This is a genomic window from Pseudomonas sp. AU12215, from assembly GCF_001675465.2.
GTDB classification, from domain to species: domain Bacteria; phylum Pseudomonadota; class Gammaproteobacteria; order Pseudomonadales; family Pseudomonadaceae; genus Pseudomonas; species Pseudomonas nitroreducens.
The window spans coordinates 1-57,671 of record NZ_MACM02000006.1; the positions used below are offsets into that span (position 1 = coordinate 1).

Consider the following 57,671-nt stretch of genomic DNA (forward strand, 5'->3'; position numbering starts at 1 on the left):
AAGCCGAGGCGCGAGCCTGGGCGACCGTGAACAAGCAGTCCGGCGGCGGCGAGCGCAAGGGCGGCTCGGGCCAGCAGAAAAGCGCCACCGCCAAGGCCGCTGCGCGCAAGAGCTCGGCCCGTCGCGCCGTTGCCAGCAAACACGGCGTGCCGCGCCCCGACCAGCCACTGGAATCCATGACCAAGGCCGAGCTGCTCAATCGTGCGCGCACCCGGCACATCGCCGGGCGCTCCAGCATGCGCAAGCAGCAACTGATAGACGCCTTGCGAAAAGCCACCTGAGCCGGGAGGTGTCGTTTTAGCGTCCTCAGCCGTCCAGTTTGCCGCGCATCTTTGCGCTCAACCGTTGCCGGGTCTTCGCCCAGTCGGCCCAGGGGTCGGCGCCTGCCAGACGCTCGTCGACATTCGCGAGGGTCCATTGGTGTGCCGACTTGAGCCTGGCAAGCTCATGGCGACTGATCGGCACCGAGACCGGCAGCCCCTCCCGTGCACGTACCGACCACACGCACACCGTGCTGGCGCCCCGGCTGTTGCGCAGGTAATCGATGAAAATCTTCCCGACGCGATTCTTCGGCCCCGATACGGCGCTGAAGCGGTCCGGCATCAGCCGGGCCATGTGTCGGCTGATCGCATGGGCGAAGTCCTTCACTTCATCCCAGCCATGGTGCCGCTGCAGCGGCACGAGGATGTGCATGCCTTTGCCGCCGCTGGTCTTGAGGAAGGCTGTCAGGCCGAGTTCGTCCAGCAGCGTGAGGGTCAACTGGGTCGCCTCGATCATCCGCTGCCAGGGCAGCGCCGGATCGGGGTCGAGGTCCAGGACGAAGCGGTCGGGTTTCTCCAGGTCATCGAGCGCGGCGTTCCAGGTATGCAGCTCCAGCGCACCCATCTGCGCGGCGCCCACCAGCGCCTTGGCCGAGGCGATGCGCAGCAGCGGTGCGTGACCGGGGTCAAGCTGCGGGTCCAGTTGTTCGGCGCCGGGGATCCCGGTACGCGAGGCATGGCGCTGGAAGAACTGCTCGCCCGCCACACCATCGGGCGCCCGCACCAGGGACACCGGACGGTCGGCCAGCCAGGGCAGCAGGGATTCCGCGGCTTTGTCGTAGTAGCGCACCACATCGATCTTGCGCAGTTTGCTGGTGGGATCGACCACTCGCTCGGGATGGGTGATGGTCACGCCCTCCAGGACATTGCCGCTGTTCGAGCGCGACGGTCTGGCAGCGACGGCGCGGGCAGCCTTCTTCGGTTTTTCCTCGACTATCGCCTCAGCCGGCTTGTCACTGCGCAGACCGTGGAACACCGCCTGGCGCACCCTGCCTTCACGGGTGATCTCGGCGAAGGCAACTTCGCCCAGCAACTCCGGACGCAGCCAGGTCACGCCCTTGGCCTCGGCTCCCTTGGGCGGCTCCCGCAGCGGGCAGGTCTTGCGCTGCAGCGGCTGGAACTGCCGATGCAGTCTCTTCAGGCTGGCCGCGCTGAAACCGGTGCCCACCTTGCCGGCGTAGCGCAGCTCGCCATTCTCGTCGTGCAGCCCGAGCAGCAGGGCGCCGAAAGATGAGCGCGAGCCCTTGGGTGCGCTGTAGCCGACGATCACGAACTCCTGCCGGCGCTTGCATTTGAGCTTGATCCAGTCGGAGGAGCGTTTCCCCGTATAGAGGCTGCCCACACGCTTGCCGATCAGCCCTTCCAGGCCGAGCCGGCAGGCGCTGTCGAGGATGCTGCGCGGGTCGTCGGTGAAGTCCTCGGAATAGCGCAGGCGATCATCGCCATTGCCGCGCAGGACCTGTGCCAGCGCCTGGCGCCGCTGCTCCAGGGGCTTGTTGCGGTAATCCTCGCCATCCAGCCAGAGCAGGTCGAACAAGGTGTAGTGGATGGGCGCCGAGACCGCGGCATCGAAGGCATTCTGCAGGCGCTGGAAGTCCGGTCGGCCCTCCTCGTCCATCACCAGTATCTCGCCGTCCAGCCAGGCGGACGTCACCGGCAGTGCCGCCAGCGCCGCGCACAGTTCGGGCAGCTTCTTCGACCAGTCGTGGCCGTTGCGGGTCAGCAACTTGATCTGGCCGCTGTCGAGCCGGGCAAGCAGGCGGTAGCCATCGAGCTTGATCTCGTAGCGCCAGTCGCCTGCCGGTGGCGCGTCCACCAGAGTGGCGAGTTCGGGAGACATGGCCGCCGGCAGGCTGGCCTTGCCCGCCGCTCTTTTCTTCGCAGGCTGCACCGGCCTGGAGCGCTTTGCCGAAGCCTGCTTGCGCTGCGCAACCTCGCCGGGCAATGCCTTTCCGGTGACGACGCTCAGCGGCTGCTCGGCGAGGATGTCGTAACGCGGGTAGTCCCGTGCCTGGTCATCCCGCCCCTTGATCAGGAACCACTGCGGCTGCCGCCCGGCCATGCGGGTGCGGATCAGGTTCCAGCTGCCGGTCAGCTTGCTGCCCGCCAGGCGGAACTTGAGATGGCCGTTGCCGAGGCCTTCGTGGGGATCGCCAATGGGCATCCAGTGGCCCTCGTCCCAGACGATCACGTCGCCGGCACCGTAATGACCTTCCGGGATATGCCCTTCGAAGCCCGCGTAGTCCAGCGGATGATCCTCCACCTCGATGGCCAGGCGCTTCACGCTGGGATCGAGGCAGGGGCCCTTGGGCACCGCCCAGCTCTTGAGCACGCCATCGAGTTCGAGGCGGAAGTCGTAATGCAGGTGGCTCGCGTCGTGCTTCTGCACGACGAAGGCAGCCTCCCCTTCCCGGTCCGCCGGCGTTTCGCCCTGTGGCTCGGGAGTGCCGCTGAAGTCGCGTTTGCGCGCGTATTCCTTCAGGGTGCTGTCCTTGACGGCTTTGGCCCCGGCCATGGATCACTGTTCCTCGTCGGGGTCGGAGGCGTCCCAGGGTTTGCCGTCCAGCGGGTGCACACGGCCTTCCTCGGCCTCGTCCAGCCCGCCGCCCGCGCCGATCTCGTTGCCGCGGACGATGCGCAGGTCGCGGTCTGCCGGCTTGCCGGACGGCGGATCGAGCGGGGATTCGGACCCGTCCTCGTCGATCAGGGTTTCCGGTGCCAGGTCATCCATGCTGACGCCATCCTCGACGGCGCTGTCGCCCAGCGTCTCGCCGCCGGTCATGCCCATCTCGCGACGGCGCTGCGGCGGGAATTCGCGCTCCACCTCCTGCGGCGAGCGCTCGTCGCCAATGCGGCCTTCCGGCTGTTTCTCGAAGTCGAGTTCGCGCACGCTGCCCATGCGGTCCTCGGTATCGTCGATCTCGATGTGTTGCTGGCGTCGTTCAGTCATGGCGACTCTCCTGCGGTTCTCGGACAAAGGCTGTCGGCCGGTTGAGCCGAACCAGCGGCTGGAGTTCAGGTTGACTGCCCGGTGGGCACGGGGCGGCAGCATCGGCCGCCGCCCCTCCGCTCAGGCAGGGATCTTCCCGGCATGGGCCTCGCGGCCCCAGATGCGGTGCTGCAGCAAGGCCTCCTGCAACTTGCCGAATACTTCCCTGGCGGACTTGCCGTCGATCACCCCTTCATCCGCGGGCAGGCCGAGCTGCGCCGGCAGCTTCCCGGCGTCGCCGGCGAATGCCAGCGGCTTGAGGTGCTTGTACGCCTCCAGCAGGTAGTGCAGCGCGCGGCCATCGCTACCGATGGCCTGCACGGATTTCGCGCCGCCGGGCACGAACACCGCGTCGAAAGCCACCGACGGCAGGCCGTCCCAGCTGGCATCGGGCACCAGCGCCGAACCCGTTTCGGACTTCACCGGGGCGGCACTGGGGCCGATCAGCTTGGCGCTCGCCCCCGCCTTTTTCAGCGCATCCTGCAAGCCCTTGACGTCGCTTTCCTTGACGCCATCGGCGACCAGGATCGCCACCTTGCGGGAGCGGATATCGCCGGCCAGCAGGTTGGCCTGGCTCAAGGCCGGCGATGGCTTGGGCTGCGGAACCTTGGCCTTCCTGTTGGTGAGTTTCACCCCGATACGCTGGGCCACGCGCTCGGCAAGTTTCGGGCAGATATTGGCGAGAATCTGGTTGACCTCGCGCTCGCGAATCGCCATTCGCTCGACCTTCGACAGCTCGAACGCATAGGCCGAAACCACATGGCCCTGCTCCGCCTCGCTGAGGCTGTGGTAGAACAGCGCGGCCTGGGTGAAATGGTCGGCGAAGGAATCGGCCCGTACGCGGACCTTGGTGCCGGTCATGGTTTCCGGATAGCTGGTGAAACCGCCGTGGCGCGCGGCGGGCGGGGTTTCCTTGGGCCAGCCGTTGTCGATGGAATTGGGTTCGTAGGCGGCGCGGCCCTTGTGCAGCATGTGCTGGTGCAGGCCGTCGCGCTGGTTGTTGTGGAACGGGCACAGCGGCTGGTTGATCGGAATCTGGTTGAAGTTCGGCCCGCCAAGGCGCGACAGCTGGGTGTCGGTATAGGAGAACAGCCGCCCCTGCAGCAGCGGGTCATTGCTGAAATCGATGCCCGGCACCACATGGCCGGGGTGGAACGCCGCCTGCTCGGTTTCGGCGAAGAAGTTGTCCGGGTTGCGGTTCAGCACCATGCGGCCCAGCAGCTTCACGGGAACAAGCTCCTCGGGCACCAGTTTGGTGGGATCGAGCAGATCGAAGTCGAACTTGTCCTGGTCGGCTTCGGCGATCACCTGCACGCCCAGCTCCCATTCGGGGTAGTCGCCGCTTTCGATGTCGTCCCATAGGGTGCGGCGATGGAAGTCCGCATCCTTGCCGGCCAGCTTCTGCGCTTCGTCCCAGACCAGCGAGCAGACGCCGGACTTCGGCCGCCAGTGGAACTTGACGAACACACTGTCGCCCGCCGCATTGACCAGGCGGAAGGTATGCACGCCAAAGCCCTGGATATGCCGCAGGGAAATCGGAATGGCGCGGTCCGACATGGCCCACATGACCATGTGCGCGGACTCGGGCGTCAGCGAGACGAAGTCCCAGAAGGTGTCATGGGCCGAACCGCCGGTGGGAATCTCGTTGTGCGGCTCGGGCTTCACCGCGTGGACGAAGTCGGGAAACTTGATCGCATCCTGGATGAAGAACACCGGCATGTTGTTGCCGACCAGGTCGTAGTTGCCCTCCTCGGTATAGAACTTCACCGCGAAGCCGCGAACGTCGCGCACCGTGTCCGCCGACCCGCGCGGCCCCTGCACGGTGGAGAAGCGCACGAACACCGGCGTACGCAGGCCCGCCTTGCCGAGAAACGCCGCCTTGGTCAGCTGGCTCCAGTCCTCGTAGCATTCGAAATAGCCATGGGCCGCTGCGCCCCGCGCATGCACGACGCGCTCGGGAATCCGCTCATGGTCGAAGTGGGTGATCTTCTCCCGCAGGATGAAGTCTTCCAGCAGCGAAGGTCCGCGCTCCCCCGCGCGCAGGCTGTTCTGGTTATCGGCGATGCGCACGTTGGTATTGGTGGTGAGCGCCTCCCCCGTGGCGTCCTCACGGTAGGGCTCCAGTTGCTCGATCTTCTCGTTGCGGTTACTGCGGTCGGTGGTGTCGGTGCCAGCCAGATCGCTTCGCTTGATGGTGGGTTTCTTGGCCACGGCAGGGTCCTCCTCATCAGGATGCAGAATGGCGCCCTGTTGGGATGGACGTCGGCGCCGGGTTCTACCTGTTGGGACAGACCTCTGGCGCAGAGTTCAGATATTTGGCGAAGCAGGCCCGGCGACGCCCTGATCGTTCCGGATGATTTCTTCGCCCTGTGTCGACGCGATATGCAGCTATCCTGAGTCACAAATGCCCGCCGACAGGTCGCCGGGCGACAAGGAGACGCTTCTTGAATTGGACTCGGCTATTCATCGCATCCTGCCTGTCGCTGACATCTTTTCCGAGCGTTGCCGAAAATACGCAGGCCTTTCTCCAGGGGCGCGTTTACGAGTTGCGCCGCGATATCCAGCAGCCCTCCTGCGTCGAGTGGCCAGGTGGTCTCCCGGATGGCGTATGGGGCAAGGGCGGTGAGTACATTCCGGATGGCGACCTGGTGAGTACCGACGGCCAGGTACTGATCGCTTCTGCAATCTACAAACCGTCTGGCGTCAGGGTTTCGCACACCTTCTACAAGAGCCGGCAGGCCTGCCAGGCTGAGCTTGCCGGGCAGGCCGTCGATGTTGCGACGGTTGCCACCGCAACGGGTGGCGACCAGGGTTCCTACGTCGACAGGCTTCAGCGCGATTTTGGCAGCCGGTTGTATTTCAGCTCCGCCGAGGCCGAGGCCCTGGTGAAGAAGATCAACATCGACTGCAAGGCCCCGGACGGTCGCTACCTGCCCCTCTATAACGCACTGCTGGCCCGCCTGGATGAAGCCAGTACGCCCGAGGCCTGGATGGAGACCAGCGTGGTCAATACCGGCAAGAAGCTGCAGGTGTTCGACAGCGTCCGCCTCAAGAGCGGCAAGGAGCTGACCCCGCAATTGACCCTGGAAATCAACGAATTCGGCGGCTACCAGACTCACGGCGTTCGCAAGCAGGCGCTATCGAACGCGTGTTTTGGCACCTACGGCCCCATCTGGAAGCTCTAGATTCGCCACCGTCATGTTGAGCCTTGCGCCCTGCTCCGCCGTAGCCCTGGGCGCCGTCTGATCGACAGGCGCCTAGGGCTCCCAGTCCACGCCGGAGTCGGCCAGGTAGGCATCCACGGCGGCGCCCACCGTGGGATGGAATGCCGATTCACCCAGCCCCTCGAACAGCTCGAACTGCTTCATCTTGTCCTTCACCGGGTCCTTCATCTCGGCGAACTGCAACTCCACCCCGCGTTGCTCCAGGATCTTGTCCAGCTCGGCGAGCATGTCGGCGGAGGTGATATCGATGCTGGTCACCGGGCTGGCCGCGATCACCAGGCGCTGCACGGGCGTGGGGGACTGGTTCAGCGCCGCCAGTACCTGGTTCTGGAACTGCTCGGCATTGGCGAAGAACAGCGGCGCATCCCAGCGCAGCAACACCAGGCCGGGAATGCGCCGCGCATTCGGGTAACGCGTTACGTCGTGATAACCACGCACGCCGTCCACCCTGCCCAGCACGGCATGGTGCGGTCGCCAGCCATCCCAGAGGAACTCGATCACCGCGATCACCACGGCGATGCAGATGCCTGGAATGGCCCCGAACACCGCCACGCCGGCAAAGCAGCCCATGGACAGCCAGAACTCCCATTGTTGCAGGCGGAAGATGCGCTTGAGGTCGTCGAACTCGAACAACCCCAGTGCCGCGGCGATCACCACCGCAGCCAGGGCACTGGTGGGCAGGTGCTGCATCAGGTTGGGCGCCGCCAGCAGCAACAGGGTCACCGCCAGGGCGCCGACGATGCCGGTGAGCTGGGTCTTTGCCCCTGCGGCCTCGGCGACCGGCGTACGCGAGGAGCTGCTGCTGATGGGTATGCCCTGGAACAGCCCGGAAGCGAAGTTCGCCACGCCCAGGCCGAACATTTCCTGGTTGGGGTTCACCGGCGTCTTCAGCCTCGCCGCGTAGGTGCGCGACAGCACACTGGTGTCGGCGAATGACACCAGCGCCACGGCGATACCGCCCAGCAGCACTTCCACCAGATCGATGCCGCTCACCCAGGGGAACGAAAACCCTGGCAGCCCCTGGGGCAACTCGCCGAGCACCTTGACGCCGCGGCTGCCGAGGTCGAACAGGCTGACCGACAGGGTCGCCAGCACCACCGCGATGAGAATGCCCGGAAGGCGCCTGTAGCGCTTGAGTGCGAGGATCAGCACCAGGCAGCCTCCACCCACCGCGAAACTCGGCCAGTTGGCCTGCCCGCCCAGCAGCGCCCGGCCCAATGACCAGAGGTCCTGCAGCGGCCCCCGGCTCTCGACGGAAAGATCGAACAGCTTGGGCAACTGGCTGATCAGCACCGTCAGGGCGATGCCGTTCATGTAGCCGTAGCGGATCGGCTTGGACAGCAGTTCGGTGATGAAGCCCAGGCGCAGCAGCCCGGCGACCATGCAGACCACGCCGGAGACCAGCGCCATCAGGCTGGCGATGGCGATGGCCCGCTGCGGATCGCCTGCCGCCTGCACCAGCACCACCGCGAGAATCGGCGCGGCCAGCGCGGAGTCCGGGCCAAGCACGAGGATGCGGCTCGGGCCGAACAGCGCATAGGCCAGCAAGGGAATGATGGTCGCGTACAGCCCGTAGATGCCCGGTACGCCGGAAGCCTCGGCGTAGGCGATGCCCACCGGCACCAGCATGGTGGTCAGCACCAGGCCGGCGGCCAGGTCCCTGGGCAGCCAGCTCGCCTGGTAGTTGCACAGGGTGGCCAGCCCTGGCAGCCAACGCTGCCAGTCGAAGCGGGAGGATTGCCGTGGTGAGGTATCGGGCATGGGGTCGAAAGGCTCCGGGTCGCTGCTGCGAAGGCCCGCGCATGGGAGCCTTGTGTCCCCTAGCCTAGATCAGCCACCTGTCCCTTGACGGTGCTCTCGGTCAAGACCGCAGTTTTGCGTTGCCGAGGCGTTTCGCGAAAACCGGCCGACCATGCAGGAGCGAGCTTGCTCGCGAACGATTGGCACCGGCGACCGGCGGAAAAGGTTCGCGAGCAAGCTCGTTACTGCAGATGGTCGTTCAACCGCCGGCGCTGGCCAGCAGCCGCCGGGCGCGGGCCAGCACCGGCGCGTCGACCATCTGCCCGTCGACCTGGAAGGCCGCCGCGCCGCCTTGCGAGGCCTCCACCACCCGGCGCGCCCAGTCCAGTTCCTCAGCGCCGGGGGCCAGCGCCGCATGGGCCACAGCGACCTGTCGGGGATGGATGCACAGGGCGCCGAGCAGGCCGAGGTCGCGACCATGACGGATGGTCGCGGCGAACCCTTCGGCATCGTCGAAGGCGGGGAACACGGTATCCAGCGGCGGCTGCAGGTCGTTCACCCGCGAATGCAGCAGCAGGCTCAGGCGTACCTGGTCGTAGACCACCGCGGCGGCCTGGGTGCCGCTGCTCATGCCGATATCCAGCGCCAGGTCGAGGCCGCCGAAGGTCAGGCGCTCGACGCCCTCGCAGGCGGCGATCTCCCCCAGCGCGAGCAGGCCGCGGGCGCTCTCGATCAGCGGCCACACCGGCTTGCCGGAGGCAGCGGCGATGCGCACCTGCATGGCGCGTTCGGCCTTGGGCAGCAGGATGCCGGTGACGCCCGGCAGGCGCCCGCAAAGTTCGAGGTCGGCCGCCTGCTGCGGATCGCCGGCGGCGTTCACCCTTACTCGCACGCGCGCCTCCGGGTTGGCGTCGAGGAAGCTTTCGAGGTTTTCCCGCGCCCGGGCCTTGAGCGATGCCTCGACGGCGTCCTCGAAGTCGACGATCACTGCGTCGGCGCCGCTGGCCAAGGCCTTGGCGAAGCGCTCCGGGCGGCTGCCGGGAACGAACAGCGCGGTCCGTACGATGGAATCCGCCGGGGTGTCCTGAATCATTGGGCTCTCCTGGGTCATACCGCGCCCTGCTCGTGCAGGCGCTGGATATCACCGGGGGTATACCCCAGTTCCCGCAGCAGGTCATCCGTCTGTTCCCCCAGCGCCGGCACGGCGTCCATGCGCGGGGCATAGGCGTTGCTGTTCACCGGCGGCAACAGCGCCGGCAGGCGGCCGGCCGGGCTGTCGATCTCGCGCCAGCGGTCACGGGCCGCCAGTTGCGGGTGCTGCCAGAGGCCGCGCATGTCGTTGACGTGGGCATTGGCGATCTGCGCGTGTTCCAGGCGTTCGACCACCTGTTCGGCGCCCAGGGCCGAGAAGGCCTCGACTATGGATTCGCGCAGGGCATCGCGGTTGGCCACGCGCAGGCTGGTCGCGGTGAAACGCGGATCGGTTGCCAGCTCCGGGCGCTGCAGGACGATCTCGCAGAACAGTTTCCACTCGCGCTCGTTCTGCACGCCGAGCATCACACTGCCGCCATCGCCGGTGGGGAACGGCCCGTAGGGGTAGATGGTGGCGTGGGCGGCGCCGGCACGCGGCGGCTGCGACTGGCCTTCGAAGGCGTAGTACATGGGGAAGCCCATCCACTCGGCCATGCCTTCGAGCATCGACACCTCGACGCGGCTGCCCTCGCCGGTCCTGCCACGCAGCAGCAGGGCCGAAAGGATGCCGCTGTAGGCGTACATGCCGGCGGAGATGTCGGCGATCGAGCACCCGGCCTTGGCCATCTCGTCGGCGCCGGGACCGCCGGTGACCGAGAGGAAGCCACTTTCACTCTGGATCAGCAGGTCATAGGCCTTCTTCTGCTCGTAGGGGCCGCCTTCGCCGTAACCGGAAATATCGCAGACGATCAGCCGCGGGAAGCGCTCGTGCAGCGCTTCGAACGACAAGCCCAGGCGCGCAGCGGCGCCGGGAGCGAGGTTCTGCACCAGCACGTCGGCCTGCTCGAGCAACTGCTCCAGCACGGCCTGCGCCGGCTCCTGCTTGAGGTCCAGCGACAGGCTTTCCTTGGACCGGTTGGTCCAGACGAAATGCGAGGCCAGGCCGCGCACGCGCTCGTCGTAACCGCGGGCGAAGTCGCCGACGCCGGGGCGCTCGATCTTGATCACGCGGGCGCCGAGGTCGGCCAACTGGCGGGTGCAGAACGGTGCGGCGATGGCGTGTTCCAGGCTGACGACGGTAATCCCGTCGAGGGGACGCGAACTCATGGGCAACTCCAGACGCCGGCCGGGTGGCCGACGCTACGATTCGGTGGGATCGGGCGGCCTAGGCGCCCGCGAGTCTGTTTCAGTGGAAGTCGTCGAGGTTCGACAGCTGGTGCAGCCGCCAGCTGGCCTGCACCAGCCGATCCGCTTCGGCGCTGCCGCGCTGGCCGGCGAAGGCCAGCAGGCGGCGGAACTTGTCTTCCAGTTCGGCACGGCTCAGGCCATTGCCCGGATCGCCCTTGGGCTCGTCGATGGCGCCGTGCAGCTGGCGACCGTCGGTGGTCAGCACGTCGACGCGGCCCAGCCAGCGTTGCGGGTAGGCGCCGTCCACTTCCGCATCGAGCTGCATGGCGACCTTCTCGCAGAAGGCCGCGACGTTTGGATCCTTCAGGGAAAACTCCTCGAACTCCACCAGCCCGGCCTTGCCGTGCACGGCGATCAGGCCCAGCACGGTGCCCATGGAGAATTTCGCCTGGTGCACCGTCTGCGGCACCAGCACACGGCCGAGCACATCGATGGCGCCCTGGTGCACGCGGGTGGTGACCTTGGCGATATCGCCGTGCGCCAGCCCTTCGCGCTGCATCAGGCCGAGCAGCGCGTCGGCGGCCGGATGGGTATGGCGGCAGGAGGCGTGGAACTTGTAGGAGGTCTCGCACAGTGCCCAGCGGGTGCCCAGGCCGTCCACCAGACGGCTCGGGTCGGCGTCGCTGGACATGCCGGCCGCCATGCCCTGCTCGCCTTCGAGGATGTTCTGCGCGCCGGTCAGGCCATCGGCCGTCAGGTAGGCGGCGAGCAGGCCGTCGGCAGCCGCCTTCGCGGTGTGCAGCTGCTTGGAATCGGCAGCGTCGCGCAGGAACTCCCAGAGGCCGGCGGCCTGGGTGCCGGCGCTGCCCAGGCAGTTGACGAACTGGCGGCTGTCCAGCCCCAGCAGCTTGCCCACCGCCACCGCGGCGGCCAGGGTGCCGACCGTGGCGGTGGTGTGGAAGATGCGGTAGTGCGAGCGGCCGAGGAACTCGCCGATGCGGATACCCGCCTCGTAGCCGGCGACGCTGGCGAGGATCAGCTCGCGGCCGGACTTGCCCAGTTCCTGCGCGGCCGCCAGGGCCGCCGGGAAGACCACGGTGGCCGGGTGCAGCACGGAGCTGTTGTGCAGGTCGTCCTGTTCCACCAGGTGCGAACTGGCGCCGTTGACCAGTGCGGCGAAGTAGGCGGAAGTCGAGCTGCCGTCCACCAGTACGCGGCTCTTCCCGCTCGCCGGGCCCATGCGCCGGGTATAGCGCTGGAACAGCGGGATCGGATGGCGGTTCTGGCTGGCCAGGGCCGAGCCGAGCCAGTCGAGGAACAGTTCTTCGGTGTACTCGACCACTGCCGCGGGCAGGTCTTCGTAACGCAGGCCGGCAAGGAACTCGGCCAGGGCGTGGGTATTGTTCATCGCTTGTCGTCCCGGTTCGTCAGAAGGAGCGCGGCAGTTCTAGCAGGTGCTCGGCCACGTAGGACAGGATCAGGTTGGTGGAGATCGGCGCCACCTGGTACAGGCGCGTCTCGCGGAACTTGCGCTCGACGTCGTACTCGTTGGCGAAGCCGAAACCGCCGTGGGTCTGCAGGCAGGCGTTGGCGGCCTCCCAGCTGGCCTTGGCCGCCAGGTACTTGGCCATGTTGGCGGCGGCGCCGGCGTTCTTGCCGTTGTCGTACTCCTCGCAGGCGCGCCAGCGCATCAGGTCGGCGGCCTCGATCTCGATGTGCGCCTCGGCGATGGGGAACTGCACGCCCTGGTTCTGCCCGATCGGGCGGCCGAACACCACGCGGTCACGGGCGTACTGCGCGGACTTCTCGGTGAACCAGCGGCCATCGCCGATGCACTCGGCGGCAATCAGCGTGCGCTCGGCATTGAGGCCGTCGAGGATGTACTTGAAGCCCTTGCCCTCCTCGCCAATCAGGTTGCCGGCGGGGATTTCCAGGTTGTCGAAGAACAGCTCGTTGGTCTCGTGGTTGACCATGTTGGCGATCGGCTGCACGGTCAGGCCGTTGCCGATGGCCTCGCGCAGGTCGACGATAAAGATCGACATGCCTTCGGACTTCTTCTTCACCTCGGCCAGCGGCGTGGTGCGGGCCAGCAGGATCATCAGGTCGGAATGCTGGATGCGCGAGATCCATACCTTCTGGCCATTGATCACGTACTTGTCGCCCTGGCGCACGGCAGTGGTCTTGATCTTGGTGGTGTCGGTGCCAGTGGTGGGTTCGGTGACGCCCATGGATTGCAGGCGCAGCTCGCCGTTGGCGAGCCTGGGCAGGTAGTAGGCCTTCTGCTCGGCGCTGCCGTTCCGCAGCAGGGTGAACATGTTGTACATCTGCCCGTGGATGGTGCCGGAGTTGCCGCCGCAGCGGTTCACCTCCTCCAGGATCACCGAAGCCTCGGCCAGCCCCAGGCCCGAGCCGCCGTATTCTTCCGGGATCATCGCGGAGAGCCAGCCGGCTTCGGTCATGGCGCGGACGAAGTCCTCGGGGAAGCCTTTCTCTTCATCGATCCGGCGCCAGTACTCGGCGGGGAACTCCGCGCACAGGGCGCGCACGCCTTCACGGATGGCCTGGAGTTCTTCGGGGGTGGAAGTCATCGAATCACCTTTGCTCTTTTCTTGTTGGGAGGGCACCGCAGGGGTGCGATCAGTCGAATTCCACTTCGCCGCGCTGGGCGATGCCGGCACCGTTGCCAGCCCAGACTTCGGCCTTGCCGGGGCCGCTCAGGCGGCCGCCGACTGCGAAAGGTTCGGGGCTGATCAGCGGGCGCAAGCCACGGTAGGCGTATCGGCGCAGGCGTGCTTCGGGGTTGGCGCGGCAGAACGCGCGCAGGTTCAGGGTGCCGATCAGCGGGCCGTGCACCACCAGGCCGGGGTAGCCCTCGGCTTCGGTGACGTAGGGCCAGTCGTAATGGATGCGGTGGCCGTTGAAGGTCAGCGCGGAATAGCGGAACAGCAGGATCGGAGTCGGTTCGACGGACTCGCTCCAGTCGCCGGCGGACAGCGCGTCGCCGCTGGAGAGCCGGGGCGGCGTCGGTTCGCGGTAGACGATGTCCTGTTCCTCGCTGAGGGCCAGGCGGCCGTCCTGATGGAATTCATGGCGCAGGGTGACGAACAGCAGCGAGCCGGTGCGGCCGTGCTTTTCCTCGACATTGAGGATGGTCGTGGTGCGCTTCGCCAGCCCGCCGACGCGCAGCGGTTCATGGAACTCCAGGCGGCCGCCGGCCCACATGCGGTTGCGCCCATCGGCCGGCGGCAGGAAGCCACCGCGCGCCGGATGGCCATCGGCGCCCAGGCCGGTTTCGACCACCTCGTCCTGGAAGAACATCCAGTGCCACAGCGGCGGCAGCGCATCGCCCGCGGCCGGTACGTCTTCCGCGAGGGTCACGGCCAGACGGCGGACCAGCACGGCACTCAATTCTTCCTCGCGTTCCTGGGAACGGCCGATCCAGTCGGCGTACGGCGAATCGCTCATGGGTGACCTCTTGGCAGAGTGGATGAGCCGAGGATGCAACAGAGGCTTGCGTTCGGCGAATCTACATTTTCATAATCCAGCGTTAAGCAGAAACGAACGCCACTTCCATCCCCAAGCCTAGCGGGAACCCGTTGCATGCATTTCGATCTCGCCGACCTGCGTCTCTTCATCCATATCGCCGAAGCCCCCAGCCTCACCCAGGGCGCGCGCCGTGCCCATCTTTCCGCCGCGGCCGCCAGCGCGCGAATCAAGGCATTGGAGGGGCAACTCGACTGCCGACTGTTGTATCGGGACAACCGCGGGGTCGAGCTGACTCCCGCCGGGGAACGCCTGCTGCAGCACGCACGGCTGATCCTGCGCCAGGTGGACCACCTGAAAAGCGACTTCAGCGGCCAGGCCGGTGACCAGGTCGGGCACATCCGCATCTTCGCCAACACCACCGCATGCACCGAGTTTCTCCCCGAGCTGCTGGCGGACTTCCTCGCCGAACGCCCCGGCGTCAGTGTCGACCTGCAGGAACGGCTGAACCGCGACATTGTCCGCGCCATCCTCGATGGCTCGGCGGACCTGGGCATAGTCGCCGGCCCGGTACGTGCCGAGGGCCTGCAGATCGTCCACTTCAGCACCGACCGGCTGGTGCTGGCCGTGGCCCCGGACCACCCGCTGTGCGCCCTGCCCCGCCTGACCCTGGCCGATACCCTGGACTACCCGCACATCGGCCTGCACGAAGGCAGCACCCTGCAGAGCTTCCTGCGCGAGCGGGTGGACCGCATGGGTGGCGAGCTCAACCTGCGCATCCAGGTGGCGAGCTTCGAGGCGATCTGCCGGATGGTCGAGGCCGGTGTCGGCATCGGCGTCATCCCGGAAACGGCCGCCCTGCGCCACAGCCGCACCATGAACCTGCGCATCCTGCCGCTGGACGAACCCTGGGTGGTGCGCGAACGCAGCGTGCTGCTGCGCGACCGCGAGGCCCTGCCCGCTTGCGCCCGCGCACTGGTGGACCTGCTACACGCCATGCAGGACGCCGATACACCGCAGTGAGTGGGCGCGGGAGTTTTGCGTTTCGGTACGCCGGGAAATATGATTCATATATGTATTGTTATGTTTCATATGGAGACTTTTCCCATGGGCATCATCAACCTGGATGACGATCTGCACGACCAACTGCGCCGTGCCAGCGCCGTGGCGTGCCGCTCGATCAACGCCCAGGCGGCGTTCTGGATCAAGATCGGCATGCTCTGCGAGCTCGAACCGACCCTGAGCTACAACGACATCGTCACCCGCGAATTGCAGGAAGCCGGGGTGAAATACCCCGTCGCCGGAGGTGCCAAGTGATCAAGACGGCGGCGGAACTGGCGCTGATGAGAGAGTCCGGCCGCCTGCTGGCGCAGGTGTTTGGCTTCGTCGACGCCCTGCCGCTGGAAGGCATGACCACCCTGGAGGTGAACGACAAGGTCGAGCGCTACATCGTCGACGAACTGCAGGCGCGGCCGGCCAGCAAGGGCCAGTACGGCTTCGCCTACGTACTCAATTCCTCACGCAACCAGGTGGTCTGCCACGGTGTTCCCTCCGAGGCGGATCGCCTGCAGGACGGCGACATCGTCAACTTCGACATCACCCTGGAGAAGAACGGCTTTATCGCCGACTCCAGCAAGACCTACCTGATCGGCAAGGTTTCGCCTGCTGCAAAGCGCCTGGTGGACATCACCTACGAAGCCATGTGGAAAGGCATCCGCGCGGTGAAGCCCGGCGCCCGCCTGGGCGATGTGGGCCACGCCATCGAGCGGCACGCCCGGCAGCACGGCTACAGCGTGGTCGAGGACTATTGCGGCCACGGCATCGGTCGCGAGATGCACGAGCCGCCGCAGGTACTGCATGTCGGCCGTCCGCGCACCGGGCAGATCCTCAAGCAGGGCATGGTCTTCACCATCGAGCCCATGCTCAACGAGGGACTTTCGGGCGTGAAAACCCTGAAGGACGAGTGGACCGTGGTGACCCTCGACGGCAAGCTCTCCGCACAGTTCGAACACACCGTGGCGGTAACCACCACGGGCTTCGACGTGCTCACGCTGCGCCCCGAGGAGCGCAACCCCAGGCGCTGACCTGCGCCCCAGCCGTCGGTGGATCGGCTGAGCTCCTCATGCAGTGCCGAAAGCTTCTGCCGCACCAGGCCCAGCGCATCGCTGCCCAGCACGCAGCGAGCGTTGCCGTCGGCTCGCCGTTCACCCGCGAACTCAAGCGCCTGTGCGGCCGAATGTCCGTGTCTGAAGCCCAGCGCATGCGGCAAAACTTCGCGATTCCACCCGCGCGGGAAGTGTCGGGTTTTGTCTCATCTCACTGAAGAGAGAAAACCTTGCCAATAAATCCAATTAATTTATGATTTATGCCGATTTATTGCGCCTTTTTATTATCGCGACAATAAAACGCCACATCATGCTGGACATCCTCATTTAGAATGCCGGATCAACCAGGAGTCCCGCATGACGCCGCTCGACACACTCTCTCGCCGCCAAGGTCCGGCAGCATGACCTGCGCCATGTCGCTCGAAGCGCTGGCCTACGACCACCAGGATGGCGAGGAAATCCTGCCGCACTGCCACACCCAGGCGCAGCTGATCCACTCGATTTCCGGCGTGATGCTGGTGGGTGCGGCGCAAAAGAGCTGGGTAGTACCGGCGGGACATGCGCTGTGGGTGCCGCCGGGCACCGAGCACCAGCTCCGCATGTTTGGCAGGGTGCGTATGCGCACCCTGTTCATGCCCGCTTCGAACTGGCCCTGGGGTGGCCAGCAGTGCCAGTTGCTCGGGGTGACCCCGCTGCTGCGGGAGTTGCTGGTCGCCGCCAGTGCCGTACAACCCGGCGATGGAAACGAGCGCCGGCGCCGTTGCCTGCACGAGCTGCTGCTGGTAGAGATGGACGCGGCGCAGACCGTTGGCATCCACTTGGCGATGCCGCGCGACCCGCGCCTGCTGCGGCTGTGCAACGCGGTGATCGGCGCGCCGGCCGACGAAACAGGGATGGAGGAATGGGCACAGCAGTTGAACATCAGCAGCCGCACTCTTGCCCGACTGTTCCAGCGCGAACTGGGCATGAATTTCAGCGACTGGCGCACGCGCGTGCGCATGGTGCTCAGCCTGCAACGCCTGCTCTCCGGAGCCCCGGTGCTGGAAGTGGCGCTGGAGCACGGCTACCAAAGCCCGAGCGCCTTCTCGCAGACCTTCAAGCGCGTCCTCGGGCAATCGCCAAGCCACTACCAGGCGGCCCATTCCTGAATCGGGTTGCAGATAGGTTGTCATTTTCGCGAGCCGGGTTGCCGCCTGAGCGAGAGGGCTACACCGGCTCGATCCCGGGCGGGGATGAACAAGCCGGTCCACCGAATCGGCGTACCCACCTTCCTGACGACCTGGGCCGAGCAGCCCTGCGCCACTCGGAAGGCGGCCCCGGCGTCACTCGATGGCGAAGTGGATGCTGTAGTTCACCGTTTCGCCGCGCCGCGCGCTGGCGCGCATCTGGTAGACCTGCACGCTGTAGGTTCCCGAGGCTGGCAGCGCACCGCTCCAGTCCTGGCCGACTGAGCCAGCGCCCAGGGCGGTCGATTCGCCCGGCTTGTCGCCCGGAGCGAAGAGGTTGAAGTTTGCTTTGCTGCTGCCCGTGACGCCGACTTTCATGTGTTGCCCGGCCTTGGCCGAAAGCGTGTAGAGGACTGTGTCGTAGCCCTTGAAGCTGCCTTTGTGGGCGGTGCTGCTTGCGCCCTTGGCGAAGTGCACTGGGACCGTGGTGACGGTGTCGGCAGCCAGCGCGAACGCGGGAGTGGCAGTGGCAAGGCAGAACAGCAGCAGGGAAGCTTTCATGGTGATCATCCTGTGTTCAGGGGGCGGGGAAATCATGACGCAGCCTGCCAGTGGTGTCCGGCTACGAAGGTCAAGAATGCATCCAGCGGCATCGCCTGGCCGAACAGCCAACCCTGACCGTACTGCACGCCACGCTGGCGCAGGTACTGCAGTTGCTCGTCGGACTCGATGCCCTCAGCCACCAGCAGCAGCTTCAGCTGGCGCGCCATGGCGATGGTGTGGTCGGTCACCGGGCAAGGCGTGCCGGCCGAGAGCGGCTGGACGAAGGAGCGGTCGATCTTCAGCAGGTCCAGCGGCAGCCGCCTGAGGTATTGCAGGCTGGAGTACCCGGTGCCGAAGTCGTCCAGGGCAATCGGGTGCCCTGCCGCGCGGCTCTGCGCCAGTGTCCGGTGCGCCGCATCGATGCTCAGCAGGCTGCTTTCGGTCACTTCCAGCCAGATGCACTGGGCGGCGATGCCCGCGTGCTGCCGTTCCTGCGTCAGGTGCGGGAGGAAGGCGCCGCTGGCTACATCGCGCGCCGACAGGTTGATCGACACGTGCTGCAACTGCCCGGAAACGAGGCTGGCGCCCAGCTCGCGGCAAACGCCAGCGATCACCTGCGCGGTGATCGGCTCGATCAGGCCGCTGGATTCGGCCAGCGGAAGAAAGCTGTCAGGCATGCCCAGCGAACCGTCCGCGCGGCGCCAGCGCACCAGCGCTTCGGCGCCGATGCAGCGGCCGTCGCGCAGGTCGAGGATGGGCTGGTAGAAGGCGTGGAATTCGCCCTTCGCCACTGCCCGTGACAGTACGGCCAAGGGCGACAGCCATGCCCGCACACGGCGCGCCACCAGCCAGCACCACAGGCCCGAAAGCAGCAGGGCCAGCGGTGCGAGCATCAGCATCTCGCGCCACAGGTCGCCGAGGATTTCCTGGCGGGTGACCGCCGCGACGGTCTGCCAATTGCCGTGCGCAACCCGCGCGTACACGTAGCCGTCCTGCAAGCCGGAGTGCGGCTCACCATGGATGCGCGTCAGCACCTGGGCGAAACCGGCGGCAGGCGTACCCAGCCAGTGCCCCGCGGGCGTGCCCAGCGCCAGGCTGACACCGGGCGCCAGGGATGTCTCGAGGAAGTGTTCCGGCTCGATCAGCAGGTTGAACGCGGCATCGCGCAGGGCCAGCATGGGTTTGGCCGGCACAACGAACGGCTGCACGTTGATCGACACGCCAAGGCCCTCGCGGGTACGGAAGTCTTCCGGCCAGCGCTGTGCCGGGGACGTGACGGCGCCCCAGGAGCTGCAGACGAACACCTCTTCCTCGACATAACCGACTGCCTTCACCGCCAGCGTGTCGATGGCCACCAGGCGCATCTGCTCGATGCCCTCCACCGAGCAGGGCGGCAACGGCGAGCTGTTCAGTTGCCGCAGCGCGGTCGCGGCCTGGGCCAGGGTTCGGTCCGCGCGTTCGGAGGCAAGCCGTGCCAGGCTTTCCAGGCGTTCAGCGGTGTGTTGCATGACCAGGTGCCAGGCGAGGAAGCCGCTGCCGGCCATGACCAGAGCGACACCCAGCGAGCCGGCGAGGATGCCGGCCCTGACGATTCGAGTGCGACTCATGTGGGTCACCTTGAGGGGAATGGGGAGTCTTTGCACGCATTCTTTCCCAGTGGCCATGAACTGAGGATGCGAAATCCAGTCACGACTTGTAGGAACATGACTACACGAAAGCCGCCGCCATGCCCTAGAGTGGAGAGCAGACCAGAGGGATAGAGATGGCGCGGATACTGATCGCGGACGAACACCCGATGACCCGCTACGCCGTGCGCATGCTGCTGCAGGCGGAGCGCCACACGGTAGTCGGGGAAGCCTGCAACGGCCTCGAAGCCCTGAGCCTGGCCACGCGCCTGGCCCCGGACCTGCTGATCATCGATATCGACCTGTCGCAGCTCACCGGCCTGGATGTCATCTCGCGCCTGCGCGCGCGGGGGCTGACGTTGCCGATCCTGGGCTACAGCACCCAGGACTCGGAGCACTACGTCGGCCGCTTTCTGCAGGCGGGCGCCTCGGGGTTCGTCAGCAAGCACCAGGACATCGAGCGCCTCAAGGAAGCACTGGGCGTTGTCCTGCGTGGGCACAGCTACTTCCCGGCCGAAATGCTCGGCAGCGTGCACCGCGGCAGCCTGCACGAGAACGACGCCGAGCGCGTGGCCTCGCTGTCCAACCGTGAATTGAGCGTGCTCAGCCTGCTCGCCAGCGGCTACAGCAACCAGGAGATCGCCCACGAGCTGACCATCAGCGAGAAATCCGTCAGTACCTACCGGGCGCGCATGCGCAGCAAGCTCAACCTCTCCAGCATGCTCGAACTGATCGATTTCGCCCGCCGCAACCACCTCGCGGCACCCGCCAGCGATGCCCATGGCACCGATGCCGATACCGGCGGAACGCCCCTGTGGCGCTCCATGGTCGAAAGCCTGCCGGCGGCCTTCTACGTTCGCGATACCGAGGCACGTCTTGTCTATGCCAACCCGGCGCACCTGGAGCTGTACCAGGCGGAGCTGGACGACGTGCTCGGCACCCGCACCACCGAGGTGGACTGGTACTCGCCCAGCGACGCCCGCAACATGCTGCGTTTCCTGCAGCGCGCGATCAGTGAGGAGCAGTCCTTCAACAAGGACATCGAAATCAACGTCCACGGTGAACGCCGTGTGCTGCATCACTGGGGTACGCCCTATCGGGATGGCGAAGGCAACCTGCTTGGGATGATCTGCTGCAGCACCGACATCACCGAACGCTACGACCAGCTCGAAGAGCTGCGCAGCCGCGCCGAAGCCGGCGAACTGGCGCATCAGCAACTGACCGACCTGTTCACCAGCGCGACCACCCACCTGAACGAACGCCTCCAGGCGCTGGCCGATACCCTGGGGCAGCCTGGCGGCCCGGCCCTCGACCAGGCCCAGGCGATTCTCGACGAGCTGCGAGTCCATGGCGCCTCGCTCAAGCGTGCGCTCATCGCCCAGGATGAAGTCCCGCTGCTGCCCTCGCGGCTTGACGAACTCGCCAGCGAGGTGCTCGAAGCCCTGCACGGCGTGGCCGGGCAGAAGCAACTGGCCCTGAAGCTGGAAACCGACAGTCGCTCGCGCAAGCGGCTGCTGGTCGACGCCAAGTCCCTGCGCGAGGCGTTGCGGCACCTGGGCCTGTACGTGATCGACCTGACCGATGACGGCAGTGTCCGGCTATGCATTGCCGCCACCCCGAAGCAGGAACAGATGGCCGTGCGGATTACCGTCGAAGGCCTGCCGGGGAGCAGGCGCCGCGAAATGCGCGCGTACTCACTCTCCGAGCTGACCCGCGACTACCCCGCCCGCAACCCGGCGCGCAGCAGCCTCAGCCTGAGCATCGCCCAGCACCTGATCAACAGCATCGGCGGCGAGCTGCAGGTGTCCCAACTGCCCGGCCAGGCCTGCAGCGCGACCGTGCACCTGTTGCTGCAACCCGCCGGCTGAAACCTGCGGCGGGCGCAACCGCAGGCGCTCATACGATCGTACAGACCCCTACGCGGCGCTTCTTACCTTGGGTGGATTGTCCGCCCTGACCCACCCCTGCAACCTTTGCCTCCCCTTGCCGGCCGCTGAACGCGGGCTCCTGCCGCCCGTTGCCGACTCTCGGCAGCCGCCTGCCCGGCCACTTATAAATTCAACAAAGGTTGTACCCATGAGCGTGTTTGATGTCATTGAACATTCCCCGGTATCGAAATTTCACCGCAAGCTGCTGCTGGCCTGCTGCGGCGGGCCGTTCCTGGACGGCTATATCCTCAGCCTGATCGGCATCGCGCTGATCGGCTTCGGCCAGGACATCGCCGCCACCTCGGTGGAAACCGGCCTGATCGGCGCTGCCTCGCTGCTGGGCATCTTCTTCGGCGCGACGGTGTTCGGCGCCATCACCGACCGCATCGGCCGGGAAACCATGTACGCCCTGGACCTCACCATACTGGTGATCGCCTGCGGCCTGTCTGCCTTCGTCACCGAGGCCTGGCAACTGATCGTGCTGCGCTTCGTCATCGGCCTGGCGGTCGGCGCGGACTACCCCATCGCCACCTCGCTGCTGACCGAGTTCACCCCGTCCAAGCGCCGTGGCTTCATGATCGGCGTGTCCGGCCTGGCCTGGTCCTGCGGCGCCATGACCGCCTTCATCGTCGGCTACCTGATGGTCTCCTGGACGGGCGACCATTCGCTGTGGCGCTGGATGCTGTTCAGCGGCGCGGTGGTCGGCATCATCGTCGTGCTGATCCGCCGCGGCATCCCGGAATCGCCGCGCTGGCTGGCCAGCAAGGGCCGCATCGAGGAAGCGCAGAAGGTCATCAAGCTGGTCTACGGCAGGGACGTGGTGATCACCCCGGCCGACGTCGCCGAGCTGAACGACGGCGGCCGCCATCGCTCGTGGAAGAGCGACCTGAAGATGATTTCCTCGGGCGGCTACCTCAAGCGCACCATCATGTGCGGCATGCTCTACTTCGCGCAGATCACTCCGCAGTACGTGCTGTACACCTTCGGCAGCATGATCCTGCTGACCGCCGGCATCAAAGGCGAGAACTCCTCGACCCTGGGCGAGCTGATGATCGCCATTCTCTTCGCCATCGGCGTGATCCCGGCGCTGAAACTGGTGGAAACCTGGGGCCGCCGGCCCATGGTGGTGGTGCCCTTCGCGCTGATGGCGCTGCCGCTGCTGGCCCTGGGCCTGTGGGCGGACGCGCCGGCCTGGTTCATCGTCGGCGCCTTTGCCTTCTATGCCTTCGTCTCCGGCGGGCCGAGCATCCTGGAATGGATCTACCCCAACGAACTGTTCCCCACCTCCGTGCGCGCCACTGCCGTGGGTGTGGCCGTGGGCTTCAGCCGCATCGGCGCGGCGACCGGCACCTACCTGATGCCGATCGGCATCGAGTCCATCGGTTTGCAGGCAACCCTGCTGATCGGTGCGGCGATCACCCTGCTGGCGTTCTTCATCTGCCTGGCCTGGGCGCCGGAAACCAAGGGCCGTTCGCTGCAGCAGTCGGCATCGCTGAGCCTGGCGACCTGATCCGTTATCCAGCCTGCCCCCCAAGCCCATCGGTGACCCGATGGGCTTTTTTTTGTGGGCGAGCTACCGGCGTTCCCGCACAAGCGGACCTTGTCCGCAAGCCGGTCCCGGTTCGCGAGCAAGCTCGCTCCTACAAAAAATGCCAGGCCCATCTGTAGGGCCGAGGGGGACGCCTAGTCCTTGCTCGCCAACATCGAAGGCACGTGGCATCCGGCTGCACAGACGGAAATCGAGCACCGAAACAGTCGTCTCATCTCGAAATCCCGCCCCTCCACCCACAAAAAAGGCCACCCGAAGGTGGCCTGAAAGTGCGGGCGGGACCGCACACTGGGAAGACTTACTGCTTGGCGGCCCAGGCGTTGAAGCGCTGCTCCAGCTGCTCGCCGTGGTCGGCCCAGAAGGCTGCGTTCATCGCCACCTGGCCGGCCAGGTTGGCCTCGTCGGTGGGCATGTTGCTGCGGCGCGCGGCGTCCACCAGCGGGACGGCAGTACGGTTCACCGGGCCGTAGGCAATCTGCTGCGCGTAGTTCTTCTGCTGCTCGGTCTGCAATACGTACTGGATGAAACGCAGCCCTTCCTCGGTGTTCTTCGCGCCCTTGGGAATGGCGAAGGCGTCCATGTCGTAGATGCCACCGTTCCACACCACGCGCAGCTGGCTTTCATCCTGCACGGCGGCGATCCGGCCGTTGTAGGCGGAGCTCATCACCACGTCGCCGGACGCGAGGTACTGCGGCGGCTGCGCACCGGCTTCCCACCACTGGATGCTCGGCTTGATCTGGTCGAGCTTGCGGAAGGCGCGGTCCTGGCCTTCCTTGGTGCCGAGCACGGCGTACACATCCTTCGGCGCCACGCCGTCGGCCATCAGGGCGAACTCCAGGGTGTACATGGCGCCCTTGCGCAGGCCGCGCTTGCCGGGGAATTTCTGCGTGTCCCAGAAATCCGCCCAGCCGGTGGGCGCACTCTTCAGCTTGTCGGCGTTGTAGGCCAGCACCGTGGACCAGACGAAGAAGCCCACGCCGCAGGGTTGTACGGCGCCTTCCAGCAGTTCAGGGGCGAGCTTGGCAATGCCCGGCTGTTCGCCGATTTCCTGCAGCAGGCCTTCATCGCAGGCGCGCGCCAGTTCCGGCATTTCCATCTCGACGACGTCCCAGGAAACGCTGCCGGTGTCCACCTGCACCTTGACCTTGGCCATCTCGCCGTTGAACTCGTCGGCGATCAGCCGGCTGCCACTCTGCTGCATGTAGGGCTGGTAGAAGGCCTTGACCTGGGCGGCCTTGTTGGCGCCGCCGTGGGAGACCACGGTGAGGTCGGCGAAGGCAGGGAAAGTCGCCGCGCAACCCAGGGCGCAGGCGATGGAGGAACTCAGGATCTTGTTCATTGTTATGGTCTCCGGTGAGTAGACGGCCCGCCTCGCGGCAGGCGGCGCCATCCGGGGCCTCCAAGGGCTCGCATGGCGCACTGCCAGCTAGTCTTGGGGCACGCGGGCAAGCTCCACAATCAGACGGAACTACAATTCGGAAGACCCCGCTCGTATCCTGGTACGAAGCCTGCGATCCCCACTCAAGCCAGGCGCGACAAGGCCTCGCGCTTGGTGGCATGCTTGCCGGCCGTTTCTCTTCGCTGCGGACCCGCCATGCCTTTCCATATCCAGGACATCCTCGACAACGCCTCCCTGCGCACCCGCCTGCTCGGCGGCAGCGAAGGCGTCGGCCGGCGCCTGCGCTGGGCGCACGTGTGCGAGCTGGCGGACCCCACCGAATGGCTCGGCGAAGGTGACCTGCTGATGACCACCGGCATCGGCATTCCCGCGCAGGCGCAGGCGCAGCGCGACTACCTGCAACGCCTGGCCGGGGCGCGGATATCGGGGCTGATGATCGGCGAGAACATGCAGGCGCCGGCGGATATCCAGGCCCTGCAGGACGAAGCCTGCCGGCTGGGTTTCCCGCTGCTGATGACCGACTACGCGGTACCCTTCTCCGCCGTCACCCGCGCCATCGTCGACGCCAGCAAGCAGGAAGAGCACGAACGCCGCAGCGCCGTCACCCGCATCTATGAAAGCGCGCGCATCGGCCTGCGCGGGCTCGGCCTTGCCGGGCTGCTGCGGCGGCTGTGCAGCGACGTCCGAGCCCAGCTCTACCTGTTCGATACGGCCACCCTGCAGCCCTGGCAGGAGGGCTTGCCGCCGCTGCCGGACAGTTGGCGGGCAACCCTCGCCCAGCGTCGCTCGGTGCCGGACACCGTGACCCGCTGCAGCAATGGCGAGCAGGAAGCGCTGGTGATGCCACTGCCGTCGCTGGCCACCTGCGAGATTCTCGCTACCGGCGGCGAGCTGCTCGACTACGGCCTGCTGCACCATATCGTCGCGGTGCTGGGCATCGAGCTGGAACGCGCCCAGGTCGAACACGAGCGCATGCTGCGCCTGGGCTCGGAGTTGCTGGATGACCTGCTGCAGCAGCGCCTCACCGAGCGCGCCGCGCAGGAGCGCCTGGCGCAGCTGAACTGCCCGGTGGATGCCGCCTGCCTGGTGCTTGCGCGCGCCGCCGGCGAACTGCCGACGCACTGGCAGCAGCGCCTGCAGCGGCTGGGAATGGGGCTGCTGGTGCGCCACCAGGGCAGCGAGCTGATCCTGCTGCTGAACGATCCGGCCCAAGCGCAGGCCCTGCAGGCCGAGCTGGACTGCATGCTCGGCCATAGCAACCCGCTGGGCCATGCATTGCGCGCGGTGGAAGCACTGCGCGAGGCACGCCTGGCGCTGTCCCATGCCAACCGCCAGCGACCGCTGGTGGCATACGCCGATGCGCAGGGCGAGCAGTCCTGGCTGCCGGCGAGCCTGGAGGAAGCCCGCCGCGTACATCGCCGGGTGCTGGGTGCGCTGGCGGATTACGACGCGCAACAGGGTGGCCAGTTGCAGCACACCCTGCGCGTCTTCCTCGAACAGAACCGCTCCTGGCAGAAAGCCGCGCAGCTGCTCAACGTACACAAGCAGACGCTGGTCTACCGCATCCGCCGCATCGAGGAAATCACCGAGCGCTCGCTGGATTCCACCGAGGACGTGGCCGTCCTCTGGATCGCGCTGCGCTCGGCGCAGATTGCCGGGATGGACCTGGGGATCAGGGAATGATCACGAAGCTCTTGCGCACCGTCTCGCGGATATCCCAGGTGCCCTGACAGTTCGCCGGGAACAGCACGGCGTCGCCGGCGCGCAGTTCGATGGGCTCGCCGTCGTCCGGGATGAACAGGCAGTGGCCGCTGATGAAATGGCTGAACTCCCGTGACAGCACCTGGCGCCGCCAGCGGCCGCGCGTGCATTCCCAGACACCGGTGAGCAGCCCACCCTCGCCTTCCTCGGCGTGGGTCGCGGTGCCGGACACGGGGGTGCCCTGGGGTTCCTTCACCGGCTGCGGCGCCGGCAGTTCGAGTCCGGCGGTGCCGGTGAGCAGGATCGGTTGGGGCATGCAGCTGTTCTCCTAGAGGTCCTTGTCTTCGAGGCCCGCCGGAGCGAAGCCGGCCAGGGTGCGGTCGAGCCAGGCGCCCTTGCGGTTCTGCGCCTCGGCCTGTTCCTTGCGTTGCACCGCACCGCGCACCATCAGGCCGCCGATGTAGCGCACCGGTTCGAGCGGAAAGCGCTTGGGCTGGCGGCCGACCAGGCCGCAACGGCTCCATTCGTCATCGATGCCCAGCGCGAGACTGGCGAGGATGCGCCCGCCGAGACGGCTCGGGCCGACGCCGTTGCCGCTCCAGCCGATGCCGTAGACGATGTGCGGCGCGCCGTTCAGGTGGCCGAACACCGGCAGGCTGTCGTAGGTGCGGTCGATGGGCCCGGACCAGCTGTGGGTCACCGGCACGTCGTCCAGTTGCGGGTAGGTGCGGCGCAGGTCCTGTTCGGTGGCGTCGTTGAGCTGCGGGTTGTGGTCGTAGCGCTCGTCGATGCGGCTGGCGTAGCTGATCATCCCGGTGCCCTTGCCAAAGGCGATGCGGCCGTCCCGGGTGGTGCGGTAGTAGTCGACCATCAGCTGCGAATCGGTGACGGCTTCGCCGCCGGTCCAGCCGATCTGCTCCAGGCGCTCGGGAGTCGGCGCGGTGGCGACCACCGTGCTGGTCACCGGCAGGATGGTGCGGCGCAGTTCGGGAATCGCCGCCGCCCAGGCATTGGTCGCCATCACGACCTTGGGTGCGCGCAATTCGCCGCCGGGCGTGCGGATCACGGCCGGCCGGCCGCGATCCAGGCTGAGCATCGGGGTGTTCTCGAAGATGCGCACCCCCTTCTCCAGCGCCACCCGGCGCAGGCCGCGCACCAGGCGTGCCGGCTGCACGGTGGCGTTGCTGGCTTCCAGTACGCCTTCCAGGTGCTTCGGCGAGCCGGCGCGGCGGGCCACTTCACTGTCGGAAAGCGATTGGAAGACCGGCTCGCCCAAGCGCGCACAGGTCTGCTGCACGCCCTTCCAGGCACCGCGCTGCGCCTCGGTGGTGGCGGTCCACAACCAGCCGGCGCGGCGGAAGTGCGCGTCGATATCGTGGGCCTTGCAGAATTCCTCGATCTCGCCGATGGCCGCCGCCGAGGCTCGAGCCAGGCGCAGCGCCTCATCCTTGCCGCACTGCGCGGCCAGCGAGCTGATCTTCGGCCACCAGGACATGACGAAGCCGCCGTTTCGCCCGGAGGCGCCGCCACCGCAGATGTCGCGCTCGATGATGGCGATACGGCAGTCAGGCTTGAGCTCCAGCAGGCGCAGCGCGGTCCAGAGGCCAACGAAGCCGCCGCCGACGATGGCCACGTCGACTTCGAGCGGGCCTTCCAGGGCAGGCAGCGGAGTCAGCTCGGAGGCGATTTCCTCCAGCCACAGGGAACGTTTCATGTGCGGATTCCAGATTGAACGGTAGTGCGCCACTGTCCTGTGTCAGGCCAGTGGCGAACAATCGTCCGTTCCATGCAATCCGGGGGAAGGCTTCATACGAAGATATGAAGCCGATGGACGACCGCACTCTCCGCCCTGCTCTGTGCCTGAGCTTCCCCCTCACCCCACCCCTCTCCCTCAGGGAGAGGGAGCAGACCGTGCCGGCTGACGCTATGGTTTCATCCTGCAGCGAGCAGTCCCCTCTCCCGCTTGCGGGAGAGGGTTAGGGTGAGGGGCTCTGTTCCTTTGGGAGCGGATTTATTCGCGCGGATCAGGCCTTGGGCTTTTTCGGCGCCAGGCCCGGCTTGGCGAACTTCACGATCAGCCAGTTCTCCGACTTGCCATGCTTCACCGTGACCTCGACCACGCGAATGCTCGCCGGCACCGTCGCCAATACCTGGCGGGCGTCCAGACCCGGCTTGATGTACTTGTCGAGCTGTTCGTAGAGGCGGTAGCTGATCATGCCGCTGCGCAACGCGTGGGTCTCGAAGTCGCCGATGGCCTTGGCGTCGGCCTCGGTGCGGTTCGGGTTCAGGGTATGTGCCAGGACGTCGACCACATTCTTGTCGTCGGCGATGGCCACCAGCATGAAGCGCTTGGCCACTTCCTGCAGCACGCGCCGGTACGCGGCGTCGTTGTATTCGGTGTACAACACCGCCTCCACCAGCTTCTGCTTGTCGAAGGTCAGTGCCAGGCGATAGCGCGTGCCGGCATAGTCGACACCGTCCTTGCAGCGCGCGGTGACGCCCATGGGCTGCAGGCATTCGACGAAGCCCTGCTGCTTGCCGAAACCCTTCTGCGCCGCGCCGTAGTTGTACTTGCCGAACAGCGGGTCAGCCGCCGACGCCCAGCCCGCGACGCACATCAACAATGCCCCGATTGCCCATCTACCCATCACACACAAGTCCCGCTCGGTTCAAAACTCGCGAGGATAGAGGATTCGGAACGGTTATGGTGCCCCGCGGGCGATGACCGGCGTTGCCGATAATGGGTTCGCGAGCAAGGAGCAGGCGTCTCCTCGGTCCTACCGATCAGCTCCGCAGCGCATTTCGTAGGAGCGAGCTTGCTCGCGATCCGCACCCCACAGGACCGTAGGGCGCATAACCTGGAACAGGTTATCCGCCGACCGGCTTGCGGCGGATAACCTCGGTCAGGACGCTCAGTCGAAGCGATACTCCAGCCCCGCCCCCGCGTACCACGACCGCCCCGGCGCCGCCTCGTAGTAACGACCATTGCTGTCGCCGACGATCACCGAACCGACGTACTGGCGATCCAGCAGGTTGTCCAACCGCACCAGCTGGTGGAAGGTCCAGGGCCCGACATGCTGCTCGAAGCGGGTGCGCCAGTTGAACACCGCATAGCTGGGCGCCGGCTTGTCCTGGTTGCTGTCTTCGACGTAGACCTTGCTGCGGTACTGGCCTTCGAAGCCCATGCTGATACCGTCCCGGGGCTTCCACACCAGCTCGCCGAACAGGCTGCTGCCGGGCACGCCGGGCAGGTGGTTGCCCTTTTCGATCACGCTGCCGCTCTCGACGAAGTCCTCGTCGTAGGTGGCATCCAGGCGCGTATAGGCGAGATTGGCCTGCCAGTGTTCGGAGAGGTCGCTCTGCACGCCCAGCTCGAAGCCCCGGCGCAGGGTCTTGCCGGCGTTCTGGTAGCTGGTGCGGCCGTCGGTGGAGCTGGCAACGACGATCTCGTCGTCGGTACGGATTTCGAATATCGCCGCGTTGACCCGCGTATTGCCGGCGACCTTCGCCTTGAGGCCGACTTCGTACTGGGTGCTGGTGGCGGGGTCTAGGCCGAAGTTGAAGCTTTCCGCCAGCCCTGGCGCGTAGGCCATTTCTGCCTGGGTCGGCGTCTCGAAACCCTTGCCGGCACTGACATAGCCATGCAGGTTCGGGGTAAAGGCATACATCACCGAGAGCGACGGGTTGTTCTGCTGGTACGTCTTCGAGCCACTGGAATCGCCGTTGCTCAGGTAATGGTCGTCCACTTCCATCTTCATGCTGCTGTGGCGCAGGCCGGCGTCGAAAGTCCAGTTGCCCAGCTCCCAGCGCGCCTGCACGTAGGGGTCGAGGCTGGTGGCGATGTCGTTTTCGTTGCGGCGCATCTCGCCCTTCACACCCAACTGGTCGCCGCTGAAATTCTGGAAACCCTTGCGGTCGTCTTCGCTGCGGTCGTAGTCCACCCCGGTGGTGACGGTCAGCTCACCCGGCACGCCGTGCACCGGTTGGATCCAGCGCAGGGTGCCGCCGTGGAATTGGCGATCGAAGTCCACTACCCCGCCACCGCGCTGGGCATTGGAAGCCACGCCCCTGGGGATCGACAGGTACTGCACCACGCTGCGCTGGCCGGCATAGAGGTTGAACTGCAGGGTCGCGTCGCCGAAGTAGCGCTCGTAGTTCATGCCCAGCTGCTGGTGGTCGATGCTCTTGCGCGTGTTGTAGGTCTCGGCCGCCGCTGCCACCGAGCGCGGGTCGTGCCGGTATGCGTCCCAGGTCTGGCCCAGCGGGTCCTGCGTGCCGTTCTGCTCCAGGCTGCTGTAGATCAGCGCCAGGCGGCTGTCTTCGTCGGGCTTGAAGTTGAGCTTGGCGAAGGTCTGGTCGCGACGCGCGGCGCTATGGTCGCGGTAGCCGTCGGTGTCCATGCGCGAGGCGTCGAGCAGGAAGCCGGCCTGGTCGGTGCCGCCTTCGGCATAGAGGTGGTTCTTGTTGAAGCCGTCGCTGCCGAAGGTGGTCTGCGCACCGACCTTCGGCGGGCCATAGCCGTCGCGGGAGAACATCTGGATCACCCCGCCGCTGTTGCTGCCGTAGAGCGTCGAGGCCGGACCACGGAGTACTTCGATGCGGTCGGCGACATCCAGGTTCAGCGTCGCCGCCTGGCCCTGGCCGTCCGGCGTGCTGGCGGGAATGCCATCGCTGAGCAGCTTCAGCCCGCGAATGCCGAAGGCTGAGCGCGCGCCATAGCCGCGGGAGGAAATCTGCAGGTCCTGGGCGTAGTTCTGGCGGTTCTGCACCACCAGGCCGGGGACCCGCTGCAGCACTTCGGAGGCATTGACGCCGAGCTGGCCATCGCTGAGTTGCGGCTGCTGCACGGTGTCGATGGAGAACGGCAGGTCGAAGCTCGATACCGGCGCATAGGCGCCCGTCACCACCATGGGCGCAAGCTGCACTTCACTCTCCATCTCCGCGGCTTCGGCGCGGGCCAGTTGGCCGTGGACAGCACCGCAGATCAGCAACGGCAGCAGTTTGAGTTGGGTGGGCACGACAGAGCGGTTGGCAGGCACGGTGACTAGGATTCTTCTGTAGGACCGAGCAGCGATGCTGCCAGTCGCGGCAGCCGCTGCACAGGTTTGTTGTGGATTGGCGTCTTGTGGGCAAGGGGCGAACAAGAGGCTATTTCATTCGTCAGGATTTTAATCTTCGACGATTGTACTATCTAGTTAATTAGCATGCTAAGCGTATAATTGGCGAATTCCACAGCGAGAACCTTCTGTATGAAACGAGTAGAGCGCGCATCCCGCGCGAGCACTTTCATCCTCCTCGGCCTGGGCGTGATCATCGCCCTCCTCGGCCTCGCCCTGGCTACCGGCGGCGTCCGCCTGGTCAGCCTCGGCGGCTCCTGGTATTTCCTCATCGGCGGCCTGGCGATGGCGATTTCCGGCCTGCTGATCGCCCTTCGCAAGCCGGCAGGCGCCTGGCTGTTCGCCGTTTTCCTGGTCGCTACCGGGGTCTGGGCCGTGGCCGATACCGGCCTGACATTCTGGCCGCTGTTCTCGCGGCTGTTCATGTTCAGCGCCATCGGCGTGGTGGTCGCGCTGGTCTATCCGCTGCTGGCCCGCTCGGCAGGCCGCAACGCTGGTCGTGGTGCCAATGGCATCGCCGCTGTGCTGGCGGTACTGGTGGCCATCGCCGCCGGCAACATGTTCGTCGCCCATCCCAGCGTCGCGCCCACCGGCAAGGGCCCCGGCCTGACGCCGGTGGACCCGGCCCATGCGCAGAAGGATTGGGCACACTACGGCAACACCGAGGGTGGCAGCCGCTTCGCCGCGCTGGACCAGATCAACCGCGGCAACGTCGACAAGCTGCAGGTGGCCTGGACATACCACACCGGCGACGTGGCGATCAGCGACGGCAACGGCGCGGAAGACCAGCTCACCCCGCTGCAGGTCGGCGACAAGGTGTTCATCTGCACCCCGCACAACAACCTGATCGCGCTGGACGCGGACACCGGGAAGGAGCTGTGGAAGAACGAGATCAACGCCCAGTCCAAGGTCTGGCAACGCTGCCGTGGCATGGCCTATTTCGATTCCACCAAGGAAATCGCACAGCCGACCCAGCCGAACAGCACGCCGGTCATCGCCGCCAGCGTTCCGGTCGGCGCCAACTGCCAGCGTCGTCTGCTGACCAACACCATCGATGCGCGCCTGATCGCCGTGGACGCCGACACCGGCGAGTTCTGCCAGGGCTTCGGCACTAACGGCCAGGTCGATCTGAAGGCAGGGTTGGGCGACGTACCCGACTCCTACTACCAACTCTCCTCCGCTCCGCTGATGGCCGGCACCACGGTGGTGGTCGGCGGCCGTGTCGCGGACAACGTCCAGACCGACATGCCCGGCGGCGTGATCCGTGGTTTCGACGTCATCACCGGCGCCATGCGCTGGGCCTTCGACCCGGGCAACCCGCAAGACAAGCAGGCCCCGGCGGACGGCAAGAGCTACGTCCGCAGCACGCCCAACAGCTGGGCGCCGATGTCCTACGACCCGGCGATGAACACCGTCTTCCTGCCCATGGGCAGTTCCTCCACCGACATCTATGGCGTGGAGCGGACGAAACTCGACCACACCTACGGCGCTTCGATCCTTGCTCTGGACGCTACGACCGGCACGCAGAAGTGGGTCTACCAGACCGTGCACAACGACCTCTGGGACTTCGACCTGCCGATGCAGCCGAGCCTCGTCGACTTCCCCGTGGCCGACGGCAAGACCGTTCCGGCAGTCGTCATCGGCACCAAGGCCGGGCAGATCTACGTACTCGACCGCGCCACCGGCAAGCCGCTGACCGAGGTCAAGGATGTGCCGGTCAAGCCGGGCAACATCCCCGACGAGCCGTATTCGCCGACCCAGCCCAGATCCGTCGGCATGCCGCAGATCGGCGCGCAGACCCTCAGCGAGTCGGACATGTGGGGCGCCACGCCCTATGACCAGCTGCTGTGCCGCATCGACTTCAAGAAGATGCGCTACGACGGCCTCTACACCGCGCCGGGCACCGACCTGTCGCTGAGCTTCCCCGGCTCCCTGGGCGGCATGAACTGGGGCAGCCTGTCCACCGACCCGGTGCACGGCTTCATCTTCGTCAACGATATGCGCCTGGGCCTGTGGATCCAGATGATCCCTTCGGCCAACAAGGGCGCGGCCGCCGGCGGTGGCGAGGCACTGAACACCGGCATGGGCGCCGTGCCGCTTAAAGGCACGCCCTACGCGGTGAACAAGAACCGCTTCCTCTCGGTGGCCGGCATCCCGTGCCAGGCACCGCCGTTCGGCACCCTCACCGCCATCGACCTGAAGACCCGCCAGGTGGCCTGGCAGGTACCGGTGGGCACCGTGGAAGACACCGGCCCGCTGGGCATCCGTATGCACCTGCCGATTCCCATCGGCCTGCCGACCCTCGGCGGCACGCTGTCCACCCAGGGCGGCCTGGTATTCATCGCCGGCACCCAGGACTTCTACCTGCGCGCCTACGACAGCAGCAACGGCGAGGAGATCTGGAAGGCCCGCCTGCCCGTCGGCAGCCAGGGCGGCCCGATGACCTACGTGTCGCCGAAGACCGGCAAGCAATTCATCGTCGTTACCGCCGGTGGTGCGCGTCAGTCCACCGACCGTGGCGACTACGTGATGGCCTACGCGCTGCCCGACACCCCGACAGCCAGCCAGTAACCCTCCCATCGCGCCCGCTTCGTGCGGGCGCCTCCTTCCGGCGCGGCACTCCCACCGCGCCTTTTTTATTCGCTTCAAGCTCAGGAAACTCCATGCGCACTTCCCTTCGCCTCACGCCCGGCCTGCTGCTGTGCGTCGCCTCGCTGCCTGCGCTGGCAGCAGAAGGCCTGCTCGAACGATCCACGATGACCGGCGACTGGGGCGGCCTGCGCCACCAGTTGGAAGAAGATGGCGTCAAGTTCACCGGCGACTACAGCGGCGAGACCGCCTACAACGCCCACGGCGGCCTGCACCGTTCCGCGCGCTATTCGCAGAACATCAAGCTGGGCGTGCAGTTCGACCTGTCGAAACTCTACGGCCTGGAGAATGGCGGCAAGGTCCAGCTGACCATCAACGACCGCCGCGGCAACAGCGCCTCGGAAGACCTGGTGGGCAACCGCCTGCCGATCCAGGAAAACTACGGCGGCCTCTATACCCGCCTGACCGAGCTGAGCTACGAGCGCGACCTGGGCCAGGCGGTGAACCTCAAGCTCGGCTACATGGCCATGGGCAATGACGTCGGCGGGCTCGACAGCGGTATCCTCTGCAACTTCATGAACGCCGGCTTCTGCGGCCACCCGCTGAACATGTCCGGCGGCAGCGGCTGGACCAACTACCCCAACGCGCACCTGGGCGCACGGGTGAAGTACAGCTTCGCTCCGGACTGGCAACTGCGCATCGCCGCGTTCAACGTCGACCCGGAAAGCAACGGCAACTCCAGCCGCGCCTGGCACCTCACGCCCAAGCACGCCACCGGCACCGTGGTGCCCATCGAACTGGTCTACAAGCCTCAGGGCGAATTGCCCGGCGAGTACAAACTGGGCTGGTACTACGACAGCTCCGACGTGCAGCGCATCGGTAGCAACAAGGAAGAGTCCGGGCGCAGCGGCCACTACCTGCTGGTCGACCAGGCGGTGTGGAACGATCCGGCCTCCGAGGGCCGCAGCCTGCACCTGTTCGGCCAGGCTTCGGCCGCCAGCAGCGCCGCCTCGCCCTTCACCAAGTGGTACGGCGCAGGTGTAGTGCTCTACAAGCCCTTCGAAGGCCGCCCGAAAGACAGTCTCGCGCTGGGTTACGGCCGCGCCGTACCCAACCCGCGCAGCCGCGAAGTGCAGGAGAACAACGCCCTCGCCAACAGCCAGGACTACCCGAACCTGGACAGCGGCGAACAGCTCATCGAGCTGAGCTACGGCTACCAGGCCACGCCCTGGCTGACCCTGCGCCCGGACCTGCAGTACGTCATCGAACCGGGGGCCTTCTCCGGCCAGGACATCGACAACGCCCTGCTGCTCGGCCTACAGGTGAAAGCCAGCTTCTGAGAAACGCGATCCTGAGACAAATTGATACAGTAACCCCATGATTCATAGGACTTTTCTTATACAAATAGCACGCCTGTACTCCTAAACTGGCCTGTCACCCTGCGGGAACACCCGCAGGACGTTGACACCGGTTATAGGGAGCTACACATGCCCGGTTGGTATGAAATCAAGGAACTCAGCAGCGGCAACCGTCGCGTTCTGCTCAAGAACACTGCCCACGGTACTCTGCTGGAAACTCCGGCCTACCCGACACAGGAGGCAGCCGAGCAGGCCATCAACAGCCTCCGCAGCTCCTGTGCGGCCGTCGAGCGCTACAAGCGCCAGATGTCCCCCGGCGGCAAGAATTTCTTCGTGATCCGCGATAACACCGGTGCAGAACTGCTGACCAGCAAGCTGTACGACTCCGAGGCCGCACGTGACCAGGCGATCGCAACGATCGCCCAGGCCGGCCTCAGCTCGGAGCTGCGTGCGCACGCCTGAGTGACGAGTGAATGAAAGAGCCCCGCGCAATGCGGGGCTTTTTTGTGGGTGATTGGTTTTCCGAACAGCCATCCCCCGCGGTGCCGAATCGGCCCCTAACGCACCGGCAATGCCAACGCCCGCGTCTTTGCGGAATTCTGATATCGCCCCACCCCACGCCCTTCGTACCTTCTGCCTGCCCGGCGCATCCGACGCCGGGAGCGTGCAACCCACAAAACAACAAGAAGGGCCCGCCCCATGACTCCACGCATTCATCCGTCGGCGCACGCCGATGCCCTCCCTTGCCCGCTGCGCCCCGGCGCTCGTGGCTGACTGCCGTCCACTCTCTCGATCAATTACAGGCAAGGGACAACCACCATGCTCAAACAAGGCGTACTCCGCTGGCCCCAGATCGCCGGGCTCGGCATTTCACTGGTCATCGCCGGGCAGTTCTCCGGTTGGAACTACGGCCTGGCCAGTAGCGGCTGGGCCAACATGCTCGTCGCCACCCTGCTGATGGCCGTACTCTGCGGCGGCCTGGCGCTGTGCGTGTGCGAACTCTCCACTGCTCGGCCCCATGCCGGCGGCGTGTTCGCCTACGCGCAGCTGGCCTTCGGCCCCTTCGTCGGCTACCTGGTCGGCGCGGCGTGCGCGCTGGCGCTGACCATCGGCACGGGCGCGGCTGCCAACTTCCTCGCCGCCTACATGGAGTCGGTATTCGGCTTCGGCGGCTGGCCGGTGCGCATCGGCCTGTTCGCCGTGATCATCGGTATCCACATCATCGGCGTCGGCGAGGCCCTGGGCCTGACCCTGCTGGCCGGCGCCGTGGCCGCCATCGCCCTGCTGGCCTTCGGCGGCGCCATGCTGCCCCACGTGCACTGGGAAAACCTGCTGCCCACGGCTGGCAGCGCACTGCCGGGCATAAGCGTCGCCGGCGTGTTCGCCTGCGTACCGTTCGCCATCTGGATGTTCATCTGCCTGGAGCAGGTCGCCTCCGCTGCCGAGGAAGCTGCAGACCCCGGCCACAGCATGCCGCGCGGGATCATCGCCGCTGTCGGTACCCTCCTGCTGACGGCCCTGACCGTGGTGATCAGCGCGCCGGGCGCAGCCGGCGTGGAAGCGGTCGGCAACGCCGGCGATCCGCTGTACGCCGCCATGACCCACGGCGGGCTGTACGGCGAGCGCGACTGGCTGCCGCTGCTGGTCGGCTCCGGCGCCGTGTGCGGGCTGCTGGCGACCTTCTTCTCGGTGGTGTTCTCGGCTTCCCGCCAGTTGTTCGCCCTGTCCCGCGACGGTTTCTTCCCTGCAGCGCTGGCCCGCACCAACCGCCGAGGCGCGCCCTACGTCGCCCTGCTGGTGCTGACCGTGATCGGCCTGCCGCTGACCCTGGTGCCGCCGGAAAAACTCCTGCTGTGCATCGTCCTGCTGCTGGGCAGTTGCCACCTGGTGCTGTTCGCCGCGTACCTGCGCCTGCACCGCAGCCAGCCCGGCCTGGCGCGCCCGTTCCGTCTGCGCGGCGGCCCTGTGATCGCCAGCGTCGGCATGCTGCTGACCTTCGTGGTCATCGCCGCCTGCTTCCAGCTGGAAGTGGCCATGCTCAGCGCCCTGGCGCTGGTGGTCGCCGCACTGATCCTCAACTACCTGCTGCGCGCTGCCACCCGCGCCGGCAAGCCCCTGGAGAATGTCGAGAATGTCTGAACCAACCCTGCTGCAACGCCGCCACCAGGTCATGGGCGATGCCTCGCCGCTGTTCTACGACGAGCCGCTGGAGCTGGTGAAAGGCGAAGGCGTCTGGCTCATCGACGCCAACGGCAAGCGTTACCTGGACTGCTACAACAACGTGCCCTGCGTCGGCCATTGCCACCCGAAAGTGGTCGCGGCCATGGCCGAACAGGCGGCGACATTGAACATTCATACCCGCTACCTCAACGAGCGTGTGGTGCGCTACGCCGAGAACCTCACCGCGACCTTCGCCGAGCCACTGGACAGCCTGATGTTCACCTGCACCGGCAGCGAGGCCAACGAGCTGGCCCTGCGCATGGCGCGCTTCGTCACCGGCAACAAGGGCGTGATCGTCAGCGACTACAACTACCACGGCAACACCACCTCGCTGGCGGCGGTAACCACGGCACTGCCCAGCTCCGAGCCATTCTCGGCCCATGCGCGGGCGGTGCCGATTCCCTGCCTGTATCAGGCAGACGGTACGCCCGAGCAAGTCGCCGATCGCTACGTGGCCAAGGTCGCCGAAGCCATCGCCGAGCTGCAGGCCGCCGGCGTCGGTCTGGCCGCCATGCTGATCGACACGCTGTTCGCCAACGAAGGCATCCCGCGCCTGCCGGCCGGCTACCTGGAGCGCGTGGCCAAGCTGGTGCGCGATGCAGGCGGCCTGCTGATCGCCGACGAGGTGCAATCCGGCTTCGCCCGTACCGGCGAGCACCTGTGGGGCCATCAGGCACACCCGTTCGTGCCGGACATCGTCACCCTCGGCAAACCCATGGGCAACGGTTTCCCCCTGGCCGGGCTGGTGACCTCGCGCGAGCGCGTCGAGACCTTCGGCCACGCCAACCTGTACTTCAACACCTTCGGCGGCTCGCCAGTGGCCGCCGCAGTCGGCCAGGCAGTACTCGACGTGATCGCCGAGGAAGACCTGCAAGGCAACGCCCTGCGCCAGGGCGCGAAGCTCAGCGCCGAACTGCATCGCCTGGCCGAGCGCCATTCGATCATCGGCGACGTGCGCGGCAAGGGCCTGTTCTTCGCCGTGGAACTGGTACGCGACCGCACCAGCCGCGAGCCGGCCGGGCTCGAAGCGCGACGTATCGTCAACGCCATGCGCCAGCGCGGCGTGCTGATCAGCAAGATCGGTGGCGCCGACAACATCCTCAAGATCCGCCCGCCGCTGCCCTTCCAGGCCGAACACGGCGAGCTGTTCATCGACACCCTGGACCAGGTCCTGGGCGAGCTTTGAGGGAATCCGACATGACTGACTTCTCTTCACTCGACCACGACCAGCAGATCGCCTGCCTGCGCGACCTGGCGCTGGATGCCCTGCGCCACTGGGACGGCGACTTCGTCGGCCTGGAACTGCTCAAGTACCGCGAGAACGCCGTGTTCTGCGCCACCCGCAGCGACGGCACGCGCAGCGCCCTGCGCGTGCACCGCGGTGGCTACCACAGCGAAGCGGCGCTGCGCTCCGAGCTGACCTGGATGGAGCAACTGGCCGCCGGCGGCATTGGCGTGCCGACCATCATCCGCACCCGCGACGGCGAGCACCTGGCCGAAGTGCGCAGCGCCGCGCTCGATGAGCCGCGCTACGTCGACATGCTTGGCTGGCTGTCCGGCAGCACTCTGGGTTCGGCGGAACAGGGCCTGAGCGCCGACGGTGACATCGAGGCGCTGTTCCACAAGGCTGGCGCCGTGGCCGCGCGCATCCACCTGAATTCGGCCCAGTGGCGACAGCCCAACGAGTTCACCCGGCACGCCTGGGACGAAGAGGGATTGGTCGGCGCCAATCCGTTCTGGGGCCGCTTCTGGGAACTGGACCTGCTCGCCGACGATGAGCGCGAGCTGCTCCAGCGCGCCCGCCAGGAGGCGCGCATGGATTTGCGCCGCTACGGCCGCAGCCTGGGCAACTTCGGCATGATCCACGCCGACCTGGTGCCCGAGAACCTGCTGCTGGAGGCGGGCGAGTTGCAGCTGATCGACTTCGACGACGCCGGCTTCGGTTGGCACATGTTCGAACTGGCCACGGCGCTGTACTTCTGCCAGGACGACCCGCGCCTGGCGCAGATCGAAGCCGCGCTGCTGGCCGGCTACCACTCGGTCAAGCCGCTCTCCGCCGCGGACCGCGCCGCCCTGCCGCTGTTCCTCGCCCTGCGCGGCACGACGTACCTGGGCTGGGTGCACACCCGACGCAACAGCCAGACGGCCAAGGAACTGGCACCGATGCTGATCGAACGCGCCTGCACCCTGGCCCGCGCCTACCTGGCGAGCCGCTGAATCTGGCAGAGCGCCACAAGCCCCTGGCGTGCAGGCACAATCCTGCACGCCAGCGCTGACCGATACTCGGCGCACAACCGAGGTGAACCGTCATGACCGGCATAGCCCGCCACCAGGCAACCGACTCCGATGAACTGGCCTGCGCCCTCGCGGGCTGGAGCCAGGACTACACCCAGCTCGGCCACGGCCGCTTGCAGGCGGAACTGCTGCACGTGCAGTTGCCCGACGCCTCGCTGATCTACGAACACTCCAATCTGCACCTGCACGAAAACATGGCGCCGCCGGACGACCATCTGGTGATCGGCCTTCCTCTGCGCGCCGGTCGCGATTCCCGCTTCAACGGCCAGGCGCTACACGACGACACCCTGCTGGTGCTCGAAGGCGGGCGCGAGCTGGAAATCTGCGCCGCCGGCGAGATCCACATGCTCGGCCTGACCTTCAGCCAACCGCAGCTGGAACGCCTGCTCGGCGCCGAGGAGCGCGAGCTGTTCGAGCGCGCATTGTCCCAGGGCCGCCTGCAGCTCTCGTCCATCGGCGCAGGCGCGCTGCGGCGCAGTCTGTGCGATGCCATCGCCTCCTTCGAAGACGAGCCATGGCGCACCGGCGACCCACAACAGGCCGGCCATGCCGTTGCGCTGGTGCTCAGTCATGTCCTGCAGGCGCTGGAGGAAATCCTCCCGAACACGGCGCGCGAGGGCCCACCGCGCTCCCTGCCGCAGCATCGCCGCCTGGTGCTGGCCGCCATCGAACGGATGCAGACGGATCTCTCGCAACCCTTGTCGCTGCTGGAGCTGAGCCAGAACCTGAACACCAGCCAGCGCACCCTGCAGTACTGCTTCCGACAGATCTGCCAGAGCACGCCGCAGCAGTTCTTCCTCAGCCTGCGCCTGGCCGAGGCGCGGCGACGGCTCAAGCAGGAGCCGCAGCAAAGCATCACGCACCTGGCGCTGGACCTGGGGTTTGCCAGCTCCAGCCATTTTTCGGCCTTGTATAAGCGCCTGTACGCCGAACAACCCTCCGTAATCTCCCGTACACGCTGATCGGCTTTATCTGTAGGAACGAGCTTGCTCGCGAACAAATTCACCGGCAGTTCCCGAGTCAATCGGGTTCGCGAGCCAGGACTGGGCGTCCCCTCGGCCCTGCAAAAGACACTCCCAGCCGATCTGGCAACCACACCCAATCACTTGGCAGACACACGCAACGGCACAACGCCAGCCCTTACTTAGCATCGGCAGAAGTCTCATCCCCCAATCGACAATAACGAAACGGATGCCTTCGCCATGACCCACGCCGCCGTGCTGCGCCCCACCCTGCTCGCCCTGCTCATTGCCGGCGCCAGCAGCTCCGTCAGCGCCTACCAGCTGTACGCCACCGACGACACGCACCTGAACGCCGATCTCTCGGCGACCTTCGGGCTGTTCCACAGCCAGGAACGCTACAACATGACTGGCACGCTGGACGAGGGCTCGTCCTCCTGGCAGGAAGGCTTCATCAAGTACGGCCTGAGCGGTGACCAGAAACTCGGCGGCGCTGGCACCGCCTACGGCGCGTTCAACCTGCTCAGCTCCGGCACCTGGGGCGACGGCGACGCCGCCGGCTTCAGCGACGGTTCCGAGCGCACCACCAAGATCGAAGACGCCTACGCCGGCTGGCGCTCGGCCGGGCTGTTCCCGGTGCTGGGCGAGGACGGCATCGACCTGTCCTTCGGCCGCCAGAACATCGTGGTCGGCGATGGCTTCCTGATCGATGGCGACGCCCTGAACATGGGCAAGGGCCTGGCCGATGGCGAATACAACCGTGGCGGTGGCTACTACCTGGCAGCGCGCCGTGACTTCGACGAGACCGCCGTGTTGCGCATCGGCGGCAAGGAAGGCTGGCGTGGCGACCTGATGCGTTTGAAATCCGACAACCGCGCCCAGGCCAACTCCGAGCTATACGTCGCCACTCTGGAACACGTCGCCCCGGAAGCGACTTTCGGTCTGACCTACATCGATGTCACCGACATCGACGAACGCTACGCCTCGCCCATCCAACTCGACCGTAAGGACATGAAGACCTACAGCCTGCGCGGCACCGGTAACGCCGGCGTGGAGAACCTGTTCCTTTCCGGCGAATACGCCTGGCAGGACAAGCGCGACGCCCAGTACAGCGACGACACCGCGAACGCCTGGTACCTCGAAGCCGGCTGGACCTTCTCCGACATCGCCTGGAAGCCCTACGTCAGCTACCGCTTCAGCCGCTTCTCGGAAGGCTACGACACGCTCTTCTACGGCTTCAGCCGTGGCTTCGGCACCTGGTTCCAGGGCGAAGTGGCAGGCAACTATTCCGGCCCGTTCAACAACAACACCCGCGTGCACAACATCGGCGCCAAGGTCACCCCGCTGGAGAACCTGTCCATCGGCGCGCAGTTCTTCGACTTCCACACCCTCGACACCGACCTGGGCAACACCGACGGCCGCGAGCTGGACCTCTACGCCGAGTGGGCGATCAACGAACACCTGGTGATCATCCCGCTGGTGGGCCTCTACCAGCCGAAGAAGAGCGCGGCCGAAGGCGGCACGCAGATCGGCAACGACGACAGCAACCTCTACAGCCAGCTGCTGTTCTCCACCACCTTCTGATCCAACGAAAGCGAGCCCGCCATGCCCAGCCTCCTGACTTCGATCCAGGGCCGCATCACCTGGCTGGCGGGCCTCTGCCTGCTGCTGGTCTCCAGCGTGCTGATCGGCCTGTCGCTGTACCAGGCGCGACAGGACAGCCAGACCATCGGGCACGACAGCGGCGAACTCTTCGCCGCCTCCGCGCGGCACAACCTGGAAACCCAGGGCCAGGTTCAGGCCCTGCTGATCCGCGAGCGTTTGCAAAACAACCTGCTGCTCGGCGAAGGCCTGTCGCGCACCGTGCAGACCCTTCGCGCACAGCAACGTCAGGGCATTCTCGATCCCGCCGCATTGCGCAACGCACTTAACCAGGCGATGGCAGAAACCCTCGGCGCGCACCCGGAACTGCTCGGCCTGTTCCTGGTATTCCAGCCCGATGCGCTGGACGCCGCAGACGCCCAGTTCGCCGCCCGTGAAGACCTGGGCAGCAACGAAACCGGGCGCTTCGCCCTCTACCTGCTGCAGAACGGCAAGGAAACCCAGCGGGTGATCGGCACCGAGCAAGTCCTCGGCGACGCCACGCCCGGTCCCAGCGGCCAGCCCTACAACGCCTTCTTCACCTGCTCCACCACTCACGCCCGCCCCTGCGTGCTCGACCCGTATTTCGACGAAGCCTCCGGCCAGCGCCGGCTGGTCACCAGCGTCACCCTGCCCGTGCTGGAGAACGGCAAGGCGATTGCCGCCATCGGCTTCGACATCGACCTCGCCACCCTCCAGCAGAGCAGCGTGGAAGGCAGCCGCAGCCTGTTCGACGGCCAGGGCCGCATCCGTATCCTCAGCCCAAACGGGCTGGTCGCCAGCGACAGCGGCGATGCCTCGAAGCTGGGGCAGAAGTTCGGCGACAAGACCGTGCTCGCCGAGATTGCCGCCGGGCGCTCACAGTCCAGCGACGACGGCGATTCCATCAACGTGCTGCACAGTCTCGCCCCGGTGCCGGATGCTGCCCCGTGGGGAATCCTGCTCAGCGTGCCGCGCGCGGTGATGCTAGCCCCGGCGGAACGTCTCAAGGGCACGCTGGACGACCTGCGCTGGCGCAGTACTGCACTGGAGATCGGCATCGGTGTCGCCGCCGGCCTGCTCGGCATGCTGCTGGTGGCGCTCACCGCGCTGGGCATCAGCCGGCCGATACTGCGCCTGGCGCGCATGCTCGAAGACATCGCCGATGGCGAAGGCGACCTCACCCGCCGCCTCGACTACCCGCGCCGCGACGAACTGGGCCGCCTCGCCACCGCCTTCAACCGCTTCCTCGACAAGCTGCAACCGAGCATCGCCGCCGTGCAGTCAGCCACCCGCGAAGCCCATGCCACCGCCGACCGCTCCGCGCAGATCGCCCGGCAGACCAGCGACGGCATGCAGCAGCAGTTCCGCGAGATCGACCAGGTCGCCACCGCGCTGCACGAGATGTCCGCCACCGCGCAGGATTCGGCGCGCAGCGCCGCTCGCGCCGCCGAAGCTGCGCGCACCGCGGAGCAGGCCTGCGATGACGGCTTCCGCACCCTCGACGCGACCAACAGCGGCATCGACCTGCTGGCCGCCGGCATGCACCAGGCCATGGCTGAGCTGCAACAACTGGCGACGAGCAACGAGCAGATCGGTTCGATCCTGGAAGTCATCTGCGGCATCGCCGCGCAGACCAACCTGCTGGCCCTCAACGCCGCCATCGAAGCGGCGCGCGCAGGGGACGCAGGGCGAGGCTTTGCCGTGGTCGCGGACGAAGTGCGCGGGCTGGCCCGGCGCACTCAGGAATCGGTAGAGGAAATTCGCCAGGTGATCGAAAACCTGCAAGCCCGGGGTCACTCGGTAACTCAGGCCATGCAGGGCAGTTTCAGCCAGGCCCAGGGCAACGTCGATCAAGCGCGGCAGGCCATCGATGCACTACGCCGGATCGGCGAGGCGGTGAACCTGATCAGCGAAATGAACCTGCAGATCGCCAGCGCGGCGGAGGAACAGAGCAGCGTCGCCGAGGAGATCAACCGCAATATCGCCGGTATCCGCGATGTCACCCAGACCATTTCCGAACACGCACAACAGGCCGCCGGCGCCAGCCGTTCATTGAACGAACTGGCCAGCCGGCAGCAGGGATTGGTGGAGCAGTTCCGCGCCTGATTCAGATGTCGCTGCAGCGCGGGGTCTGGCGCAGATACTTGACGGTGTGCTGCTGGCCCTGGGAATCCAGGTAGACCATGGTGGCCTGGCTGACTTCGCAGCGCTCGTTGGGTTGGCTGATGCTCAGCACCTTGGCGACGTCCAGCGGCATGCCGTAGTGGTAAACGGCAGCATCGTCGGCGAAGGCGCTGAAGGACAACAGCAAGGCGGGGATGGCAAAGAGTGCATGTAGAGCGGATTTCATGGCGGGAACCTCAGGGATCACGCGGGTCGCGTCGATCGTGGCCCACTGCCATAAATCTAGCCGATGAGACCTTTCCTACACAGATCGACTTCGACAATGCATTTCTTCAGTTAGCGCAACAATAATGCCTTGCGGGTGTGCCATGGCCTGTGATTGTGACGCTTCCCGCTGTCAGAATGGCAGCATTCGTTCCCGTCCGCCGATTGCAGCCAGGGCGTTCCGCCGCAAGAATGATCGCCATCGATCGGATCGGGAGGCGCCATGAAACGCGTGGCCATGCTGCTGTTCCCCGGCGTGCAGGCGCTGGACGTTTCCGGGCCGCTGGATGTGTTCGCCGAGGCCAATGCCTTCGTTCCTGCCGGCCGGGGTTATCAGGTAATTACCCTGGCCGCCCCGCCGCTGCCTTTGCGCGCGTCCAACGGTCAACTGCTCAGTGCCGATTTCAGCCTCGACCAGGGCGATTGCGCGGCCGATATCCTGCTGGTGCCGGGCGGGCCGCGATTACCCGACGAGGCGCCCGCGCCGGCGTTGCGCGCTTGGCTGCGTGCAGCCTGTGCGCTGGCGCCGCGCTATGGCTCGATCTGCACCGGCGCCTTTCTGCTTGGTCACGCCGGGCTGCTGGACGGCAAACGCGTGACCACCCACTGGAGCGATGCACGGCGCCTGGCCGACTTGTTCCCGCAGGCGCAGGTGGAACCGGACCGCATTCATGTGCGCGATGGCGCGCTGGTGACCTCGGCGGGCGTCACGGCAGGGATCGACCTCGCGTTGGCGCTGGTGGCGGAAGACCACGGCGCGGCGGTGGCCTTGTCCGTGGCGAAACGCTTGCTGGTGGTCGCCCAGCGCCAGGGCGGACAATCGCAGTTCAGCCCCTTCCTTCAGGCGCCGGCCGACGAAACCTCGCCCGTGGCGCGTATCCAGCGCTACGTTCAGGAAAACCTCGACCAACCGCTGGGCGTACCGCAACTGGCCGCCGAAGTGGCGATGAGCCCGCGCAGCTTCGCTCGTGTGTTCGTCCGCGAGGCAGGCGTAACCCCTGCGGAATTCGTCCAGCGCGCCCGCATCGACGCCGCACGCGGGCTGCTCGAAGGCGGTGACCTGGCACTGAAAGTGATCGCCTGGCGCTGCGGCTTCGGCAGCCCGGCGCGCATGCGCCTGGTGTTCGTGCAACGCCTGGGCGTGACCCCGACGCAGTATCGGGAGCAGTTCCGCCGCGAGGGCTGACCTGCTTTTTGTAGGAGAAAGCTTGCTCGCGAAGCTGTGGCCTGCGGTGCCCACCCGACCGCGGATAAACCCTCTCCCACAACAGCCCGTACCTATTCCGCTCGAGCGTGGGAGCGGACTTCGTCAGCGATTGCTGTCCGTCCACACGGAAACCTCGGCAGACAGCAGGCTCGCTCCTGCGATGAGCCTGTCCGGCTCAGATCGGCGGCGCCGAGCGCAGCATCACCGACTTCAAGGCGAAGGCCGACTTGATCCCCGCCACGCCGGGAATCTGCGTCAGGGTATTGGTCAGGAACAGCTGGTAGGCCGACAGGTCCTTCACCACCACGCGCAGCATGTAGTCGGCGTCGCCGGTCATCTGGAAGCAGCTCATCACCTGCGGCGCCTGGACGATGCGTTCTTCGAACCGGGCGAGGTAGTCGCCGGTCTGTTTTTCCAGGGACACCGAGACGAACACGCTCATGCCGCCGGACAGGCGCTCCTCGTCGAGGCGGGCGAAATAGCCCTGGATGTAGTGCTCCTCTTCCAGGCGGCGGACCCGGCGCAGCGTCGGGGTCAGCGACAGGCCGATGTTCTGCGCCAGATCGCGCCAGGACAGGCGGCCATCGTCGGCCAGGGCGCGGAGGATTTTCAGGTCGGTGCGGTCGAGATCAGCCATTTTCGGTCGTACTACTCAGTGCTGTTTTTATAGTGCAAACAAACTAATCCTTAAGCTCTGAGCTAGTCAATTTGGAGCAAAAAACCAATCGGTCACACCTATACTGAAACCACAACTACAACAACCGAGGACCTCACCATGAGTGATGTCACCACCCGCCACGCGACCCCGCGCGGCACCTGCACCGTAGCCCGACCCGGCCGGGTGCGCCCGCCAGGCATGGCTTCTTCCGTTCGCTGATCCACACCCACGATCACAACTGGAGACCGCCATGACCGACTACGCCCCACTCCGCCTGCACGTCCCCGAACCCACCGGACGCCCGGGCTGCAAGACCGACTTCTCCTACCTCCATCTCTCGCCCGCCGGCGAGGTGCGCAAGCCCGCCATCGACGTGGAACCCGCGCAAACCACCGAACTGGCCTTCAGCCTGGTACGCGTGCTCGATGACGACGGCAACGCCGTCGGCCCCTGGGCCCCGGAACTGAGCCACGAGCAACTGCTGCGCGGCATGCGCCTGATGCTCAAGACGCGCATTTTCGATGCACGCATGCTCACCGCCCAGCGGCAGAAAAAGATGTCCTTCTACATGCAGTGCCTGGGCGAAGAAGCCATCGCCACCGCCCACACCATGGCCCTGCGCGACGGCGACATGACCTTCCCGACCTACCGTCAGCAGGGCATCCTGATCACCCGCGACTACCCGCTCAAAGACATGATCTGCCAGCTGCTCTCCAACGAGCAGGACCCGCTCAAGGGCCGCCAGTTGCCGATCATGTACTCCAGCCGCGAGAAGGGTTTCTTCTCCATCTCCGGCAACCTCGCCACCCAGTTCATCCAGGCCGTCGGCTGGGGCATGGCCTCGGCGATCAAGGACGACACCAAGATCTCGTCGGCCTGGATCGGCGACGGCGCCACCGCCGAATCCGACTTCCACACCGCCCTCACCTTCGCCCACGTCTACCGCGCGCCGGTGATACTCAACGTGGTCAACAACCAGTGGGCGATCTCCACCTTCCAGGCCATCGCCGGCGGTGAAGGCACCACCTTCGCCAACCGTGGCGTGGGTTGCGGCATCGCCTCGCTGCGGGTGGACGGCAACGACTTCCTCGCCGTCTACGCCGCCTCGCAATGGGCCGCCGAGCGCGCCCGCCGTGGCCATGGCCCGAGCCTGATCGAATGGGTCACCTACCGCGCGGGCCCGCACTCCACCTCGGACGATCCGTCCAAGTACCGCCCCGCCGACGACTGGACCAACTTCCCCCTGGGCGACCCCATTGCCCGCCTGAAGCAGCACCTGGTCGGCCTCGGCATCTGGTCCGACGAGCAGCACGAAGCGCTGAAGAAGGAACTGGAAGCCGAAGTGATCGCCGCGCAGAAAGAAGCCGAACGCCACGGCTCGCTGGTGGACGGCCATGTGTTCAGCGCCGCCAACCTGTTCGACGACGTCTACAAGGACCTGCCGGAACACCTGCGCCGGCAGCGCCAGGAGCTTGGGGTATGAATGCCATGAACCCGCAACACGAGAACGCCCAGGCAGTCACCAGCATGACCATGATCCAGGCGCTGCGCTCGGCCATGGACGTGATGCTCGAGCGCGACGACAACGTCGTGGTGTTCGGCCAGGACGTCGGCTACTTCGGCGGCGTGTTCCGCTGCACCGAGGGCCTGCAGAAGAAGTACGGCACCTCGCGCGTATTCGACGCGCCGATCTCCGAGAGCGGCATCATCGGCGCCGCCGTCGGCATGGGCGCCTACGGCCTGCGCCCGGTGGTGGAAATCCAGTTCGCCGACTACGTCTACCCGGCCACCGACCAGTTGGTGTCGGAAGCCGCGCGCATCCGCTACCGCTCGGTGAACGACTTCACCGTGCCGATGGTGGTGCGCATGCCCTGCGGCGGCGGCATCTACGGCGGGCAGACGCACAGCCAGAGCCCGGAGGCGATGTTCACCCAGGTCTGCGGCCTGCGTACCGTCATGCCGTCCAACCCGTACGACGCCAAGGGCCTGCTGATCGCCTGCATCGAGAACGACGACCCGGTGATCTTCCTCGAACCCAAGCGCCTGTATAACGGCCCGTTCGACGGCCACCACGACCGCCCGGTGACGCCCTGGTCCAAGCACCCGGCCAGCCAGGTGCCCGAGGGTTACTACAGCGTGCCGCTGGACAAGGCCGCCATCGCCCGCCCCGGCTCGGAACTGACCGTGCTGACCTATGGCACCACCGTCTACGTGGCCCAGACCGCCGCCGAGGAAACCGGCATCGACGCCGAGATCATCGACCTGCGCAGCCTCTGGCCGCTGGACCTGGACACCATAGTCCAGTCGGTGAAGAAGACCGGCCGCTGCGTCATCGTCCACGAGGCCACCCGCACCTGCGGCTACGGCGCCGAGCTGATGTCGCTGGTGCAGGAGAACTGCTTCCACCACCTCGAAGCGCCGATCGCCCGCGTCACCGGTTGGGACACGCCCTACCCGCACGCCCAGGAATGGGACTACTTCCCCGGCCCCGCCCGCGTCGGCGCGGCCTTCAAGCGCGCCATGGAGGTCTGAATGGGCACTCACGTCATCAAGATGCCGGACATCGGCGAAGGCATCGCCGAGGTCGAGCTGGTGGAGTGGCATGTCCAGGTCGGCGATGAGGTTCATGAGGACCAGTTGCTGGCGGAAGTCATGACCGACAAGGCCACCGTGGAAATTCCTTCGCCGGTGGCCGGCAAGATCCTCGCCCTGGGCGGCGTGCCCGGCCAGGTGATGGCCGTGGGCGGCGAGCTGATCCGCCTGGAAGTGGAAGGCCAGGGCAATCACCGCGAAGCCACTCAGCAGAAGGCTCATGAAGAAGCTCCAACCCAACCGGTGGAGAAACCTGCGCCGGTAGCCGAAGCAGCGAAGCCGGCTCCACGCGTCGAAAGCAAACCCGTCGCCCCGGCCGTGCGCCCTGCGCCCTCTCCGGCGCCGCGCCGCGCGCCGGGCGAGAAGCCGCTGGCTTCGCCGGCCGTGCGCCAACGTGCCCGCGACCTGGGCGTGGAATTGCAGTTCGTCCAGGGCAGTGGCCCGGCCGGACGCATTCTCCAGGAGGACCTGGAACACTTCCTCGAACATGGCGGCGCCACCATCGCCTCCGGCTACGCCGCGCGTCACGACGAACAGCAGATCCCGGTGATCGGCCTGCGCCGCAAGATCGCGCAGAAGATGGCCGAGGCCAAACGACGCATCCCGCACTTCAGCTACGTCGAGGAAATCGACGTCACCGACCTGGAAGCCCTGCGCGTTCACCTCAACGGCAAGCACAGCGCGGCACGCGGCAAGCTCACCCTGCTGCCCTTCATCGCCCGCGCCATGGTCGTCGCCCTGCGCGACTTCCCCCAGCTCAATGCGCGCTATGACGACGATGCCGACGTGATCACCCGCTACGGCGCCGTGCATCTGGGCGTCGCCACCCAGAGCGACAACGGCCTGATGGTGCCGGTGCTGCGCAACGCCGAATCCCGCGACCTGTGGGGTAACTCCGCGGAAGTCGCGCGCCTGGCCGAAGCCGCCCGCCATGGCAAGGCCAGCCGCGAGGAGCTGTCCGGCTCGACCATCACCCTGAGCAGCCTCGGCGCGCTGGGCGGCATCGTCAGCACACCGGTGATCAACTATCCGGAAGTGGCCATCGTCGGGGTCAACCGCATGGTCGAGCGGCCCATGGTGATCAACGGGCAGATCGTCGTGCGCAAGATGATGAACCTGTCTTCCTCCTTCGATCACCGGGTGGTCGACGGCATGGATGCGGCGGCCTTCATCCAGGCCGTGCGCGCCCTGCTCGAACATCCCGCCACCCTGTTCATCGACTGACGGAGAGCCGATTCATGAAACAGAACCAGACTCTCGAAACCACCCTGCTGGTGATCGGTGGCGGCCCCGGCGGCTATGTCGCGGCGATCCGCGCCGGCCAACTGGGCATCCGCACCGTGCTGGTGGAGGGCGCAGCCCTGGGCGGCACCTGCCTGAACATCGGCTGCATCCCCTCGAAAGCCCTGATCCACGCCGCCGAGGAATACCTCAAGGCCCGCGAGTTCGCCAGCACCTCGCCGCTGGGCATCAGCGTGCAGGCGCCGAGCATCGACATCCAGCGCACCGTGGAATGGAAGGACGGCATCGTCGACCGCCTGACCACCGGCGTCGCCGCGCTGCTGAAGAAGCATGGAGTCACCGTGGTCAACGGCTGGGCCAGGATCGTCGACGGCAAGACCGTCGAAGTCGAGCTCAGCGAAGGTGGCACCCAGCACATCCACACCGAACACCTGCTGCTGGCGGCCGGTTCGAAATCCGTCGAGCTACCCTTCCTGCCGGTGGGTGGCAACGTCATCTCCTCCACCGAAGCCCTGGCGCCCAAGGCCCTGCCCAAACGCCTGGCGGTGGTGGGCGGCGGCTATATCGGCCTGGAACTGGGCACCGCCTACCGCAAGCTGGGCGTCGAAGTCACGGTGGTGGAAGCGCAGCCGCGCATCCTGCCGACCTACGACGAGGAACTGACCAAGCCGGTGGCCAACGCCCTGCGCAAGCTCGGCATCGAGTTGTACCTGGGCCACAGCGTCATGGGCCTGGAGCCGGACGGCAAAGGCCTGCGCGTGCAGGATGGCGCCGGCTCGCAACGGGTGATCGAGACCGACCAGGTTTTGGTTGCCGTTGGCCGCCATCCCAACACCGCCGGCTGGAACCTCGACACCCTGCGCCTGGACATGAACGGCCGCGCCGTGCGCATCGACGAGCAGTGCCGCACCTCGATGCGCGACGTCTGGGCCATCGGCGATATCGCTGGCGAGCCCATGCTGGCCCACCGCGCCATGGCCCAGGGCGAGATGGTCGCCGAGATCATCGCCGGCAAGCGCCGCGCCTTCACGCCCACGGCAATCCCGGCAGTGTGCTTCACCGATCCGGAAGTGGTGGTGGTCGGCCTGTCGCCCGAGCAGGCCCAGGCCGCAGGCTACGAGGTGCTGACGGCGAATTTCCCGTTCGCCGCCAACGGTCGCGCCATGACCCTGGAGTCCAGCGATGGCTTCGTCCGTGTGGTGGCGCGCCAGGACAACCACCTGATCCTCGGCTGGCAGGCGGTAGGCAAGGCGGTCTCCGAGCTGTCCACGGCGTTCGTGCAGTCCCTGGAAATGGGCGCCTGCCTGGAAGACATCGCCGGCACCATCCACGCCCACCCAACCCTTGGCGAAGCCGTGCAGGAAGCTGCGCTGCGCGCGCTGGGACATGCCTTGCACGTCTGAAGCCTGCACTCTCCAACTGGCTTCCCCCTCCTGACCCGCCGATTGGCGGGTCTTTTTTTGCAGGGCCGAGGAGGACGTCTGGTCCTTGCTCGCGAATCCGTGGCCCTGCTGCGGGAGTGCTCCTTGGACGTCCTCGGCGGGCTTGAACCCGTCACGGGCGGAGCCCGCCCCTACCGATGGTCGATCACCGCACGGAATATGATTCTGCACACCTGTGCACAGGGGATTACCTAATCTGGTGAATCATCGACGTTTCCGGCGTTTTGACGATTTATAGGGAATTTTCCTCACCATCTCCGCTTCACCGCCCCGCATTGACCAAATTAACCATTTGGTACATTTTGCTTCTACAGGCCTTTCCTCTGCGGCCATACAAGAACAACGGAGCCATTCCCCATGCCTCACATCCTGCTCGTGCTCAACGGGCCGAATCTCAATCTGCTCGGTACCCGGGAGCCCGCCACCTACGGCCACGAAACCCTCGACGACATCGCCGCGCTCTGCCAACGCACCGGCGCCGAGAGTGGCCTGGAAATCGAATTCCGCCAGACCAACCACGAAGGCGAGCTGATCGACTGGATTCACCAGGCGCGCGGCCGCTGCGCCGGTATCCTGATCAATCCCGCTGCCTGGACCCACACCTCGGTGGCGATCCGCGATGCACTGGCCGCCGTGGAATTGCCGGTGATCGAAGTGCACCTGTCCAACGTGCACAAGCGCGAGGAATTCCGGCACCAGTCGTTCGTCTCCGCTATCGCCGTGGGCGTGATCGCGGGGCTGGGTAGCGACGGTTACCGCGCCGGCATCCAGCACTTCGCCAAGTTGCTGCAGGAGTGAGCCCGATGAGTGAGCACCGTACCGTCCTGGCCGGCCTGATCGGCGCCGGCATCCAGGCTTCGCGCACCCCGGCGCTGCACGAGCGGGAAGGCGACGCCCAGGGTTTTCGCTACCTCTACCGCTTGATCGACCTGGACACCCTGGGCGTCGATTCAGCCGCCCTGCCCGACCTGCTGGCTGCCGCCGAGCGCATGGGCTACACCGGGCTGAACATCACCTTTCCGTGCAAGCAGGCGGTGATTCCGCTGTTGCACGAACTCTCCGATGAAGCGCGCGGCATCGGTGCGGTAAACACCGTGGTGCTGCGTGACGGCAGACGGATCGGGCATAACACGGACTGTCTGGGGTTTGCCGAGGGATTCCGCCGCAACCTCAGTGATGCGCCGCGCGAACGTGTGGTGCAACTGGGGGCCGGTGGCGCGGGCGCTGCGGTAGCCCATGCCCTGCTCAGCGAAGGCGTGGAGCAACTGACGATCTTTGAAGTGGATTCGGCCCGTGCCCAGATGCTGGTGGACAACCTCAACGCCCACTTTGGCGGACAGCGCGCGCGGATCGGTCACGACCTGGCCAGCGCGCTCGCCGAGGCCGACGGGCTGGTCAACACCACGCCAGTCGGCATGGCCAAGCTACCCGGTGCGCCGCTGCCGCTGGAATTGCTGCACACACGCCTGTGGGTGGCGGAGATCATCTACTTCCCGCTGGAGACCGAACTGCTCAGCCACGCCCGCCGCCTGGGCTGTCGCACGCTGGATGGCGGCAACATGGCGGTGTTCCAGGCGGTGAAGGCGTTCGAGTTGTTCAGTGGCGTGAAGGCGAACGCTGAGCGGATGCTGGCGCATTTCGCGACGGTGTGATTCCGCTCTCGCTCCTGCGCCAGGATCCAGATCGAGCGGTTTCGGCAGGAGCGAGCTCGCGAACCCTCCCCGCTCCAAATCCTGCCGGCCTAGGGCTGGACGTAGCGCAACACCGCCTCGACGATCATGTCCTTGTGCCGCGCCTTGATCGCCGGGTCCTCCAGCTCGATCTGGAACAGCGATCCGACCGTGTGGCGGTTGGACACGCGATAGAAGCAGAACCCGCTGATCAGCATATGCACGTCAATGGCCTGCAGGCCGCCACGGAACGCGCCGCTGGTGGCGCCACGCTGGAGGATGTCCTCGATGGTACGCAGGATGTTGCTGTTCATCGAACGGATTGCCTCGGAGCCGGAGGCAAACTGGCCGTAGTGGATGTTCTCGATGCTGACGATGCGCACGAAATCCACGTTGCGGTCGTGGTGGTCGAAGGTGAAATCCACCAGCCGGCGCATGGCTTCCAGCGGCTCCAGCTCAGCCAGGTGCAGCGTCTGCTCGGTGCCGCGGATGTCGCCGTAGAGCTTCTCCAGTACGGCCTGGTAGAGCTGTTCCTTGCTGCCGAAGTAGTAGTAGATCATCCGCTTCGAGGTATTCATGCGCTCGGCGATGGCATCCACCCGCGCCCCGGAAAGACCCTGCTGGACGAACTCGACGATGGCCGCCTGGAGAATATCCTCGCGGGTCTTCTCCGGGTTGTTCTTGCGGCCCCGGCGGGCGGTTTCGGCAGGAATAGGCTGGGTGGCGCTGTCGGCAGTCATGGGCTCGGGCATCGGTCCGCCGGCGCCAGTGCGCCGGCTGTGCGGTGAAAGAATCCGCGGATTATGCGCGCCCCAGCGCCCTTCAGGCAAAGCGCAGCGGGCTCAGACCTTCGGCCGGCGCGTGGTGCCGTTGCGTGCCTGGGCCATGGCCGCCAGGCGCACGGCGACATTGGCCGCACCATAACCGGCATAACCGCCGCGCCGCTGGATGACTTCGAAGAAGAAGCGCCCCTCGAACGGTTCGGTATAGACGTGGAACAGCTCGCCGCCGTTGGCATCGCGGTCGTAGAGCACATTGAAGTAGGCCAGCTCGCTGAGGAATTCGTCGTCGAAGTCGAAGCGAGCGGCGAGATCGTCATAGTAGTTGAGCGGAATTTCCAGCAGAGGCACGCCGGCATCCTTGGCCCGCGCCACCTCGGCGAAGATGTCCTCGCAGGCGAAGGCGATGTGGTGCACGCCGGAGCCGCGATAACTGGACAACGCGTGGGAGATGGCGGTGTTGCGGTTCTCCGAGATGTTCAGCGGCAACCGCACGCTGCCGTTGGCGCTGCGCAGGGCGCGGCTCTTCACCAGGCCGTAGGGGTCGGGCAGCACCACTTCGTCGTCGGCCTCGAAGTCGAACAGCCCCTTGTAGAACAGCACCCAGCTGTCCAACCCATCCGCCGGCAGGGCCAGGGCCATGTGGTCGATACGCTGCAGCCGGCCACTGGGCCGGGCCTCGGGATCGAGACGAAAGTCCACGTCATAGATGGTCTGCCCGCTGGCACGCTCTTCAACCAAGTAGATAAGGCTGCCGTCCGGCGCACGCACAGCGGGAATCTCTCGCTCGTTGGGGCCGACCAACCCGCGATACGGCTGGCCCTTGTAGTCCTGTGCACGCTCCAGAGCGCTGGCGGCGCCACGCACGCGCAATGCGGTGGCGCATAACGACGGGCCATGGGCTTCGAAGAAGCTGTGGCCGAAGGAATAGGGTTCGGCGTTGAGCACGATATTGATGTCGCCCTGGCGCAGCAGGCTGACCGCCTTGGAGCAATGTTCGCCGGCGCGGGCGAAGCCCAGGCGCTCCAGCCAGTTGCCCAGGCGTGCGCCAAGGGCTTCGTCCACGGCGAATTCGAGGAACTCCACACCATCAAGCTGGCTGGCCGGTGGCGGCGCGAACAGGCAGTCCAGTTGTTCCTGCGGCATGCCTTCGCCGAGCAGGCGCTCGCGGGTCTTCTCTTCCAGATACAACAGCGAACGCAGGCCATCGGCGGCGTTGGCCCGCGGCGGCGCGGCGCGGAAGCCGTCGTTGAAGATTTCCAGCGACAGCGGGCCGCGATAGCCACTCTGGAGGATCGGCGCAAGGAAGCCCGGCAGATCGAACTCGCCCTGGCCGGGGAAATTGCGGAAGTGCCGGCTCCACTCGAGCACATCCATGGCCAGGATCGGCGCATCGGCCATCTGCACGAAGAAGATCTTCTCCCCCGGAATCTGGGCGATGCCGGCAGGGTCACCCTTGAGCGATAGCGTGTGGAAGCTGTCGAGGATCACACCCAGCGCCGGGTGGTCCACCGCGCGCACCAGGTCCCAGACCTGCTGCCAGGTGTTCACATGACGCCCCCAGGCCAGGGCTTCGTAGCCCACGCGCAGGCCACGGGCGCCGGCGCGCTCGGCGGCGAGGCCGAGGTCCTCGAGGAGGAATTCGCGCTCGCCCAGGCAGTCCGCCGCAACGTTGCTGCACATCAGCACCAGGTCGGTGCCCAGCTCCTGCATCAGGTCGAACTTGCGTTCCAGGCGGTCGAGGTTACGTGGCAGGCGGTCGCGGCGGCAGCCCTCGAAGTCGCGGAACGGCTGGAACAGGGTGATCGCCAACCCCAGATCGGCACACAGGCGGCGCACGTCGCGCGGGCTGCCGCCATGGTAGAGAAGATCGTTCTCGAAGATTTCCACGCCGTCGAAACCGGCGGCGGCGATGGCTTCGAGCTTGTCCGGCAGGGTCCCGCTCAGGGAAACGGTGGCGATCGAACGTTGCATCTCTGAACTCCTGCCGGGCGGGGTGAGGGGCTTGTTGGAATCGGTCTCCGGCTGAGTCCGATTATTCTGGCGGTCCGGGCCGGCAGCAATTTAAAGTGTACTAACTGGTTAGTTTTGTGTTCGATTACCGAACCAAAGGCCGTTTATCGAATTGACGCTGTTCCGGCCGCTGCTCAAGATTTGGCCACGTCGACGCAAACCGGCTGCCGGGGACCTGCCTCAATCCCTGGAACAACGACAGCCGCTGCGAGATGACTGCGTGTCATCCATAACAATTTCAAGAACGGGTACTTGCTCATGTACATCACTCCCCCCCGCCTCGCTGCCCCCCTTGCGCATCGCCAAACCATCCTGGCCCGCCCGATGCCCGGTTTGTGCACGCCGTCCGGCCAGCGCCGCGCGCACTGATTTTCGCCAGCCACCGCACGTCATTCCTGCAACCCTCGCCGATCGGCGGTGGAGTACGCGGAACGCTTGCGGCACGACAATAATTCCCGAGGCTGCGCGTCAGCCCGATAACGGATGGCCCGATCATGATCCATACGCAATCCGCTCCCCTCGCCGCGGTCGCTCCGCACGGTTCTTCCCTCTTCGGCAAGGTGCGTGGCGCCATGGCCGTCGGCAAGGTGCGCTGGGGCATGCTCGCCCTGGTGTTCTTTGCCACTACCCTGAACTACATCGACCGCGCCGCCCTGGGCGTGATGCAGCCGATCCTCGCCGAGAAGATGGCTTGGACGGCCATGGACTACGCCAACATCAACTTCTGGTTCCAGGTCGGCTATGCCATTGGTTTCGTGCTGCAGGGTCGGCTGATCGACCGCATCGGCGTGAAGCGCGCATTCTTCTTCGCCGTGCTGCTGTGGAGCTTCGCCACTGGCGCCCACGGCCTAGCCAGCTCGGCGGCCGGCTTCATGGTCTGCCGCTTCATCCTCGGCCTGACCGAAGCGGCCAACTACCCCGCCTGCGTGAAGACCACGCGTCTCTGGTTCCCCGCCGGCGAACGCGCCATGGCCACCGGTATCTTCAATGCCGGCACCAACGTCGGCGCCATGGTCACGCCCGCCCTGCTGCCGCTGATCCTCGCGGCCTGGGGCTGGCAGGCGGCGTTCCTGTGCATGAGTGCGTTGGGCTTCGTCTGGGTGATCCTGTGGGGCCTGAAGTACTTCAATCCCGACGAACACCCGACGGTGAAGCAGAGCGAGTTGGACTACATCCAGGCAGCCGACGAGCCGCCGGCCGAGCGCGTGCCCTTCTCCGCCATCCTGCGCATGCGCGGCACCTGGGCCTTCGCCGTGGCCCTTTCGCTGACTGCGCCGGTGTTCTGGTTCTACCTCTACTGGCTGCCGCCCTTCCTCAACCAGCAATACGGCCTGGGGATCAGCGTCACCCAGATGGGTATCCCGCTGATGCTGATCTGGTTGACCGCAGACTTCGGCAGCATCGGCGGCGGCATCCTGTCGTCCTGGC

Annotated in this window: 46 protein-coding genes (1 of these 46 running past the window's edge); 26 read left to right on the top strand and 20 right to left on the bottom strand. The window is 66.3% G+C overall.

The genetic code is table 11. The annotated features are described in order from the left end of the window. A partial coding sequence (locus tag A9513_RS01510) for a Rho termination factor N-terminal domain-containing protein (protein ID WP_065083788.1) occupies positions 1-281 on the top strand: 281 nt, incomplete at its 5' end. 25 nt (positions 282-306) lie between these two features. Here the strand turns inward: A9513_RS01510 and ligD are convergent. The 3 genes from ligD to katE form a co-directional block, all read right to left on the bottom strand. Beyond that, complete coding sequence (gene ligD, locus A9513_RS01515; protein WP_065083789.1) at positions 307-2,835, bottom strand: DNA ligase D; 2,529 nt, start codon at positions 2,833-2,835, stop codon at positions 307-309. 3 nt (positions 2,836-2,838) lie between these two features. Further along, entirely contained in the window at positions 2,839-3,270 is a 432-nt protein-coding gene (locus A9513_RS01520; protein WP_065083790.1) for a phosphotransferase system, HPr-related protein, read from the bottom strand. A 120-nt stretch (positions 3,271-3,390) separates the two neighbouring features. Beyond that, the gene (gene katE / locus A9513_RS01525; RefSeq protein WP_083195962.1) at positions 3,391-5,613 is read right to left on the bottom strand and encodes a catalase HPII; all 2,223 of its coding nucleotides are present in this window, start codon (positions 5,611-5,613) and stop codon (positions 3,391-3,393) included. A gap of 140 nt (positions 5,614-5,753) precedes the next feature. Between katE and A9513_RS01530 the strand changes: the two genes are divergently transcribed. Continuing rightward, on the top strand, positions 5,754-6,494 hold the full coding sequence (locus tag A9513_RS01530) for a hypothetical protein (RefSeq protein WP_065083792.1): 741 nt from the start codon (positions 5,754-5,756) through the stop codon (positions 6,492-6,494). A 72-nt stretch (positions 6,495-6,566) separates the two neighbouring features. Here the strand turns inward: A9513_RS01530 and A9513_RS01535 are convergent, their stop codons facing one another. The 6 genes from A9513_RS01535 to A9513_RS01560 all read right to left on the bottom strand — a co-directional run bounded on the left by A9513_RS01535 (position 6,567) and on the right by A9513_RS01560 (position 14,057). Further along, entirely contained in the window at positions 6,567-8,294 is a 1,728-nt protein-coding gene (locus A9513_RS01535; protein WP_065083793.1) for a SulP family inorganic anion transporter, read from the bottom strand. Positions 8,295-8,532: 238 nt separating this feature from the next. Then, on the bottom strand, positions 8,533-9,366 hold the full coding sequence (locus A9513_RS01540) for a CoA ester lyase (RefSeq protein ID WP_038803211.1): 834 nt from the start codon (positions 9,364-9,366) through the stop codon (positions 8,533-8,535). A gap of 14 nt (positions 9,367-9,380) precedes the next feature. Next, positions 9,381-10,571 carry a CaiB/BaiF CoA-transferase family protein gene (locus A9513_RS01545; protein WP_065083794.1) on the bottom strand — a complete coding sequence of 397 codons (1,191 nt, stop codon included), beginning with the start codon at positions 10,569-10,571 and terminating at the stop codon, positions 9,381-9,383. A gap of 79 nt (positions 10,572-10,650) precedes the next feature. After that, complete coding sequence (locus tag A9513_RS01550; RefSeq protein WP_065083795.1) at positions 10,651-12,000, bottom strand: MmgE/PrpD family protein; 1,350 nt, start codon at positions 11,998-12,000, stop codon at positions 10,651-10,653. Between the two features lie 19 nt (positions 12,001-12,019). Further along, positions 12,020-13,180: an acyl-CoA dehydrogenase family protein gene (locus A9513_RS01555; protein ID WP_038803210.1), complete on the bottom strand. Its 1,161-nt coding sequence runs from the start codon at positions 13,178-13,180 to the stop codon at positions 12,020-12,022. A 49-nt stretch (positions 13,181-13,229) separates the two neighbouring features. Further along, positions 13,230-14,057 (bottom strand): MaoC family dehydratase N-terminal domain-containing protein, encoded by an 828-nt coding sequence (locus A9513_RS01560; protein WP_024762543.1) that lies wholly within the window; start codon positions 14,055-14,057, stop codon positions 13,230-13,232. Between the two features lie 135 nt (positions 14,058-14,192). Here A9513_RS01560 and A9513_RS01565 point away from each other — a divergent pair, with 135 nt between their 5' ends. The 4 genes from A9513_RS01565 to A9513_RS01580 all read left to right on the top strand — a co-directional run bounded on the left by A9513_RS01565 (position 14,193) and on the right by A9513_RS01580 (position 17,328). After that, positions 14,193-15,098, top strand: coding sequence for a LysR substrate-binding domain-containing protein (locus tag A9513_RS01565; RefSeq protein ID WP_024762542.1), 906 nt, complete (start codon positions 14,193-14,195; stop codon positions 15,096-15,098). A gap of 84 nt (positions 15,099-15,182) precedes the next feature. Further along, positions 15,183-15,392, top strand: coding sequence for a ParD-like family protein (locus A9513_RS01570; protein WP_024762541.1), 210 nt, complete (start codon positions 15,183-15,185; stop codon positions 15,390-15,392). After that, entirely contained in the window at positions 15,389-16,159 is a 771-nt protein-coding gene (map, locus tag A9513_RS01575) for a type I methionyl aminopeptidase (RefSeq protein WP_024762540.1), read from the top strand. Before A9513_RS01570 ends, map begins: the two co-directional genes overlap by 4 nt. Positions 16,160-16,593: 434 nt before the next feature. Further along, on the top strand, positions 16,594-17,328 hold the full coding sequence (locus A9513_RS01580; protein ID WP_081753932.1) for a helix-turn-helix transcriptional regulator: 735 nt from the start codon (positions 16,594-16,596) through the stop codon (positions 17,326-17,328). Positions 17,329-17,502: 174 nt separating this feature from the next. Here A9513_RS01580 and A9513_RS01585 read toward each other — a convergent pair whose 3' ends face one another. Both A9513_RS01585 and A9513_RS01590 read right to left on the bottom strand, forming a co-directional pair. Continuing rightward, positions 17,503-17,907, bottom strand: a complete 405-nt coding sequence (locus A9513_RS01585; RefSeq protein WP_024762538.1) for a hypothetical protein — start codon at positions 17,905-17,907, stop codon at positions 17,503-17,505. 32 nt (positions 17,908-17,939) lie between these two features. Then, positions 17,940-19,496, bottom strand: a complete 1,557-nt coding sequence (locus tag A9513_RS01590) for an EAL domain-containing protein (protein ID WP_065083796.1) — start codon at positions 19,494-19,496, stop codon at positions 17,940-17,942. A 155-nt stretch (positions 19,497-19,651) separates the two neighbouring features. On the opposite strand from A9513_RS01590, the gene A9513_RS01595 reads away from it, so the two are divergent. Together A9513_RS01595 and A9513_RS01600 are read left to right on the top strand one after the other, a co-directional pair. Continuing rightward, positions 19,652-21,382, top strand: coding sequence for a response regulator (locus tag A9513_RS01595; RefSeq protein ID WP_065083797.1), 1,731 nt, complete (start codon positions 19,652-19,654; stop codon positions 21,380-21,382). Positions 21,383-21,590: 208 nt separating this feature from the next. Then, complete coding sequence (locus tag A9513_RS01600) at positions 21,591-22,952, top strand: MFS transporter (RefSeq protein WP_024762535.1); 1,362 nt, start codon at positions 21,591-21,593, stop codon at positions 22,950-22,952. A gap of 337 nt (positions 22,953-23,289) precedes the next feature. On the opposite strand, the gene A9513_RS01605 is transcribed toward A9513_RS01600, so the two are convergent. Beyond that, positions 23,290-24,330 (bottom strand): ABC transporter substrate-binding protein, encoded by a 1,041-nt coding sequence (locus tag A9513_RS01605; RefSeq protein ID WP_065083798.1) that lies wholly within the window; start codon positions 24,328-24,330, stop codon positions 23,290-23,292. Positions 24,331-24,585: 255 nt separating this feature from the next. Between A9513_RS01605 and A9513_RS01610 the strand changes: the two genes are divergently transcribed. Continuing rightward, complete coding sequence (locus A9513_RS01610; protein WP_065083799.1) at positions 24,586-26,073, top strand: PucR family transcriptional regulator; 1,488 nt, start codon at positions 24,586-24,588, stop codon at positions 26,071-26,073. Here A9513_RS01610 and A9513_RS01615 read toward each other — a convergent pair. The 4 genes from A9513_RS01615 to A9513_RS01630 all read right to left on the bottom strand — a co-directional run bounded on the left by A9513_RS01615 (position 26,063) and on the right by A9513_RS01630 (position 31,028). After that, positions 26,063-26,407: a cupin domain-containing protein gene (locus A9513_RS01615; RefSeq protein WP_065083800.1), complete on the bottom strand. Its 345-nt coding sequence runs from the start codon at positions 26,405-26,407 to the stop codon at positions 26,063-26,065. The genes A9513_RS01610 and A9513_RS01615 overlap by 11 nt on opposite strands. 12 nt (positions 26,408-26,419) lie before the next feature. Next, positions 26,420-27,805 carry an FAD-binding oxidoreductase gene (locus tag A9513_RS01620; RefSeq protein ID WP_065083801.1) on the bottom strand — a complete coding sequence of 462 codons (1,386 nt, stop codon included), beginning with the start codon at positions 27,803-27,805 and terminating at the stop codon, positions 26,420-26,422. 310 nt (positions 27,806-28,115) lie between these two features. After that, complete coding sequence (locus A9513_RS01625) at positions 28,116-28,739, bottom strand: hypothetical protein (RefSeq protein ID WP_128082467.1); 624 nt, start codon at positions 28,737-28,739, stop codon at positions 28,116-28,118. Positions 28,740-29,003: 264 nt separating this feature from the next. Further along, positions 29,004-31,028, bottom strand: a complete 2,025-nt coding sequence (locus tag A9513_RS01630) for a TonB-dependent receptor (protein WP_141678324.1) — start codon at positions 31,026-31,028, stop codon at positions 29,004-29,006. 312 nt (positions 31,029-31,340) lie between these two features. Between A9513_RS01630 and A9513_RS01635 the strand changes: the two genes are divergently transcribed. The 9 genes from A9513_RS01635 (at position 31,341) to A9513_RS01675 (ending at position 44,358) form a co-directional block, all read left to right on the top strand. Beyond that, positions 31,341-33,779, top strand: coding sequence for a glucose/quinate/shikimate family membrane-bound PQQ-dependent dehydrogenase (locus A9513_RS01635; protein ID WP_065083802.1), 2,439 nt, complete (start codon positions 31,341-31,343; stop codon positions 33,777-33,779). A gap of 92 nt (positions 33,780-33,871) precedes the next feature. Next, the gene (locus A9513_RS01640; protein ID WP_065083803.1) at positions 33,872-35,137 is read left to right on the top strand and encodes a carbohydrate porin; all 1,266 of its coding nucleotides are present in this window, start codon (positions 33,872-33,874) and stop codon (positions 35,135-35,137) included. A gap of 147 nt (positions 35,138-35,284) precedes the next feature. After that, on the top strand, positions 35,285-35,617 hold the full coding sequence (locus A9513_RS01645; RefSeq protein WP_037013576.1) for a DUF1508 domain-containing protein: 333 nt from the start codon (positions 35,285-35,287) through the stop codon (positions 35,615-35,617). 357 nt (positions 35,618-35,974) lie between these two features. After that, positions 35,975-37,294 carry an amino acid permease gene (locus tag A9513_RS01650; RefSeq protein ID WP_065083804.1) on the top strand — a complete coding sequence of 440 codons (1,320 nt, stop codon included), beginning with the start codon at positions 35,975-35,977 and terminating at the stop codon, positions 37,292-37,294. Further along, positions 37,287-38,561, top strand: a complete 1,275-nt coding sequence (locus tag A9513_RS01655; protein WP_065083805.1) for an aspartate aminotransferase family protein — start codon at positions 37,287-37,289, stop codon at positions 38,559-38,561. Before A9513_RS01650 ends, A9513_RS01655 begins: the two co-directional genes overlap by 8 nt. Positions 38,562-38,572: 11 nt before the next feature. Further along, positions 38,573-39,592: a phosphotransferase enzyme family protein gene (locus tag A9513_RS01660; protein ID WP_037013574.1), complete on the top strand. Its 1,020-nt coding sequence runs from the start codon at positions 38,573-38,575 to the stop codon at positions 39,590-39,592. 92 nt (positions 39,593-39,684) lie between these two features. Further along, entirely contained in the window at positions 39,685-40,632 is a 948-nt protein-coding gene (locus A9513_RS01665) for a helix-turn-helix domain-containing protein (RefSeq protein WP_065083806.1), read from the top strand. A gap of 240 nt (positions 40,633-40,872) precedes the next feature. Further along, positions 40,873-42,213 (top strand): hypothetical protein, encoded by a 1,341-nt coding sequence (locus tag A9513_RS01670; protein ID WP_065083807.1) that lies wholly within the window; start codon positions 40,873-40,875, stop codon positions 42,211-42,213. Between the two features lie 21 nt (positions 42,214-42,234). After that, positions 42,235-44,358, top strand: coding sequence for a methyl-accepting chemotaxis protein (locus A9513_RS01675; protein WP_065083808.1), 2,124 nt, complete (start codon positions 42,235-42,237; stop codon positions 44,356-44,358). Between the two features lies 1 nt (position 44,359). Here A9513_RS01675 and A9513_RS01680 read toward each other — a convergent pair whose 3' ends face one another. Then, positions 44,360-44,602 (bottom strand): DUF2790 domain-containing protein, encoded by a 243-nt coding sequence (locus tag A9513_RS01680; RefSeq protein ID WP_024762522.1) that lies wholly within the window; start codon positions 44,600-44,602, stop codon positions 44,360-44,362. Positions 44,603-44,863: 261 nt separating this feature from the next. Here A9513_RS01680 and A9513_RS01685 point away from each other — a divergent pair, with 261 nt between their 5' ends. Continuing rightward, positions 44,864-45,826 (top strand): GlxA family transcriptional regulator, encoded by a 963-nt coding sequence (locus A9513_RS01685; RefSeq protein WP_024762521.1) that lies wholly within the window; start codon positions 44,864-44,866, stop codon positions 45,824-45,826. A gap of 196 nt (positions 45,827-46,022) precedes the next feature. On the opposite strand, the gene A9513_RS01690 is transcribed toward A9513_RS01685, so the two are convergent. After that, on the bottom strand, positions 46,023-46,484 hold the full coding sequence (locus A9513_RS01690; RefSeq protein WP_024762520.1) for an Lrp/AsnC family transcriptional regulator: 462 nt from the start codon (positions 46,482-46,484) through the stop codon (positions 46,023-46,025). 271 nt (positions 46,485-46,755) lie between these two features. Here A9513_RS01690 and A9513_RS01695 point away from each other — a divergent pair, with 271 nt between their 5' ends. From A9513_RS01695 to A9513_RS01720, 6 genes are all read left to right on the top strand, one after another. Beyond that, a complete protein-coding gene (locus tag A9513_RS01695) occupies positions 46,756-47,988 on the top strand; it encodes a 3-methyl-2-oxobutanoate dehydrogenase (2-methylpropanoyl-transferring) subunit alpha (protein ID WP_065083809.1) in 1,233 nt (410 codons plus the stop codon). Then, a complete protein-coding gene (locus tag A9513_RS01700) occupies positions 47,985-49,037 on the top strand; it encodes an alpha-ketoacid dehydrogenase subunit beta (RefSeq protein ID WP_024762518.1) in 1,053 nt (350 codons plus the stop codon). Before A9513_RS01695 ends, A9513_RS01700 begins: the two co-directional genes overlap by 4 nt. Continuing rightward, positions 49,038-50,321, top strand: coding sequence for a dihydrolipoamide acetyltransferase family protein (locus A9513_RS01705; RefSeq protein WP_065083810.1), 1,284 nt, complete (start codon positions 49,038-49,040; stop codon positions 50,319-50,321). It abuts the gene before it with no gap. Positions 50,322-50,335: 14 nt separating this feature from the next. After that, the gene (lpdA, locus tag A9513_RS01710; protein ID WP_065083811.1) at positions 50,336-51,742 is read left to right on the top strand and encodes a dihydrolipoyl dehydrogenase; all 1,407 of its coding nucleotides are present in this window, start codon (positions 50,336-50,338) and stop codon (positions 51,740-51,742) included. A gap of 396 nt (positions 51,743-52,138) precedes the next feature. Then, positions 52,139-52,579: a type II 3-dehydroquinate dehydratase gene (aroQ, locus tag A9513_RS01715; RefSeq protein WP_065083812.1), complete on the top strand. Its 441-nt coding sequence runs from the start codon at positions 52,139-52,141 to the stop codon at positions 52,577-52,579. A gap of 5 nt (positions 52,580-52,584) precedes the next feature. After that, positions 52,585-53,433 carry a shikimate dehydrogenase gene (locus A9513_RS01720; protein ID WP_065083813.1) on the top strand — a complete coding sequence of 283 codons (849 nt, stop codon included), beginning with the start codon at positions 52,585-52,587 and terminating at the stop codon, positions 53,431-53,433. 89 nt (positions 53,434-53,522) lie between these two features. On the opposite strand, the gene A9513_RS01725 is transcribed toward A9513_RS01720, so the two are convergent. Then, a complete protein-coding gene (locus tag A9513_RS01725; protein ID WP_065083814.1) occupies positions 53,523-54,191 on the bottom strand; it encodes a TetR/AcrR family transcriptional regulator in 669 nt (222 codons plus the stop codon). 102 nt (positions 54,192-54,293) lie between these two features. Next, positions 54,294-56,204, bottom strand: a complete 1,911-nt coding sequence (gene quiC, locus A9513_RS01730) for a 3-dehydroshikimate dehydratase QuiC (protein ID WP_065083815.1) — start codon at positions 56,202-56,204, stop codon at positions 54,294-54,296. Positions 56,205-56,737: 533 nt separating this feature from the next. Between quiC and A9513_RS01735 the strand changes: the two genes are divergently transcribed. Beyond that, positions 56,738-57,671, top strand: partial view of an MFS transporter gene (locus tag A9513_RS01735; RefSeq protein ID WP_037013566.1) — the 5' portion only. 401 nt of this gene lie beyond the right edge of the window; only the first 934 of its 1,335 coding nucleotides appear in the window; it begins with the start codon at positions 56,738-56,740; its stop codon lies off the right edge, out of view.

Coding starts and splice junctions, on each gene's coding strand:
- ligD (WP_065083789.1), bottom strand. CDS start 2,835: ATGGCCGGGGCCAAAGCCGTCAAGGACAGCACCCTGAAGGAATACGCG.
- A9513_RS01520 (WP_065083790.1), bottom strand. CDS start 3,270: ATGACTGAACGACGCCAGCAACACATCGAGATCGACGATACCGAGGAC.
- A9513_RS01535 (WP_065083793.1), bottom strand. CDS start 8,294: ATGCCCGATACCTCACCACGGCAATCCTCCCGCTTCGACTGGCAGCGT.
- A9513_RS01540 (WP_038803211.1), bottom strand. CDS start 9,366: ATGATTCAGGACACCCCGGCGGATTCCATCGTACGGACCGCGCTGTTC.
- A9513_RS01545 (WP_065083794.1), bottom strand. CDS start 10,571: ATGAGTTCGCGTCCCCTCGACGGGATTACCGTCGTCAGCCTGGAACAC.
- A9513_RS01550 (WP_065083795.1), bottom strand. CDS start 12,000: ATGAACAATACCCACGCCCTGGCCGAGTTCCTTGCCGGCCTGCGTTAC.
- A9513_RS01555 (WP_038803210.1), bottom strand. CDS start 13,180: ATGACTTCCACCCCCGAAGAACTCCAGGCCATCCGTGAAGGCGTGCGC.
- A9513_RS01560 (WP_024762543.1), bottom strand. CDS start 14,057: ATGAGCGATTCGCCGTACGCCGACTGGATCGGCCGTTCCCAGGAACGC.
- A9513_RS01565 (WP_024762542.1), top strand. CDS start 14,193: ATGCATTTCGATCTCGCCGACCTGCGTCTCTTCATCCATATCGCCGAA.
- A9513_RS01570 (WP_024762541.1), top strand. CDS start 15,183: ATGGGCATCATCAACCTGGATGACGATCTGCACGACCAACTGCGCCGT.
- A9513_RS01580 (WP_081753932.1), top strand. CDS start 16,594: ATGTCGCTCGAAGCGCTGGCCTACGACCACCAGGATGGCGAGGAAATC.
- A9513_RS01585 (WP_024762538.1), bottom strand. CDS start 17,907: ATGAAAGCTTCCCTGCTGCTGTTCTGCCTTGCCACTGCCACTCCCGCG.
- A9513_RS01590 (WP_065083796.1), bottom strand. CDS start 19,496: ATGAGTCGCACTCGAATCGTCAGGGCCGGCATCCTCGCCGGCTCGCTG.
- A9513_RS01595 (WP_065083797.1), top strand. CDS start 19,652: ATGGCGCGGATACTGATCGCGGACGAACACCCGATGACCCGCTACGCC.
- A9513_RS01600 (WP_024762535.1), top strand. CDS start 21,591: ATGAGCGTGTTTGATGTCATTGAACATTCCCCGGTATCGAAATTTCAC.
- A9513_RS01605 (WP_065083798.1), bottom strand. CDS start 24,330: ATGAACAAGATCCTGAGTTCCTCCATCGCCTGCGCCCTGGGTTGCGCG.
- A9513_RS01610 (WP_065083799.1), top strand. CDS start 24,586: ATGCCTTTCCATATCCAGGACATCCTCGACAACGCCTCCCTGCGCACC.
- A9513_RS01615 (WP_065083800.1), bottom strand. CDS start 26,407: ATGCCCCAACCGATCCTGCTCACCGGCACCGCCGGACTCGAACTGCCG.
- A9513_RS01620 (WP_065083801.1), bottom strand. CDS start 27,805: ATGAAACGTTCCCTGTGGCTGGAGGAAATCGCCTCCGAGCTGACTCCG.
- A9513_RS01625 (WP_128082467.1), bottom strand. CDS start 28,739: ATGGGTAGATGGGCAATCGGGGCATTGTTGATGTGCGTCGCGGGCTGG.
- A9513_RS01630 (WP_141678324.1), bottom strand. CDS start 31,028: ATGGAGAGTGAAGTGCAGCTTGCGCCCATGGTGGTGACGGGCGCCTAT.
- A9513_RS01635 (WP_065083802.1), top strand. CDS start 31,341: ATGAAACGAGTAGAGCGCGCATCCCGCGCGAGCACTTTCATCCTCCTC.
- A9513_RS01640 (WP_065083803.1), top strand. CDS start 33,872: ATGCGCACTTCCCTTCGCCTCACGCCCGGCCTGCTGCTGTGCGTCGCC.
- A9513_RS01645 (WP_037013576.1), top strand. CDS start 35,285: ATGCCCGGTTGGTATGAAATCAAGGAACTCAGCAGCGGCAACCGTCGC.
- A9513_RS01650 (WP_065083804.1), top strand. CDS start 35,975: ATGCTCAAACAAGGCGTACTCCGCTGGCCCCAGATCGCCGGGCTCGGC.
- A9513_RS01655 (WP_065083805.1), top strand. CDS start 37,287: ATGTCTGAACCAACCCTGCTGCAACGCCGCCACCAGGTCATGGGCGAT.
- A9513_RS01660 (WP_037013574.1), top strand. CDS start 38,573: ATGACTGACTTCTCTTCACTCGACCACGACCAGCAGATCGCCTGCCTG.
- A9513_RS01665 (WP_065083806.1), top strand. CDS start 39,685: ATGACCGGCATAGCCCGCCACCAGGCAACCGACTCCGATGAACTGGCC.
- A9513_RS01670 (WP_065083807.1), top strand. CDS start 40,873: ATGACCCACGCCGCCGTGCTGCGCCCCACCCTGCTCGCCCTGCTCATT.
- A9513_RS01675 (WP_065083808.1), top strand. CDS start 42,235: ATGCCCAGCCTCCTGACTTCGATCCAGGGCCGCATCACCTGGCTGGCG.
- A9513_RS01680 (WP_024762522.1), bottom strand. CDS start 44,602: ATGAAATCCGCTCTACATGCACTCTTTGCCATCCCCGCCTTGCTGTTG.
- A9513_RS01685 (WP_024762521.1), top strand. CDS start 44,864: ATGAAACGCGTGGCCATGCTGCTGTTCCCCGGCGTGCAGGCGCTGGAC.
- A9513_RS01690 (WP_024762520.1), bottom strand. CDS start 46,484: ATGGCTGATCTCGACCGCACCGACCTGAAAATCCTCCGCGCCCTGGCC.
- A9513_RS01695 (WP_065083809.1), top strand. CDS start 46,756: ATGACCGACTACGCCCCACTCCGCCTGCACGTCCCCGAACCCACCGGA.
- A9513_RS01700 (WP_024762518.1), top strand. CDS start 47,985: ATGAATGCCATGAACCCGCAACACGAGAACGCCCAGGCAGTCACCAGC.
- A9513_RS01705 (WP_065083810.1), top strand. CDS start 49,038: ATGGGCACTCACGTCATCAAGATGCCGGACATCGGCGAAGGCATCGCC.
- lpdA (WP_065083811.1), top strand. CDS start 50,336: ATGAAACAGAACCAGACTCTCGAAACCACCCTGCTGGTGATCGGTGGC.
- aroQ (WP_065083812.1), top strand. CDS start 52,139: ATGCCTCACATCCTGCTCGTGCTCAACGGGCCGAATCTCAATCTGCTC.
- A9513_RS01720 (WP_065083813.1), top strand. CDS start 52,585: ATGAGTGAGCACCGTACCGTCCTGGCCGGCCTGATCGGCGCCGGCATC.
- A9513_RS01725 (WP_065083814.1), bottom strand. CDS start 54,191: ATGACTGCCGACAGCGCCACCCAGCCTATTCCTGCCGAAACCGCCCGC.
- quiC (WP_065083815.1), bottom strand. CDS start 56,204: ATGCAACGTTCGATCGCCACCGTTTCCCTGAGCGGGACCCTGCCGGAC.